Here is a 57,671-nt window from a genome sequence, read left to right on the forward strand (position 1 = left end):
TAAAAGGTCTAGTAAAGGCCATCTTTAACGACACCATTCATGTTCAAATAGGAGGCAAGGTAATTACATTGCCGTTATCTGATTTACAAATAGGAAATGCAGGAAAAACCTTAAAAGAAAATATATGATTATACGTAAAGCCTGTGGAATACTCCACAGGCTTTTTATTGCTAACGTCTCGTAATCTTGCTAACTATGAAACTATTAATTATTATCCCACCAAGGATAAAAAGGCGGTAAATCAGTGCTTACTTTCATCTTGAAATCTGGCTTTCTCTTTTCAAAAAATGAATTGATTCCTTCACGAACATCCGCCTGCTGTCCTGTCCATTGAATCATTTTAGATTCAACTAAATGCGATTCCATTGGATGATTTGCTCCAAGCATCTTCCACATTAATTGACGTCCTAAAGTAACAGAAATTGCAGATGTATTTTCAGCAATTTCAGCTGCAAGCTTACGAGCTGTTGGCAGCAAGTCTTCAGGCTCAACAACTTGACTAACTAATCCAGCCTCTAATGCTTCTTGAGCTGAGAACACTCTACCTGTGAACACCCATTCAACTGCTTTACTGATCCCTACCACTCTTGGTAGAAAATAGCCGCTGCAAGCTTCAGGCGTAATACCGCGGCGAGAGAAAACAAAGCCCATCTTCGCTTTTGATGAAGCGATACGGATATCCATTGGCAATGTCATTGTCGCACCTACACCAACTGCAGCACCATTAATCGCTCCAATAATCGGCTTTTTCAATTCAAAAATACGCAAGCTTAAAATTCCACCGCCATCACGGTACACTTCTTCAGGAGTTTCTTTATTTTCGAACGTGCTTTCTCCACCCTCTAAGTCTGCCCCTGCACAATAAGCTTTCCCCTCACCTGTCATGATGATAGCCCTTACATTATCATCTGCATCTGCTTCGTCAAATACTTGAATTAGTTCAGAAAGCATTTGCTTATTAAAAGCATTCATATTTTCCCTGCTTAATGTAACAGTTAAAATACGATCTTTTACTTCAGTTTTTAAAGTTTGATAGCTCAACGTTTTCATACATTCTCCACCTCTTTTATTTATTTACCTTACTTGCACATTAAGATATGTACCTTTGGTGAACATCCAAGGAGAAGTATTTGATATAGACTATAATCGAGGTATTTTCTCCTTATAGTAAATAATAACAATTTTCTGTAAATTATACAAATATTAATTTTTAAAATATTCAAAATTAAATATAAATAAGCGAACGTAAGAAAAGAAGGGACTGCTAGGTGAACTAGGTTCCCTTCTTAACGGGTAACTCTACAAAATATATTATTCATATCCTAAATAGATCTTTTGTACACGATCGTCATTTGCTAATTCTTCGGAGGGTCCTTCTAAGCTGATTTTCCCTGTTTCCAAAATATAAGCTCTGTGTGATAGTTTTAATGCTAAGTTAGCATTCTGCTCAACTAATAGAATCGTTGCCCCTTCTTCCTCATTTAATCTCTTAATCATTTGGGCAATTTCAGCAATAACAAGAGGGGCAATTCCAAGAGACGGTTCGTCAAACAGATATACTTTCGGCCGAAGCATAATCGCTCTGCCGATTGCGAGCATTTGCTGCTCACCGCCGCTTAGTGTACCGGCACGCTGCGAAATCCGTTCCTTTAAGCGCGGAAATAACTCAAAAATATGATCTAACTCCTTTTTCATTTCCTTGCTGTCTTTTCTTCTATAAGCACCCATTTCTAAGTTTTCTTTTACCGTCATTTCTGGGAAGACGCGTCTTCCTTCCGGTATATGGCCTATTCCAAGATCGACTATTTTATGGGAAGGCATTTTGTGGATTGGGTTCCCCATAAATTCAATACTTCCAGAAGAACTAGATTTAATACCCGAGATCGTTCTTAATAAAGTTGTCTTTCCCGCACCGTTTGCGCCAATTAATGTAACAATTTCTCCTTCTTTAACCTCCATTGATATCCCTTTAATAACTTGATTCTTTTCATAATTCACGCATAAATCTTGAATGTTAAGCAATATCCCCACTCCCTAAATATGCCTTGATTACTTGTGGATTTTGCCTGATCTCCTCTGGGGTGCCTTCGGCAATTTTTTGCCCATATTCAAGTACAACAATTCTTTCACAAATACCCATGACCGCTTTCATGTCATGCTCAATTAAGACAATGGTTACTCCTTGTTCGCGAACATTTCTTAGCAGGTTCATCAGCTGCTTCGTTTCCTCTGGGTTCATTCCTGCAGCCGGTTCATCTAGCAAGAGAAGTTTCGCTTCTGTCGCCAAAGCAATGCCTATGGCTAAACGCGTTTGGTCTCCCATACTTAAGTTAGAGGCGATGGTCTCTCGGTACGAATCAAGACCAACTAGCTTTAATATTCTCTCAACATCTTCATCAAATTGTGTTTTAGTTCGCCCGGGATCTTTTTGCTTAATGACATATTGACCAGTTACCACATTATCGTAGACTGTAAGCTGAGGAAAAACTTGAGTGTGTTGAAATGTTCTTGTTATTCCTAATTCCGTTATTTTATGAGGTTTAATACCGGTAATCTCTTTCCCCTCAAAATAAACGTTTCCGGACGAAGGGGGAAAATAGTTGGTAATACAGTTAAACAAGGTGCTTTTTCCGGCTCCATTAGGACCAATCACACCAAAAATGGTTCCTTCCTCAACTGTGAAAGACACATCACTTAATGCTTGAAGACCTTTAAAATTACGACATACATTTTTAACTTCCAACACTTTTTCGTTCCTCCTCTCCCAGCCCGGAATCTATATTAGATACAGGCTTTTTGGATGATTTTACTTTTTCCTGTATGGACTTGAACAGTCCTAACAAACCTTTTGGCATAAACATAATCGTCAACACTAGCAATGCACCAAAAATAACCAATCTCCATTCATTAACGTCTCTAAGTAATTCTGGCAGCGTTATGAGAAATGCTGCTCCAAGGATTGGTCCAAAGATTGTTCCTACACCGCCGATAATGACCATCAGTAATAGTGTAACGGATTCCATCATTGTAAATGAATAAGGGGAAATGTATGAATTATAATGGGCATAAATACTGCCTGCAAACCCAGCTAAGGCCGCGCTAAGCGTAAACGAAATCATCTTCACTTTCCAAGTATTAATACCGATGAACTGCGCAAATGTTTCATTTTCACGAACAGCAATCATCGCTTTTCCTGTACGTGTACCAATCATGTACTTAACAAATAAGACAGTAGCAACTGCGCCGATTAAGATAATGTAATAAAAGTGGGAGCGTTGGCTAAAGTCAAGACCGAAAACGTTTGGCGGAAAAGGAATGTTATAAATTCCATTTGGTCCGCCCGTCAAATCTGGCATATTATAAATAATCAGACGGATAATTTCACCAAAAGCAAGTGTTACGATTGCAAAGAAATGCGTTGTGAATCTTAACGCAATTAAACCCACAAGTAAACCGAAAAATGCGGAGGCTACCATTGAAAGCAGCAGACTTAAAAGAAACGGCACATTATAGGTCATCATTAAAATGGAACTTGTGTAAGCTCCGATTGCAAATAACCCAATATGCGCAAAGCTAAGCTGCCCGGTATAACCTAATATAAGATTTAAGCTAGTAACGAGAATGATAAAGATACCAATTTGATTGATCACATGAACATGGTAGTCCCCTAGTAGTATGGGGATGACCAATAAGATGATGGCACACAATGCTATCAGTGATAGTTTTTTTGCATTCAAGTTTTTGGTCATTTCGTATTCACTCCCCCAAATAGTCCGCTAGGTTTAAAGAGGAGGACTAGTATTAGGATGATAAAACCAACCAATTCTTGATAAGACGATTCCAAGAAAAGAGTTGTAAAGGTCTCTGCATACCCGAATATAAGTGCACCCAAAAGCGCTCCCACTACACTCCCCATTCCACCAAGAATAACGATAATAAAAGCTTTCATTCCAGGCATCATTCCCATGGAGGGGTCGACAACATATAGAGAGCCAATTAAACCACCTGCAACGGCTGCAAGTCCGGCGCTGATAGCAAAAATAATTCCGTAGATTAAATTAATATTAACTCCCATCAGCGCTGCTGCATCTGTATCCTGTGCGGTTGCTCGTAAGGCCTTCCCTACTTTTGTATATTTGATCACCCAGCCTAACAAACATACTAGAAAGGCTGTAAGAAGAAGTACCACTATTCGATGAACAGAAACTGACGTTCCTAAAATGCTTATAGACTGTCCGCTAAATGGAAATTCGATATTCCTCATATCTGATCCAGCTAGTTTCAGGACCAAGTTGCTAATGAACAGCGATAAACCGATCGAAGCCAATAAAGTGTTTAACAAACTAGCATTTCTGAGCGGCTTAAAAATAATTTTCTCGATAAAGAAACCAAAAACCCCGATGATGATCAACGTTGCGATTAAAGCAACAAAAAAGTTGATTTGATAAATACTAACCATAAAGAAGGTTGAAAAACCACCGAGCATGTATAGCTCACCATGCGCCAAGTTAATAACATGCATAATTCCAAATACCAGTGTAAAACCCACTGCCATTAACGCATAAATGCTCCCACTGACTAATCCGTTAATTAACGCCTGGATAATTTGTTCACTCATATAGTTCTCCTTTCGGATAAGTTTGATTATATAGAGGGAGGAGAGAGTCAGCCTCTCTTCCTCTCCTCCAAGGGAAGCTGTTATCTTATGGAATCAATAACATCTTGAGGGATGTCTTCGTCCTTTTCATAATAGTGAATTTCGCCATCTAGCACGATTCCAGTGATACTCTTGATTGAGTTTTCTCCTTTTTCGTTAAATTGGTAATTACCCATTAAGCCATCAAAATTACTTGCTCGAATTGCCTCTTGTAATTTTTCTTTATCTGTCGCTGAACCAGCTCGTTCAAAGGCATCTTTAAGTAGATAAATAGAATCACGGCCAGAATAATGGAATGAGTTCACAAGCTCAGGTTCTTCAAATTTTGCTCTAAATGCCTTATGGTCTTCAGCATCTACCCGGCCGGAACGAGAACCGCCAACTAAACCGTGAGTGTATTCAGGAGGTAATATTTTAATCATTTCTTCAAGTGCTCCACCTGCCCCATCTCTAACTGGGATCTTAATGCCCTTTTCTTTCGCTTGTTTTAAAAGATTGACGAACGATTCAATCTGCGCAACAGCAAATATTACCTCAGCATCAGTTGCAGCCACTTTATCTAGCATCGTTCCAAATTCATGCTGTGTGGGTGCGAATGCTTCCTGGAAGACAATCTCGATATCATTTTCGGCAAACGCTTTGTTAACAGCTTCAGCCGTAGCCATCCCGAACTCATCGTTAAAATGAAGCATAGCTACTTTTTTATAATCAAAATTCTTCATGCCATCAACATATTTTTGAATGGCCATAATCGTTTGACTTGAAGCAGATGTGAAATAATTTGCGCCCATATTAGTTAGTACAGGTGCCGCAGCGACAGCCGTTAACATAGGTGTTTTGTTTCGCTCAGCAATTGGAATCATCGCGGCTGTTTCTGTACTTGTCGAAGCCCCGATAACTGCCATTACTTTATCTTGCTGAATTAATCTTTCAGTAGCTGCAGTGGCCGACTCAGCTTTTCCTTCCGTGTCGTAGTGGACCAGCTCAAATTTATAAGATTTATCGCCAATCTTTACCCCGCCGCTTTCATTAATTTCTTCAACCGCAACTCTTTGAGCAGCAAGCGAGTCTTGACCAGTTTTTGCAATTGCACCGCTTGTAGCAACTGCAATTCCAATTTTAATCGTATCTCCTCCATCCCCTGAACCACCTTTTCCTCCTGTTTCCGATGATCCACTGCAGCCTGTAAAAACCAAAAGTACAAATGCCATTAAGCCTGCGAGTAGAGATAACTTTCGTTTTCCCATGTTAATCCCCCTAATTATTTTTAATTTACAGTGTTAGAAATAAGACTTTGACTTTATGAACTTCGATCACCTCCCTTTATGAAAGCGTGTACATAATTAATTTAACGAAATAATATAATATTATGAATATTCCGAATTTTTATGGCGTAAATTCACTCCTCCTATTTACCACACAAACCAATACTATCATAAGTAGTATTGGTTTGCTGCAACCATTTATTAAAAATTAGCTGGATCCCAAGATCCTCCCTCTTTATATTTTCTAATAATACGGCGTGCAATTGTTGCAGTATGCACTTCATCTGGACCATCATAAATTCGTGCATATCTTGCTTCTCTGTACATTTTTTCTAATGGTGTATCAGCTGTTACACCCTTTGCACCATGTACCTGGATCGCTCTATCAATGACGTCATGAAGGACTTTTGCTCCATACACTTTGATCATTGCAATATCAATTCTTGCGTCTTCTCCTCTATCAATCTTCTTGGCAGCTTCAAATGTCATTAAGCGGGCAGACTGAATTTCCGTAGCAGAATCTGCTATGAACTTTTGAATCATTTGTTTATCAGCCAGCAATGAACCATGTGCATAACGGTTAAGTGATCTTTCAACCATAAGATCGAATGCACGCTGTGCTTGCCCTAACCATCTCATGCAGTGATAAATCCGGCCTGGTCCAAGTCGTTTTTGTGCAATTACAAATCCTTCCCCGCGTTCTCCAAGTAAATTTTCTTTAGGAACTCTAACATTTGTTAGGCGGATTTCACAGTGTGCACCGTGTTCATGCCCCATTGTCGGAACCACTCTGACAATTTCATAACCAGGTGTGTTCGTTGGAACGATGATCATTGATGCTCTTCTATGTCTGCTTTCCTCATTTGGTTCTGTTACACAGAACATCGTCGTGAACGCAGCTCTAGTTGCCCCAGTCGTAAACCACTTGTGAGCGTTAATTACCCATTCGTCTCCATCTAGATAAGCAGTTGATTGAATCAATGTCGGGTCAGACCCTGCTACTTCAGGTTCAGTTAACCCTACAGATGGATTAATTTCCCCCCTAACCATAGGGTATAGCCATCTATCCTTTTGCTCTTGTGTTCCAAATAAATTCAGCATGGTAGCATCTTGAGCAGTATGCGTTCCAAGCGAAGCCATCGCTGCCTCAGAACGACCTACCACTTCGTTAATGTAGACGTAGTCCATAAACTTTAGACCGCCGCCGCCAATTTCCTTTGGTAAGCCTAATGCCCATATTCCTTGCTCTTTTGCCTCTGCCTGCAAGCCTTTTAATATTTCGCGCCCCTCTATACGATCTTCAATGTCTTTTTCAACAGGAATGACCTTTTCATCAATAAATTTTCTAACCTTTTGACGAAGCTCAATTACTTCTTGACTCATACCATACTTCTTTTCGATTTCATTCATTCTAAAAAACCTCCTAAAATTTTATCATTACTCTGATAATTAAATAGAAAGAATCTACTAAATTATCGAACCAAACTCATTTCAATGTTCAACTGCTCGCGAACTTTTTCTCTTAAAGGTGTAATATAGGATTCCTGTATTTCAGGATTTCTATCATTCTCTTTATACAATTGCTGTATAAGCTGACATTGTATATCATTTAACACTTTCCATTTTTCAGTGACATCTACTAATCCTTCTGTGTTTTTATAGGACTTCTCTAAAGAACCTTTCCAGTCTAGACTTGAAAATTGTCCGGAATCCTGCTCAAGCTTTTGGAATTGCTCCTCAAGATTCTCTTGGATCTTTGCAATAAGCTGCTCTTTTGGACTGATATTTTCAACCGTCCACATATCCAGATTCTTCAGGACTGATATTAAGGCAATGGCTTGTTCCTTTGCTACACCGTCTTCAAGCTCCGGAATAATAATCTCCTTTAATGCTTGATTTGCCGTCTTAAAGGTTAATTTTTTATCTAGCATGATAAGACCTCCTAATACCCTAATAATTCAGCTACCATGCCTCGCATCAATGGCCATCGGTATCCTTGACGGGCCATTCTTAAATCTTGTGTCTGCCCCTTTGCAAAGGATGTACCAGCTGACTGTGAAATTAAAACAAATCGTACTTGGTGAAAAACTTCATAATAATGAACAACTTTTTCGTCCACCTGCAAACCGGTTAATTTACTATAAGTTTCATAGAACATATCTCTGTCTAATAAGTAGCACAGAAGCGGAGAATCCATTCGATTTGATTTTGCACAAACGTAGGCTACGTCTGCCATTGGATCCCCAATTTCTGCCGCCTCCCAGTCTAGTATCCCGGTAATTTCATTATTTTTATACAACAGGTTCCCCGTCCGGTAATCGTTATGTACGATCGAATATCTCTGTGCTGCAGGTTTATTTGCTTTAAGCCATTCTAAAGCATCTACCATAACAGGGTCAGGACTGATTAAATATCTGTTGTACATCTCTTCGAGTCCCTTAATTTTACTATCAATATATCCATATGGTCCGACTGGTTCAGTAAAGTCCTTTGTAAAGCCTGCTTCTTGATAGTCTAAAAGATGCAGTTTTGCTAATAGTTCTACAAACTGCTGCGGGATGTGACCATCATCATGAGCCTGTTTTAGAAACTGCTGACCTTCTTTAGACCAAGGCACATAGGCTGCCCCTTCCAGCTTATCCATCACAAAAAACGAGCCGCCGAGAATAGATTCATCTGTTTCATACCAGTGAACACCCGGTACGGGTAAATCACAATTCTTACTTAAAATATCTAAAAAATTATATTGATTATAGAAATTTTTGTTTTCGCGCATCAAGCCTCCTTTGTTCTGTTTTCGAATGGCAAAGCCCTTTTGATGGGTTTCACCATCAGATTCCCAATTCACATTGAAAATGAAGGCCTCATCTGACCAACCTGCAGATGGCTGCTTAAAATCTGATATCCTTAAGTTAACAGCACCCTCAAGCTTACTTTCAAAGTAAGATTTAAGGGCCTGTTTAGTAGTTTCTGACATTCGCGCTATCCCCTCCAAAAATGATAATCGTATTATTCAATTGTGCAGGAATATCTCTCAATCTATTCTTAATATTTAGCTCCTGTATTTTCTAAAGCCCAGTCTGTAAGATTTCTTACAAACTCATCCAATTTCGCAAATCTCTCATCACTTGTTTGGCCTTTTTTCCAGCGATAATACATCTGCTGCATAATAACAATGTGTTTGAAATAGCCAAATACGATATAATAATTCATTTTGGACACATCTCGGCCGCTGACTTTTGAATATGTTTCAATAAATTCTCTTCTTGTCATAAATCCTGGTCTTGTTGTAATTGGGGTTTCGCCTCTTTGTGATTTGATAAAGTCTGGATCACTTGGTTCAAACCATAAAGCAAGTGCAGATGCAAGATCTGTTAAAGGATCCCCTACTGTACTCATCTCCCAATCCAGCACTCCAGAAATTTGCGTTAGATCATCTTTATCAAACAATATATTCTTTAAATGAAAATCATAATGAATTAACGTCGCCGGCTGTGAAACCGGTCTGTTGTCTGTGATCCACTTAATTAACCGCTCCATTCCTGGCACATCATCCGTTTTAACGTTTTCATAACGGCCGATCCAGCCTTTAACCTGTCTCTCCAAGAACCCTTGTGGCTTCGTAAAGTTGACTATATCTGTTTTTGTATAATCAATTTCATGAAGCTTTGCCAGTGAATTGACCATTGTATTTGAAATTTGATGATAGAGCTCTTTACTTCCGTCGCTGTGATCAGGCAGTGCTGATCCTAGTAAAACACCATTCAGCCTCTGCATGACATAAAATGGCGCACCAATTAAACTATCATCTTCTATAAAGAAGTATGGCTTTGGTGCAAGTGGATAAACCGGATTAATGGCACTTAATACCCTATATTCTCGCTGCATGTCGTGAGCTCCTGTATTAACAGGACCAAGCGGTGCTCTCCGCAAAACACCCTGCCATTCTCCTACTCTTAGCAAATACGTTAAATTAGAACTTCCGGCACTAAATTGCTCCACAACCATGGGATCATTGCTTAATTCTGGAAGCTTCTTCCTAAGAAGCTCCTCTACCACTTCAACATTTAATTCTTCACCTTTACGAACGGAAATGGTATCTTCTATGATTTTTTTATTCGTTGTCATGTTTTTCCTCCTTAATTAGATTTTGCCTCATCCCACCATGGATAAAAGTCAGGCAGGTCTGTACTTGGCTTCATAGTAAAATTTGGTTTACGCTTTTCTAAAAAGGAAGCAATCCCTTCTTTAGCATCAACCTGTCTAGAAGCCCATAAATTCCCTTTAGATTCAATTTTATGGGACTCCATTGGGTGAGTTTCACCAAGCATTTTCCAAAATAAATTTCTTGATAATGCAATTGCTGTAGCAGAAGTATTTTCGGCAATTTTTTCTGCTAATGCTCTAGCTGTTGGCAGCAGCTCTTCAGGTGGAACCACTTTGCTGACAAGGCCGCTTTCTAGAGCTTCTTCGGGTGAAATAAAATCTCCCGTATAGACCCATTCTAACGCCTTGCTAATTCCAACTATTTTCGGTAGAAACCAACCGCTGGCGGCTTCCGGTAATATCCCTCTTCTTGTGAAAATAAAGCCAATTTTAGAATTAGTTGAACAAATGCGAATGTCCATTGGCAAGGCCAAAGTAATTCCTACCCCTACAGCAGGACCATTGATTGCGGCAATAATCGGTTTCTTCAAGTTAAATAATTTGAATACGAAACCTCCTCCTCTTTCTTCCGAATCGTCTGATTTACCCGAGAAATAATCCTCTTCAATTGAACTAGTTCCTTTTCCTAAATCAGCACCAGAACAAAAGGCTCTGCCTTCCCCAGTGACAATTACTACTCTAATGTCATCATTGTTGTCAGCATAATCTAAGGCTTCTGTGAATTCCTTAGACATTTGTGGATTAAACGCATTTAACTTTTCAGGACGATTTAACGTGATGGTTAACACGCGGTTAGAAACATCACACTTAATTGTTTCGTACATCCTATTTCCCCCTCATCCTCAAAATTGGGATCATATTCGTAATTGATGCTTTAATACCTTCCCTGACGCGTTTTTCGGGAGCTCATCAATAAATTCATAAAATTCAGGAATCTTAAAACGCGCCAAATGTTGGGCACAATAGCTGCGAATTGCTTCCTGATCTTGTTCATTTAAAGAGTCTGAAACGACAAAAGCCTTTACTCTCTCTCCATAGATTTCATCCGGAACACCTACTACTGCAGCCTCTAGGATATCGGAATGTTTCTTTAAAACATCCTCAACTTCAATAGAAAATATTTTTTCGCCGCCACGGTTAATCATGTCTTTCTTCCGATCGAGAATATAGACAAAACCATCTTCATCGATTTTCGCGATATCGCCAGATCGCCAGTATCCATCTACAAAGGAAGTTTTATTTGCCTCCGGATTCTCCCAATAGCCGCCGATCACCATCGGACCTTTAATTAATAACTCTCCCTCTTGATTTGGACCGAGTTCACGATCATTTGTATCAATGACCATAATATCTGCCGTCTCGACAGGAAGGCCAACAGAACTCGCTTTGCTCATTGGATAATGATCTGGCATAATCGTAGTCGGTGAAGTCGTTTCCGTTGCCCCATACACATTGTGCAGTGTGGCGTTCGGAAAAATTCTTTTTAGCATTTCTAATGTATGCTGGTAGATTGGTGAACCGCCAAAGCCAACTCTTTTAACAAAATCAAAAGAGTACTCCTCTAGAAGCGGGCTCGTCGCCATCATCGCATAGATCGTTGGGACATTGCTTTGAACATTGATTTTGTAGTCATAGCTTTGTTTAATGTATTTTTCATTTTGATATTTTTTAATAATCAGCATGGAACCGCCGATATAGACGCTTTGCAGAAATCTGGCCACTAGTCCTGTTACATGGAAAAAAGGAACTGCCAGGATCGATCTTACATTTTCATCACCCTTAAATGCCCGCTGATAATGCATGACAGAATGAATGACATTAATATGACTAATCACCGCACCCTTTGGGCGCCCTGTTGTTCCTGAAGTATATAAAATAAAAGCCGGGTCCAGTTCATTTACTTCCACATCTATTAGCGGGTTTTGCTCAGCAAGTAAGCCTGCTAAACTATCATAATCTGTTGTTTTCTCGCCAATTGAAACAATGCTTCTTGTGTAAGGTTCTGCTGCCTGAAAATTCTTCTTACAATCTTCTACTACCGGAAGCAAGTCTTGATCACATAAGAGCACCTTTGGCCTTGAATTGCTCAGGACAAACGCAACTTCCGGTGTCCTTAACTTTGTGTTAACGGGGACCATAATCGTCCCTGATTTAACACAAGCCATCACGATAATGGCAAACTCAAAACTATTTCCCAGCAATGTAGCAATTCGGTCTCCTTTTTTAATTCCGTACTTGGATTGCAATGAAGCTATTAATCTATCTGATTTTTCATCGATTTCTTTGTAAGTAATCTTGTCATCATCCAAATAAAGGGCATCTTTATTTCCATGTTTTGATACGGTATTTTTAAAAAAGTCCTTTATTGATGATGGTCTTTCGGCAAAAACCTTAATTCCCTCTCTTCCGAAAAGAGAGACCCTTTTAATATCTGTATCAATCAAAAAGCTTCATCCCCTAATATTAGTTTGGTTACATAAAAGTTCGTAAAATACTTGTTTACGATTGCTTTGCTTTTACTTCATCACGAAGTATGCGCTTCAAAATTTTTCCTGACGGATTTCTTGGCAGTTCATCAAGAAATTCAACAAATTTTGGTTTCTTGTAAGAAGCTAAATGCTCGCGGCAGTGCTGTATGACTTCTTCTGCTGTCATTGTTTTTCCTTCCTTCAAGACAACGTAAGCTTTCACACTTTCTCCCCATTCTGCATCAGGCACCCCGATCACAGCTACTTCAAGAACAGCATCATGCTTATACAGAGCAGCCTCTACTTCTGCTGGATAAATATTTTCCCCGCCGCTAATGATCATATCCTTCTTTCGGTCAACGACATAAATAAAACCTTCCTCATCCATGCGCACCAAATCTCCGCTATGGAACCATCCGCCACTAAATGCTTCTGCTGTTGCTTCTGGATTTTTATAATAACCTTTCATCACAGTAGGGCCACGGTAGATAATCTCTCCAATTTCTCCAACTGAAACATCATTCATATTCTCATCAACAACACGCACTTCAACATTTGTAACCGGCTGCCCTACAGAATCGGTTTTTCTTAGTGAATCTTCTGGAAGTAAACAAGTTGTAGTTGGACTCATTTCTGTTTGACCAAAAGCATCGAATATACCGGCGTTCGGAAAATGATGCATGATTTTTTTCTTGATCTCTAGTGGACAAATAGCAGCCCCAGTTGAACAACGAAGAACTGATGTTGTGTCAAACTCATTAATATTTGGAACCTGCATAACAAAATTCCACATGGCAGGCACTAAGAATAACCCCGTAATTTTTTCATTATGAATCGTTTCTAGCACTTTAACTGGACTAAATTCGCGGTGAATATAGGTTGTTCCATTGACTGTACAGCTGATAAGTAAATTTCCAACGCCAGCGATGTGGAATAATGGCGTAACAGTTAATTGTCTATTTCCTCTGCTAATCCTCGAATCAACTACACTGTTTAAAGCACTCATTTGCAAATTTTTGTGTGACAGAACCGCGCCCTTTGGATACCCTGTCGTTCCAGATGTGTAACAAATCATACAATCATCTTCGTCATTGACAAGGCCATCAATGGATCGGTAGTTGACACTAGTTTGATAAATATTCTTATAGGGAATCATATCGGAAGACTCAACATTTCCAATCACGACAATTTGCTCTACATTTGAAAGTTTATGTCTGATTGATTCAATCATTTCTACATATTCTTCTTCAATAAATAATATTTTCGTGTCTGAGTTATTTATAATATAAGCAAATTCTTCCGGTGCGAGCCTGAAATTAATCGGAACGCTAACCCCTCCGGCCAAAGCCGCAGCAAACATAATTTCTACAAAAGCTAAGTTATTTTTGGAGATCATTCCTACTTTTTCACCAATCTCAATCCCCTTGTTTTGGAGCCAGCCTGCTAAATGAAGAGTTCTTTCTTCAAGTTGTTTGTATGTAACTTTCTCATTTTCATAAACGAATGCAAGAACATTAGGCGTCTTATGGGCTCCTCTTCTTACCAATTCCCCTAATAATAGCTGGCGTGACATTTGCAAGCTAGTTGTAGTCAATTCCATTCACTCCTTTAAATTAAGTAATTTTTAGTAGTAGAAATATATTAATATTCATGTTGTTGTATTATTTGAAATATTCAAAAAATATTAGAAGTATAAGGATATAAAAGTTGCTCATGTAGTTGTGATCGTTTTGATGTGTTTTATATAGATTGATGTAGAAGATTCGTGGATTGTATGTAAGCCCTTTCAACAACAATAGTTGTAGGTTCGATTAGAAAGATTTTTAAGACGTTTATAGAAATCAGCATCCCATCCTTTCTAAGCTAAGGTAATTTTTTAAACAGTTATTTAAATTTTCTTTAAATTATAAATATTATAATTATAATTTAATGCTTTTGTCTACCGTTATGGGAAAATAAATAAAAATAATTCATATCAAAGAGAGAAAACATTGGAAGTAAGATCCAATGTTTTCTATAATTTTTTAAAAATCAACGTTGCATTATGCCCCCCAAATCCAAATGAGTTGGATAATACGACATCAACTTTCTCTTCCTTTGAGATGTTTGGAACATAATTTAAATCTAGCTCTTCGTCAGGAGTTTCATAGTTAATCGTTGGCGGAATGGTTCCTTCTTTAATTGCTAAGCATGAAAAAATGGCTTCGACGGCCCCTGCTGCTCCCAATAGATGACCTGTCATCGACTTTGTCGAGCTAACTGCCACTTTGTACGCATGCTCACCAAATACTTCTTTGATTGCTTGCGATTCAAATAAATCATTATACTTTGTGGAGGTGCCATGCGCATTGATATAACTAATCTGTTCGGGTGTAAAACCAGCATCGTTTAGTGCTAGTTTCATTGCACGAGCTCCGCCTGCCCCGTTTGGAGCAGGAGTTGTAATATGATAAGCATCCCCTGTTGCTCCATAGCCAGTTATTTCGCAATAAATTACAGCTCCGCGCTTTATAGCATGCTCGTACTCTTCTAGAATAACAATTCCAGCTCCCTCAGCAATGACAAACCCATCTCGGTTTTTGTCAAATGGCCGACTTGCTGATTGAGGATCTGGGTTTGTGGAAAGTGCCGTCATATTGGTAAAGCCAGCAATGGTCATCTCGGTGATAGAAGCTTCTGTTCCTCCTGCAATCATCACATCAGCGTGTCCATTTTGGACCACTCGAAATGCATCACCGATTGAATTTGAACCAGACGCACAGGCCGTAACAGAACAATTATTCATTCCTTTAGCACCTAGTTCTATAGACACACGTCCTGAGGCCATATCGGGAATAAACATGGGAATCGTAAATGGATTTACCCTTCGAGGGCCTTTCTCCAAAAACCTCTTATGTTGTTCTTCAAATTCACCAAGACCTCCGATTCCAGAGCCAATCCAGACACCAGCTCTTTCTGGGTCTACATTATCACCAATTGCGATACCAGCGTCCTCAACAGCCATCTTACTTGCGCCAATTGCAAAATGTGTAAAGCGGCCCATTCTCCTTACTTCTTTCTTATCGATATAGAGTTCTGGATTGAAATCTTTTACTTCTCCAGCTACTTTTACAGGAGTATCATCTGTGTTAAATTTCGTTATTGGTCCAATTCCAGAAACGCCGTCTATTAACTTAGACCAAGTTGAAGAAATATCGTTTCCAAGCGGTGTTATGGCTCCAATGCCGGTAATCACAACTCTTTTTTTCAATTTCTATTCCCCCCTATAATCTTTTTATTGATTGTAAAACTTTGATTATGCGGCTTAGCACGAGTTTCCCTGCTTACGATCCATTTATTCCATTAGTTATTTTTCACACTATCCACTAGGCTTGACAGAAGCTGATAAATAGCACGATAGGCTTCTAAAATAGACATATCTTCCCTGAACCCGTCTACATAATCCAAGGTGAAATTTAGGTTCCATAGCCCATCTTGTCCATCAAACATTAAATCAAATTTAATATCCTCGCCTTTTAGTGCGTTGTTTAAGTAGGTTCTAATTGTATTCTCCTGTTTTTTCGGGAGCTTTAATCCAAGCATAACATCGTATGTATGAAATAGGTCATCTACTTCTAGAGAAACTCCATCAACCCCAATTTTATCAAAAAGTTCGTCTTCAATATAAATGAATTCATTCATTTCCTTTTTTAAATACTGGATCGACTTCTCTAAAAAATCAGCACTCTCTGAACTGATCTTTTCCTCAGTTTCTTTATTACTTCTTTCAATATAGCTGTTATTAAAACTCCATTTTTCATTTTCCATTTATGCGTTTCCTCCCGCTGCCAATTCATATAATGTGAAACCTTTAATTATTGGGGATCTATTGATCCCTTAAATTTTTTCTGTAAAATGATTGTGTCAGCAATCTGCGATAAAAACAGGAGAGCCTTTTAGACCTCCTGCCTTCAATCATACGATTCCAAGAAATCATCCCAATACTATAGATTTACCAATATAATTTCTTTACAAACCTATGACATAGCGTATATTACACCTGATATTGGAAAATCCCTTTAAAAATATCTTTTGAACATTCTCCACGGTTTATTAAATATTCAAGATGTGAGATGGTTTCACCGATAGCAAACCTCATTTCATGTGAAGTTAAATTTTCTCCAAATAATTTCAAACATACATCAAAAACCGTCGAAGGTACTTTTACAATATCGATAATTTGAACAAGTCTTTCGTCATGATGCTTCAAAATCTCGTCAATCCGCTTATTAGCGTTTTTAAATGGTTTCCCGTGTGACGGGATTACGAGCTCCGCTTCCAGCTTTTTATATTCTCGGAGTGATGTAATGTATTGCTCTAGCGGGTTGCTCTCCCCGTAAAAATGATAAGAGATGTTTGGCGTAATTTTTGGAAGGATATGGTCAGTTGAAAATAAAACACTGTTTTCTTTATTAAAAAATGTAATAAGACCATCAGCATGACCTGGTGCATCAAAGATTTCGTATTCATATCTGCCAAATTGGAACTTATCACCTGCTTTTAAATGGCCGCTAACCTGTGGGTGCGGACTGACCATTTGATTAAAACTCGTTTCAGTATTCGTCATATCTTCCACTACTTTTTTCGGGATACCGCAGTTTAAATAGTTTTCCTTTAATGTTTCATCCCGTTCTTTCTTAATGATTGCTGACGCTGTTTCATGCTCTATTTTTGACATAAATACTTTTGCACCCGTCATTTCCTGAAGTCCGCCTGCAAATCCGTAATGATCAGGGTGATGATGTGTTACGATAATATCTGAGATTTTTCTGCTATCAAGAAACGGTTTCCAGCTGTTGTATGCCTCTAGGTCATGGAGACCAGTGTCAATAATCGTCCAACCGTCAGCACCTTCTGCAATAAAGCAGTTTACATGATTTAATCTAAATGGTAATTTTATTGTCACCGATGTGACATCTAAATTCTCAAGCATAGTCTACCTCCAACTCCCTTTTTCATTTTTATTTAATATATAAAATGCCTCATGAGAAATCTGGATGGTAGTCTACGGCTTATAGGCCGTGCTGTCATTCTCCTTAAGACAAATTCATCTCAAGCACTACAGGACAATGGTCACTTCCAAGAATATCACTGTGGATAGCGGCCTCTTGAATAGAATCTGCGAATCTTTCAGACACAATAAAATAATCGATACGCCAGCCAATGTTCCGTTCCCTGACCTTGCTCATATATGACCACCAGGTGTACGCTTCTGTTTTTTCTGGATACATATATCGAAAACTATCAACAAAGCCAGCTTCTAATAATGACGTCATTTTGCCGCGTTCTTCATCTGTAAACCCTGAATTACCTATATTTGGTTTTGGATTTCGAAGGTCTATCTCCTGGTGGGCTACATTAAGATCACCGCAATAAATGACTGGCTTCATTTTATCTAATTTAACAAGATGCTCACGGATCTCCTCTTCCCACTCCAATCGATAAGGCAGCCTTGTTAAATCCCTTTTCGAATTTGGAGTATACACATTCACAAGGAAAAAGTCCTCAAATTCAATGGTGATAATTCTTCCTTCTTCCTCATCATTTCGATCGCCTACACCGTAACTGACCGACAGTGGTTTTTTCTTTGAAAATACAGCCGTCCCAGAGTAGCCCTTTCTCTCTGCATAGTTCCAATATTGATAATATTCGGTTAATTCTAAATCAATTTGACCTTCTTGTACTTTGGACTCTTGTATACAAAAGATATCTGCATTAACCTTTTCAAAGTAATCCAAAAATCCTTTTTTTACACATGCTCGAATTCCATTTACATTCCAAGATATTAATTTCATTATGACTCTCCTTGCTGTCCTATGCATAAAGTAAATTCTAAGTAAGTCGTTATTCGTACTTGTTTCCCTGTACCATTAAATCTACTATACTATGAAAATAGAAGTTTTTCATGTATTTAAAATCGGACTGCTGGGATACATCCCCTACTTGTGCTGTGATTAAAAGTTTTAGACGGCACTTATAAACCTTACTGTAAGCTGTCTAGACTATTAAATAGGTACTTTCAAGAAAGTGAGGAGTTCAGGTTGAAACGCTTCCTTTTATTCATAATAATTATTTTTTCTCTGATAATCTCATGGCCATTTATAGAAAAACAAATAAATGGAAGCGGTCTTGCTTCCATCTTTAGTAAGGCTAGTCATGACGTAAGCACTTTTCTAAAAAGCGACGAGATGCAGGATGCTGTAAGATTAATCAATAGCATTGTAATTGGAATGGTCGAACAAATTGAAAATAGCATAGACAAAGAAAATCCAGAGTCATCTCATTCTATAGAAATCGATAAGCCCACTTTAACTTTGCCGGAGGACAACACTTTTTCTATTCATAATATCGAAATTGGTGAAACGAAGGATGTTGTTGAACAAAAATTAGGGGATCCGAAACGTGTCTCATTAAACGAGTATGGATCAAAATGGCATGCGTACCACGAGGAGTATCATAACTTTGTAAAGGTAATCTATAATCAAAACAATCAGGTTATTGGCCTTTACACAAATCAAGACATCATTTCTTCAACAGAAGGGATAGAATGGGGAACCTCGAAACAGTCCGTTCGGGAACATCTTGGCAGCCCTCTCGATACCATTCAAAAAGGGTTTGTATATTATCAAATAGATAAAGATGCTGATTATGACATCTTCCAGCTTGATGATAGTTTTATCACGATCTTTTACGACAAACACATGAATAATACAGTTACCTCTATACAAATTATTCATGAAGATCTTGAAAACGCCAAGGAAGGGTTCTACACAGAAGCCAATGTTCAGTTAAGAGAGGGGCTTGAACACCAAATGTTTGATTTGACAAATGCTGTTCGACGGAATCACGGACTCCCCATACTGACATGGGATGAGCATGTAAAGGAAACAGCAAGAAAACACAGTCTTGATATGGCCGACAATTCATACTTTGACCATACCAACCTAGAGGGCAAGTCACCCTTTGACAGATTGAAAGAAGATGATTTATTTTTTACCGCAGCCGGCGAGAATCTCGCATACGGACAATTTAGCAGTATTTTCGCACACGAAGGTTTAATGAACTCACTAGGACATCGCAAAAATATATTACAATCTGATTTCGAATATCTCGGCGTGGGAGTTGCTTTTAATTCTGAAAATCATCCATACTATACCCAGAACTTTTACGCTAAATAGAAAGTAAGGTAAAGACGGTAATTTCTGGCCTGCAGAAAAATCTAATTGGCAGCTGAGATGTCCCAATCCCTCTATTCACATATAAGGGCATCTCTGATTCACCAACAAAATACAAACCACTATCGTATTTTCTAGCCATCCTTTGTTTTATGATTGGACCTAGGAATGGCAGTCGTACCTGTCCTCCATGCGAATGCCCGGAGAACTGCGCATTGACAGGATAGGTGCTAATCCATTGGGCAGAGTCTGGTTCATGGGCTAATAGGAGAATACATTGATGTTCTTCCAATCTTTTAAGAGCTTTTTCGATATCAGGTATCCCGTACATTGCATCCTCCAAACCAGCTATATACAAACTTTGGTCATTATGAACGATTTGACGATGGCTGTTTTCTAATACTTCAAAATTTGCCTGATTGTAAAGCTTAATGATCTCTCCCTTTGTATGAATATCATGGTTACCTATTACAGCCCACTTTCCCCCACGGATATCTTTTAATTCTAAAAGTAAAGACGGAGTTAAACCTGTTGTTACCGAGCCAGTATGGACTAAATCACCTGTAAATAGCAGTATATCCGGGTTCAACCCATTGATGATTTTTATAACTTTACGTAAATCTTCCTCATCATAATGAAATCCAAAATGAACATCACTAAATTGAACCATCTTCCATCCATGGAATGACAGTGGTAAATCTTTAATTTTCAAAGGTACCTCTTTGACTTCGTACCAAAAGCGTTCAGTCATAACAGAATACGTACTGGCAATCACACCTGTTCCCAATATGCCAATCAGCACTTTAGTTGACCATCTAAAAAATGTACGTCGATTGATTTTTATTTCAGCCATTATATTCCTTTCCTCTTAGACCCAAAAGTTTTATTCCATTATAATAAAAGACAGGCTTCATGTAAATTTTAATAAGAACAGATTAGTTCTCTAGATTGAACCATCTCGATGTTAAAAAGAGAAATGTACAGCACTGCGTACATTTCTCATCAGCTTATTTTCTTTTCACGACGACATTGCACTCTTCTTCTAGCGGCTTAATAACAGCTGACATATCCAAATCGGCCAGACCTTTATGAATCGCATTCGAAAAAGAGCTTTCCGCTAAATCCCCAAGTATTGATTTCATTCCTGCCTGCCTAAATAATACATTCGCGAGAGCGACATCTTTATGAACATACTTTACGGCACCGCCCGGCTCAAAACTGCGGTCAAGGACATATTGTTCCATATGTCTCTCTAACATGCGGCTGTCCCCATAACTAACCTTCAGAAGTTCGTACAGCTGTTCAGAATTTAGTCCAAATGCAGCCCCGGCAACCATTGCCTCTGACGCTGCGACAGAATGCACTGCTACTAAATATTGATTAATCAGCTTAGCAATGCTCCCAGACCCAGACGGCCCAAGGTATTGAATGGTTTGACCAAAAGCTTTGAAAATCTCACTTGTTTTGTCATAGCTTGCCTTGTCTCCGCCGACCATAATCGTCAGAGAGCCCTGTTCAACCCCCTCAGGTCCCCCGCTTACCGGTGCATCCAAATAACGAATCCCTTTCGCAGCCGCTTCTTTAAAAATCATTGTACTTGTGTCAGCACCAACAGTTGCAAAGTCAATACAAATCGTATTTTCTCTCGCATGCTTAATGACACCGTCATCGCCAAGATAAACATCGATGCAATCTTGCGGCATTGATAGGCAGCTGCAGACAACATCAGAATGCTGCGCCAGTTCTTTTATTGAAGATGCGGATTCAGCACCAGATTTCAATAAATCTGCCACTTTTTCAGGTGAACAATTATAGACACCCACAGAAAAACCTGCATGCAATAATTTTTTTACCATTCTAGAACCCATTACTCCTGTACCAATAAATCCAATCCTCATGGACGACCATCCCCTTTCACAACATGTGGTAACCAGGTGAAACTTTCCTCACTTTTCCCCTTTGGTATGTATTCAAGACCAATGTGCCCGTCATATCCTAGTTCTTTTACTGCCCTAAATATATTCTCGTACTGAACTTCACCTGTACCCGGCTGATGCCGTCCGGGAACATCCGCTATTTGTACATGCCCTATTTTGTCTATCATTTGTTCAAAAGTAGAAAGAAGATTTCCTTGTATTCTTTGAATATGATAAAAATCAAATTGGATTTTCACATTGTGACAATCGATCTTGTTTAATAATTTTACCGCTTGTTCTGCACTGCATAAAAAATACCCCGGCATATCAAACGTATTGATCGGCTCAATCAAGATTGTTATGTCATGTTCAGCCATTTTTTCTGCTGCATATTGGATGTTTTTTATGTACAGATCATTGAGCTGGTTATTGTCAAATTCCTCTTTTATTATTCCAGCCATACAGTGAATTTTCTTAACATCTAAGGCTTGAGCATATTGAATCCCTTTTTCTACAGACTCTCTAAAATCAAGCTGCCGGTTCGGGTCAATCGCTAGTCCTCTTTCTCCCTGACTCCAATCCCCAGGATATAAATTAATTAAATCAAGTGTAAGTTGATTAATATTCAATTCAGCCTTAATTGCTTCTATGGAGTAATCGTATGGAAACTGACACTCAACATATTGGAAACCAGCTTCTCGTGCTTTTTTAAAACGATCTAGAAACGGATATTCTGTAAAAACCGTTGATATATTCACTGAAAATTGATTCATAAGCGTGACTCCTTGTCATTCGTATTAAAAGCTTTGTTACAAAATTCGAGTGTTCTTTCATTAAAAGATTCAACAGATATGTATGTTTTCCTTTGAAAAAACAAAATTTAATTTTTTTATAGAAAAAGGAGCCGTATCCATGAATACAACCCCCGTAACATCTGTTATTGATTTGCCAAAATCGTGACTATTTTATCTTCAATATCTTTTCCTTTTTCTTCATCTACTAGGTTGTTTAACAAAATCGAAAAGATGAGAAGTTCCTCACTTTTTGTCTTGACATAGCCCGAAAGCGAGGTAACCGTAGTAATCGTACCTGTTTTTGCTTTAATATTTCCGGACATTGAGGCCGATGCCATTCGGTTTCTTAGTGTTCCTCCAATCATTTTTTCATCACTTCCAGCAACAGGAAGCGAATTCATAAACGCAGGAAACCATGATTCTTTTTGAACATGGTAGAGAAGATTTGAAATTTCATTAGCTGGAATTAAGTTCACATGCGATATTCCCGATCCATCCCTGATGACAATCGTATTAGGATTTATTCCTAATTGAGGAACTTGCTCTCTAACAACTTCAAGTCCCTTTTCCCAGCTTCCTTCCCCCTTCACCATTCTACCCATTTCTTTTATTAAGATCTCCGCATGACTGTTATTGCTTAGCTTCATAAATGGAACCAAAAGGTCTGATAGAGGGATAGATTGATGACTTGTAATAACAGCGGCTTGGGATGGGGTCTGCCCTATTTTCACATCCTCCTTCACTTCTACGCCTTTTTCTGCAAGTGATTGCTTAAACACATTTAATGCGTAAAGGCTGGGCTCCCATACGGCAATCCATTCTTTTTCTTCGCTCGCATGTATCGGTATTATCCCTTCAACCGTGACGATATTTTCTCCATGCTTTCTATTAAAATGAATCTCTGAATTAGAATCTGGTGATCCAGTCACAGCATGATTGACAATCTTTACATAATCAGTCTTTGGTTCAATTTGTACTATTGCTCCATCTCCAATTGCTTTTCCCGGAGTAACCGTAATTTGGACTGTACCTGAATCAAAATCTTTAGTTGGCGACGCCGTGAGAGCAGAAATTTGCGATCCGTAGTATACATACTCATCACTCCAGATTAAATCAGGAGATAGCCGGACCTCATCATACCAAGAATCATCACCGATTAAATTGCCTTCAATCACATGTATTCCTGATTTCTTTATCTTCATTGCCATTTCATCAAAATCTTCTTTTAAAAGAGTAGGATCGCCTTTTCCTCTTAAATAAAGATTTCCTTTTAACGTATGTTCGTCTATTGCTCCATCTGTTAGTACATCGGTGGTGAACTTATAATTCTTCCCTAGCACAGCAAGCGACACAGCAGCTGTGAGCAGTTTCATATTTGATGCTGGCCTAAGGCGTATATCCCCATTGTACTCAAATCTTAAATCTCCCGTTTTTGCGGATCTGATGCTGATTCCTGCTATTGCTCCTTTTAGTGAGGGTTCATCTTGCAGTAGCTGCAGCAGCTGTTTCTCCATTGTTTGCCCTTGTTCAGCAGCCAGAGCCTGGGGGGCTTTTGCCTTAATGGGAGGAATAAATAATAATATGGATAATAACAAAATGAAACCACCTTTATGAATTGCTTTTTGTAGATTATTTTTCTTCATGTCTATTCTCCATATTTTATTATAGTATTGGTCAAAGTTAAAACTGTTTTTACCTGTGACACTCGATCATATAGCGTTATTTTTTCCAATAAGAAGTAACATATCCATGACCAGACAAAAAACCCATCTCAAGATGAAATGGGCTTCCTGCCACATAAACTGGAGTTTACCATCTGACATATTGCTCATGATGGCATCGATCACATATTTGAAATGTATGGTCCCATGGCAAATGTCTGCCACAGCTCCTGCATTTCTTTTTCATTTTTTTAACCTCTCTTTTAAGTGACTCATGTACAGCATCACTTAATTCTTCACGAACTTTCTCCCAATAACTTGCTTCCAAGCGCTTATCTAACCGATATAAAAACAACAAATGCAGCCCAATTGCTTTGTAGGACAATTCAAGATCTTCTAGGCTCTTTTTCTTGATAATCGGGTCAGGAAGCTCGTTACCATGAACAACAGCAAACATCGTCTCAACCCACTGGTTGACTAAACCAGGATCCTTTGTTGAGAAAGGCAAATGCAAAAATCCATATAAATCCATCATCGAGAGGCGTGCTTCTATCTCGGTTCCGCGGATTAATTTATACAGCTCACGTTCTTCGGAAAGACTGGCTTTTTCTGTACCCACCGGACTTTCAAATTTTTCCCAGAGTTCAAAAAAAGTTCCGAGGTCACGTGAATAGCGCTGAAACCTTTCAAATACCGAATTTGTAGGTGCGATTGCAAAGGTATGTACCGGGTCATCCTCTTTTTTAAGTAATTGTTTCATGATTTTAATATCCTTTGTAAAAGCAACTTTCCCAACATCGTAAATACCCTTTCTTCCAGCACGGCCAGCAATTTGTTTGACCTCCTGAGATGATAGCCTCCTTCTTCTTGTACCATCAAACTTTTCATTTTCTAAGAAGACAATTCGGCGTATCGGAAGGTTTAAGCCCATTCCAATCGCATCCGTTGAAACGATCACCATTGTTTCTCCTTTAATAAATCTCTGCATCTCTTTCTTTCTTGTTTCTGGAGGCATACTTCCGTAAATCATGCTAACGGTAAAACCACTATTCTGAAGCCTTGATGCAGTCTCCAGGACGCGCCTTCTTGAAAAACAAACAAGCGCATCTCCTTTCTTTGTTTGAGCAAAATCAAACAGCTTACGTTCAACTTGAAGCGGAATATCCCGGTTATACTCATGAATTTCAATATGTTCATCACCAAGCAGCTGCAGGACCATCCCCTTCAAATTTCTGCTTCCGACAATGTGAACTTCCTTTGCATTCGCTTTAGTTATCGCTTTGTACCAAGAAAACCCGCGGTCTTTATCAGCAATCATTTGTGCTTCATCAATGACAACGACGTCAAAGTAATCTTTCTCATGAAACATTTCGACTGTACACGAAAAATGACTAGCGCCAGTAACAACTTTTTCTTCTTCTCCAGTTTTTAAAGTACAAGCAACCCCCTCACCGTTCAGCTTATCATAAACCTCTAGAGCTAATAGTCGCAGTGGAGCAAGGTACAGACCACTAGGTGCTTCCATCATTTTCTTCAAAGCGTGATGGGTCTTCCCTGTATTTGTTTCCCCTATGTGAAGAACATAGTGAATGTTTTTTCCCAGTGATGGTCGATATTCTTGTCCAAATATATCATCAAGCATCTTCGCTTCTTCCTGTTTCTTTCTTTCAATCGCAGCGAGTTCCTCTGCTTGTTTTCTTTCCCTATCTGCGAGGTGCTGCTCAAATAACTTCCCATGTTCGACAGGATCAAACGGGATATCAGCAACTGAAAGGAGGTCTGTTACATATTCTTCTTGTATTTCTTCAAAAAAATCTATAGACATGTCAAATAAGTCATCTCTAAGAAATTGCTCAAGATCATAGGAATTTAGCTCTTCTTCAAATATTTCTTTAAAACTTGCCAATAAGTCTTTATTTAATTCCTTCAATATCAAATTTGGCACTAGTTTCTTTATGTATTGAGCGATAGACCGTTCAAAAACAAAATCATATGTCTCATATTCAAAAAACGTACGGCCGCGGTGTCTAGTCTTGTGGATTTCTCCTGTAAACTCTTCAAAGAATGATGACATTGTAGAATAGTCCGCTGCTTGGAATACACCCACTTCTTCTAAAGGGATTTCTAGTGCCTGTGGGTCAAGTTTTTTATACCTCGGCTTACTTTCGAAACATTGTGTTAACAATTGCGCAATATGTTTTCTAACATATAAATAAATAAGAAGATCGTTTTCATTTATGATTTTATAGGTAGCTGCCTCAATCTCAGTTATGATTTTACTCTTCGCTTCTTCGATGGCTTCCTCTTCTTGGTAAATAATATAATCTCTTCTTGCTTCGTCGTACTGCTGTTTCCACTTTTCTGGATGGTCACGGTATGTTTCGGTCACCCATTGTATAACGTCAAATGGTTTGTATGTACGCATTTCTGTGCGGAAAAGGTGGTTAATCAATTTTCGATCAACCCCTTCGACTTCGAATCCTTTTTGATGAAGATAATTCTTTTTTTCAGTCCTCGGGACATCATTGTTTGCTCTGTTTAACCAAACATTGATCCAGATTTGCTCTAGATAAATCTTACGGTCTAATAAATATTGCTCAAAAGACACGATGAATTCTTTGGCGCCTAGATACCGATTCAAATCTTCTAGTACTTTCTTTTTTGTATGGTGGATGGCGTTAGGGTATAGAGCTTCTATATGTTTCATGAAGGAACTCCCTTTCATTAAACTTTTCTTTATTTTTTACTGCATGCAGCTAATTTTATTTATTTTTGCATATGAAACCATTTTTTTACACAAATTTTCATGGGTTATGCATAAATTTTATTGTACAAAGGTTTTCGCACTGTCCTTATATTACGTAGAAAGGATAAAAATAGGTGATAATGTGAATAATTTTATGTTTCAAAATCTTCAAAAAAGCCATATGTCGTTTGAAACTGTGTTTGATCATATTATTAAGTTTATGAGACTTAGTCCCAGGGGGAATTATCGCTTAATGATCGGCACTGACTCCCAGGTACATCCAAGCTCCACGATTTTTATTACTGGCATCGTCATTCAAAACGCCGGAAAAGGCGCTTGGGCTTGTATTAGAAAGGAAATTGTCCCAAGAAGAATGCTTCAGATACACGAACGAATCTCAAAGGAAACATCCTTAACAGAAGAAATTGCATCGCTTTTTACTAAAGAAAGAAAAGATGCATTAATTAATATCGTTCTCCCTTTTATCTATCAGGGTGCGTCTTTTACAATGGAAGGTCATATCGATATCGGTTCTGGAATGAGAAACAAAACCAGAATCTTTGTGGAAGAGATGGTATCCAGAATTGAATCAATGGGCATAGAACCAAAGATAAAACCAAACTCTTTTGTAGCATCGCATTATGCGAACCGCTATACAAAATAACAATCTGTTCCTATAATTTCATATTCCACTAAATTTTTCTACAAACAACGATTCCACCCTTTCCATTATTTTTCAAGGTTTTACTGAAATGGTCAAATTAAGTATGTACAGGCCATAATGAGATGAAGATTTCGCCTCACTCATTGACCTGTCTGATTCCGCAAGTTTGATTGCTTTTCGACAGGCAGTATAGAAAAAGTGGAATTTCCACTTTCTTTGCCGAATTCAAACTTGTTTTGTCACCTCTGTAGGATTTTTCTAGTCCAGCTAGAATACCTTTTTTATAGGAGGGATCGGAAGTTGAATACTGGTGCTGTATCGAAAATGTTAGGTGTATCTTCTAGTACTGTTCAACGCTGGGTAAAACATTTGGGTTTGGAAATGGAAAGAAACGAGTTTGGCCACTATGTATATGATGACGAAGATATCGAGTTGTTAAAGGAGTTTAAGCAACAATTACAAAATGGCGTGCCAATTCAAAATATTGTCATGGAGAAAAAGACACGTAAAGGCTATGGAAAAATTAAAGCAAATCATGAACAACAACCTCAAAATGAAGAACTATTAAAGAAATTGACGGAGTTAGAGAAGAATATTGAAAATAAAGCGGATTCAGTGGTTACTTACCAGCTGCTTCAACATCGCAATGAAATTGAAGAACTAAAAAATCAAATAGAAAAATTAAACCAGCAAATTGAGACCCTAACTGTAAGGGCTCAAGAAGAAGAGAAACTAGCTGAAAGTGCTGCTGCACAAGAGATGGTTAAGCCAAAACGGAAAGGAATGTTCAGCTCTATATTTGGCTTTTAATAGTTCTTAGTATAAAAAAAAGATGGTTAAACCATCTACAATGAACTTTAAAGATAATGAGGCCGTTTATTTAATTTTTGTTTATTCATGGCCTCATAAGCCTTATCAATAATATCTGTTAACACATCACCTTTATAGACTTTTCCAATTTTGGTGTTATCTTGGTAGAATTCAACTATTTCAGTTAATTTCCTTACAGTATCAGCTGAAATGCGAACATTAAATTGAACTTTTGCCGTTTCATCAGGCATTATAGCACCTCCTATCATTTTGTTAGCTAAAAGATATACAATAGCTAGCAACTTGATAGCAATTGCTAGCTATCATATATCATATCATATATTCTTGATTTTTAAAGGAGTACATGCTATATTTATTTAGCGATGAGCTGAATTGTGTAAGTCGTTAGCGGGACCCTTTGGTCATGCACTATGTGGAGTGCAGTCTAACGCCACAATACGCAGAAAAGACCCCTATGGGGTCTTTTCTTTTATATAACGCTAATTCGTTTCAAATAGCTTTCCTTTATTTAATGGATAAAACTCTTTTTCCTCATCTCTGTAATTCTCGCGAAATGGTAAGTTAAAAGTATCGATATCAACGATGTACTTTGGCCTCCTCTTCACCTCTTTATAGATTTTACCGATATACTCACCGACCAGACCTACCGCAATTAACTGTAAGCCTCCTATCAGCCAAATAGAAGTGATTAACGACGTCCAGCCCAATTCAGTATTGCCAAAGAATTTTAAATAAAAGAAATAAACAGCAAAAGACAGGCTAATAATAAATGAAATGATCCCAACTAGAAGAACCAACCTTATTGGTGTAACGGAAAAAGACGTTATCCCATCCAAAGCAAAGGACAGCATCTTCTTTAATGGATACTTTGTTTCACCTGCTACTCTTTCTTTACGCGAATAGTAGACATTTGTTGATTGAAACCCTATTAGCGGAATAATGCCTCGCAAAAAGAGGTTTATTTCATCGAAGCGCTTTAGTTCTTCTACAGCCCTCTTGCTCATCAACCGAAAATCTGCATGGTTATATATAAGTTCCACACCCATCTTTCTCATGAGTCCGTAAAACCATTGTGCCGTGTTTCTCTTAAACGCCGTGTCACTTTCGCGATTCTTTCTAACACCATAAACAATTTCGTAACCTTCCTTATACTTCCCAACAAATTCCTCTATCACACTTATATCATCCTGCAGATCTGCATCAATTGAAATAAGACAGTCAGAATAATCCTTGGCTGCAAATAAACCCGCTAATAATGCATTTTGATGGCCAACATTCCGGGATAATTTTAATCCGCGTACGACATCGCTTCTTAGTGTTTCTTTATAAATTAAAGACCATGTTGCGTCTCGGCTTCCATCATCCACAAATAAGATTTTACTTTTCTTTGAGACATATTTGTTATCTGCCATACCCTTTAATAAACTCTTTAATTTATCGAAGGTATATGGCAAAATTTCTTCCTCATTATAACAAGGGACTACGATGGTTAATACTGGTTCGTTCATTGTATCCTCCTAGTTGTTTAAATTACCTTGTATAAGTGGATCTTCCAAAGAGAATCTTTATGTGTAAAAATTTTTTCTAATATAAGATTATTTTCACTTGCGTTATCAATTGGGACGGCAGAAAAGATATACCTTCCCCCCATTTCTTTGAAGGGCTTTATATTTAGATTCAGTTCCTTTATTGATTTTTTTGTGTTTTTCTTAAACATATAATGCTTCCCTAATTCATTCGTAAATATATAACAACGTCCACCCCACTCATCAAAATATGTTTTAATCGTTTTATTTTTTGCTAACTCATTCTCAATTATTTTCCTAAATTGGTATTTATAAGATAAAGGATAAAAATTGTTATAGGTGTCTAACGTATAAAAACCATTGTATTGAGCAATTGCTGGATGAATCCCAATACTCACAACACGGTACTGATCTACAGGAAGTTTAATATGGTCTTTGATTTCTTCAAATAGATCCTCCGAATAGAACTCCTTAACAGTTGGTTTCTTATGGTGAACTACCTCATCATTAAACGCAAAAAGAATCAAAATTTGAGCAATGATAAAAAAATGCACCGTTTTTTCCCATCCTATTAAATGTTTTACAATGATCTTTAGCCCTAGAGCAAAGCCCATATAAATAATGAGCGGCCTTAAAAAATGAAACCGGGCAAAATTAAAGGTATCCATAAAATGAAACCTTTCTGTCAGAGGCAGCCATCCCTTATAAAACCAAAAGGCATACCATGTTGATAACGCAAAATTTAGGATGAATAGAAATACAAATGCCTTTTCTTGTTTCCATAGCCTTTTTGAAAAAATAATGTATAGTGCGATCAATAAGACTGGAAGGACGATTAGTCCATGAACAGTCATGACATGGGTATGCCCTAATACAAAGTTCTTAAAGGTTAACCTGACCGACCTCCAAAAAGAAAGTCTTGCGTGAAAATACTCATCCCGGCTGTTCGGATCTCCTTCAAAAATAAATGAGCTTACCAGTCTGTATTCGACCAACAAAAAAATTATTAACATGTATACTATCGAGAAAAGAAAACGTATATTCCATCCTTTTCCCCGCATAACGTCAGCCAGCCAAAAAACGCCAAGTGCAAAAAGAAAAAAGAAAAACCCTAATACAAAGCTTGAATACAATGGTAATGCTGTTAAAACGAAGTAATTTACCCAGGACCTTTCCCCATTGCGAATATTTAAAAATGCCCAGAGTGCTAAGGGCATTCCTAACGTGCTTAACATTCCGGATGGCCAAAATGGAGTCAGCGCAAATGCCAGGGCTACTCCAACACACAGATAAGACCATCGACTCTCCTGTATAAAATGCTTTTTTAGCAATAAATACATCCCAATAAAAGCAAAAACCCTCGTAATCGCTTGGCTTAGTGCATAAGCGATCATTGTGGGGAATAAATGATGAAGCCAAACAATTCCGCTAAACTCTGTACCTAAAGCATTGCGGGGAAGCCCATTTATAACTTGTGGAATGGTTGCGTTGATCGAACCAAACATTTCTCCACTTCTTGATAAGACTTTATACCAGGCAAGGTTTGAGTCTAGATTATCGTGCACTCGTATATGTGCGTTTTCACCAAGAATAAAAAGAGGAGATAAATATAAGAAGATGATCAGAAGGCCTAACCAAAACAGCTTGTACTCATACTTAACATTGAAATACACAAACGTACACCCCTTAAAAAAAACTGGGACAAAATAGTTTAAAGACTCAATTTTAAGGTTTACTAAAAAAAGGAAATTATGCTAATTAAATATATTAATTACCATAATTAAAGAGCAATCGCATTTTGATTGCTCCCTTTAAAGGATCATTATTTCTTTATAAACATTTGCGTCCAATAATTTCCATTCTGATTATGGCCAACGCCGATATGCGTGTAGTCACTACTAAGAATGTTTTTACGGTGTCCTTCACTGTTCATCCAAGCATTCACTACTTCTTCTGGTGACCTCTGCCCTTTGGCAATATTTTCACCAGCTGATTGATAGTTAACACCAAAGTCTCTCATCATATCGAACGGTGAGCCATATGTCGGACTTGTATGAGAAAAATAATTATTTTGCTGCATATCCCTAGACTTTTCACGTGCTACGTTACTTAGAGATGTATCTGCTTGTAAATCGGACAGACCGTTTTTTCTACGTTCTGCATTTGTCAGTTCAATAACCCTCTGTTCTGTTTGGGTAATCCCCTGTGTTTGTAAATCTTGCTGTGGCGCTTGTTCATTGGCAGGAGCCTGCTCATTTCTAGGCTGCTGTGGTGCTGGTTCATTTGCTGGTGCCTGCTCCCTGTCAGGTCGCTGTGCCTCTGGTTCATTTGCCGGTGCCTGGCCCCTGTCAGGTTGCTGGGATTCAGGAGTTCTTCCTGCTTCAGCTTTTCCTTGCTGATACTGTGACTGATTTTTTTCATTTTCATTGAGATAAAACTCGAATTGTCCCTCTGTTATATACTTGCTATGTGGAAACTTACTGCTTGGAATGGTTGTACTATACGAATTTTGTTCAATAGTAATAAACCCATTATTGATGCGTTGAATCGCATCATTCGGTACATTATTGTTTCTTCTTTGATCATTTTGATTGTTATGTCTGACTTGGGATGTTCTGTCTTCTAGATTTCTTCTGCCAGACTGTTCTAACCCGTTTCTATTCCCTACTTGCTGCAAGTCATTCTCTCGTTGAACTTGCTGTCCTGCTGAATCTCCTGCATTCTGATTACATGCAGCTAGAAACAAAATGAGACAGCCTATTAGGAAAACTTTTAATCCTTTCACATAAACGCTCCCCTTTCACTAATTAAGTTTTACTTCTATATTTTCAGTTGTTATCATAAAAAAATAAGTGAAAATTATAGGAAATATGTGAAAATTGGATGCTAAAATTCCCCAAATTAAAAAAGCCATCATTTTTGATGGCTTTTTCTAAAGATCGGTACATAATATTAGAAAGATAATGCATTAAGTTCTTGGTCCGCCAGCAACATAGATAACTTGACCGTTGACAAATGATGAACGTTCATCTGCAAAAAAGGCTACAGCATTTGCTATATCTTCAGGTTTACCAGTTCTGCCGACAGGAATTGCCTTTGCACTTGCTTTTACAAAATCTTCGAAAGGAACTCCTACTCTCTCAGCAGTTGCTTTCGTCATATCTGTCTCAATAAAGCCTGGAGCAACAGCATTCGCAGTAATCCCATATTTCCCTAATTCAATAGCAAGTGTCTTTGTAAAACCTTGCAGTCCAGCCTTTGCTGTTGCATAGTTTGCCTGTCCTCTGTTTCCTAAAGCAGATGTGGAAGAGATGTTGATAATTCTTCCATAATTATTCTTCACCATATATTTTTGAGCAGCCTGTGATGCATAAAAAGCACCTTTCAAATGAATATCCATGACCGTAGTCCAGTCGTCATCAGACATCTTGAATAGCATATTGTCGCGGATGACTCCAGCATTATTCACTAGAATATCAACTGTCCCAAACTTCTCAGCCACTTCAGCCATGGCCTCTTCTATTTGATTGCGTTCCGTTACACTAGCAACTTTCGTAAAAACAGTATATCCGTTTTCTTTCAATTCTGCTTCTGTTTCAGTTAGAGCTTGTTCATTTACATCAATGATCGCAACACTTGCCCCTTCTTCAGCAAATTGTTTAACGATTGCTTTTCCAATCCCTCTGCTTCCACCTGTGACAAATGCTACTTTCCCATCAAATCTACCTGCCATATCGTAGTGTTCCTCCTCTGTATAGAAAATTCATAATAGTCATATTTATTATACTACTAATTAAATGAATTGTCCTAGTTTAACATGGCCTTTTAATAGATTTCTAGAAATGATTAAGCGCTGCATTTCATCAGTACCATCATAAATTCTCCACAATCTAGTTTCGCGATACCAGCGTTCGATCGGCAGCTCTCTTGTATAACCCATTCCACCGTGGATTTGCAGGACACGATCGACCACACGATTTGCAATATTTGACCCATAAAGCTTGGCTATTGACGCAAGATGTCGATTATCTTCACCAATATCAAGAGTAAAGGCTGCATTTAATGTAAGCCATCTTGCTGCTTCAATTTCTACTGCTGAATCAGCAATCTGCCACTGAATTGCTTGTCTTTCGGAAATTGGCTTTCCAAACGTTTCACGTTCCTTTGAATAGTCTATCGCCATCTGTAAAAGTCTTTCTCCAGCGCCAACTGCACGTGCACCAATAATCCATCTTGCAAATCCGATCCATTCTAGACCAAGCTTATAGCCGCCATGTACCTCGCCTAGTATATTCTCTTCCGGTACACGCACGTTATCAAACACTAAACCTGCAGGTCCCCATTCACCCATTGTATGGATATACTCAGATTTCCAGCCCATATCTCTGTCAACAATAAAGCAGGTTACACCCTCTCTTCCTGTTGCTTTATGCTTTTCTTTATCTGTGATCGCAATAACCATAACAAAGTCTGCTTCATTACCGCCTGTAATAAATGTTTTTTCACCATTTAGGACCCATTCATTACCATCCTTTACAGCGGTCATTTTAATATTGCGAGTATCCGACCCAGCGCTTGGTTCTGTCATTGCAAAACAGGATTTCTTTTCTCCATTTATCGTTGGTATAAGATATTTTTTCTTTTGCTCTTCATTTGCATAGTAAAGAATATTATCAGCAGAACCCCCAAATTTAAACGGTACAAACGTTTTGGAAATTTCCATCGTAACGAGAGCCATCATCATTTGGCCAAGGTCAGCACCGCCATATTCAGCAGGAGTATTAATTCCCCAGAATCCAGCTTCCTTTGCTTTTTGCTGAAGTTCTTCCAATTTTCCAGGTGGAAGACTTGGTCTCCCTTCTCTCTCATTTCTTAACACATCATTTTCCAATGGTATTAATTCTTTTTCAACAAATTTTCTAATCGTTTCTTGCACCATTTTTTGTTCTTCAGTTAAACGTAAATGCATAAAATCTCTCTCCATTCTGTTATGATTAATTTTATTCGCAGAAGTTTACTTCTATGTTGTATTTTTTATTAGACTATCTATTTGAATTATTTAGAAAACTGTTCCTGCAGCTTTCTTTTTAAGATCTTACCTACTGTTGTCTTAGGCATTTCCTCAACAAAAATTACGTCAGTTGGCACTTTGTAAGATGCGAGATGCTCCCTGCAATATTGAATTACTTCTTCACTGGTGAGTTGTTCTTGATCTTTTACCACGATAACCGCTTTTACCGTTTCACCACGGTATTCATCAGGAACTCCAAAAACAGCTGCTTCTAATACTTTAGGATGCTTATATAGAGCATCTTCAATTTCAATTGGATAAACATTGAAGCCACTCGCTAGAATCATTTCTTTTTTGCGGCCAACAATGTAAAAGTAACCATCTTCATCCATCTTGGCAAGGTCGCCTGTAAACAGCCATCCATCACGAATCGTATGATTTGTTTCCTCAGGCATCCCTAAATATCCCTTCATTATTTGCGGACCCTTTATGACAAGTTCCCCAACTTCCCCAATAGGCAAGTCCACTTTTCCTGTGCTCATATCGACAATTTTGCTGTCCGTATTCGGTATTGGAATCCCAATACTTCCAGGTTTCTGAAGCCCACCGACTGGATTACGATGAGTCACAGGTGATGCCTCAGAAAGTCCATAACCTTCAGCGACAGTTGTACCGCTTACTTGATTAAACTGATGTAAGACCTTTACTGGCAAAGGTGCTGAACCACTTGTGCATGAAGTGAAGCAGCCTAGATCAAACTTCCTTTTTTTATAATATTGAAGAAGGGCTATATACATGGTAGGCACTCCAGGAAATCCTGTCGGCTTTAATTTTTCGATAATATCAACAACTTCTTCAACATTAAACTTAGGAACTAATATTAAGTTGCCGCCGTTGTAAAAGGTTAAATTCATTCCACTTGTCATGCCGTAAACATGAAATAACGGTGAAATAGTCAATACTCTTTCTTCACCAGGCTTAGTAAAGTTCTTCGATGTTGCTGCACTTTGCAGTGTATTGGCTACCAAATTAAAATGAGTGAGCATTGCACCTTTAGACCTGCCTGTTGTACCGCCTGTATATTGAATCACAGCAACGTCCTCTTTTGGATTAATCGTAACGTCAGGTATTGAATCACCCGGGTCATTCAGGAGTTCCTTCATTGTGCAAAGGCTTTCAAAAGAAGCCTTTATAACAATGGAAACATTCGTTTCCTTTAAGATACTCTCGGCAGCGGAATAGAGACCATCCAGTACAATCAAGCATTTTACATTTGAATCATTTAAGACATAAAGTAATTCATCTGATTTATACATAGGGTTTACTTGGACAATGGTAGCACCGCATAGCAATGATGCATAAAAACTAATAGGGTAGTAAGGACAATTTGGCAGCATGATTGCTACCCGATCTCCTTTCTGCACGCCTAGCTTTCTTAAAGCACTTGCAACATTTTTAATGTATTTAAAAAGCTGACTATATGTGTAGGTTTGTTGATAGAATGTCACAGCAGTATGATTTTCGAACTTTTCTACTGATTGTTTAAATAGATCTGTAAGTGATATTTCAGGAATCTCAATTTCCTTCGGATTTCCTTCTACTATATGTTTAAACCAGATCTTTTCCTCCAAGCTATACCCCCCTTTAAAAATCACTGACATTAAGTATTATGCAATTTCCATGCCAACTTAGAACCCTTAATCTATCAGTCTCCTATTTTCATTTGAATCAATTTTGAATCACTTTTGAATCACTTTTCTTATAACCCCTAGAAACTCCAATATTTACGTGTGATTCAATTCTGTATCTATCGATTCATTTTTGAATCAGTCAGAATGATAATTGATATTTTTTTAATTTCCTAACAATGGTCGGCTGGCTGGTTTTTAATTTTTCGGCAATCTCATAAGTAGATTTGCATTCGTGAAAGGCTTTTTCAATTGCAAGTTTTTCAGCCATATCTACCACTTCTTTTAAAGAAAGTTCTTTGTTTGAGGATACCAGATTAATCGCAGAGTGATTTTTGTATTCATCAGGCAGATCATCGACAGTTATCAATTCGTGAGGCACCGTCAAAATTAACCTTTCAATTAGGTTCGATAACTCCCTAATGTTTCCAGGCCAATTGTAATAATAAAAATATTGATTTAGTTCATAGTCAAACTCTTTAGACAAATGATATTTTTGGCTATATTGCTCTAAGAAGTGATGGATAAGAGGTAAAATATCATCCTGTCTCTCCCTTAAAGGCGGAACAGATATTGGGACAACGTTTAATCGATAATATAAATCTTCACGAAATAAACCTTTTCGCACCATTTCTTTTAAGTCTCTATTAGTAGCCGCAATAAGTTGCGTGTCGACTTTTTTTAATTTTGTTCCGCCTACACGCATAAACTCTTTTTCCTGTATGGCTCTTAATAACTTTACCTGTAACTCTAAAGACAACTCACCAATTTCATCCAAAAATAGAATACCGTTCTCTGCTAATTCAAACATTCCAGCTTTTCCAGAACGATTCGCACCAGAGAAAGCACCGCCTTCATAACCAAAGAGCTCAGACTCTAGCAAGTCTTTTGGAATGGCGCCGCAATTTACTTTTACTAATTGTCCATTCTTAGAACGAGGGCTATTTTGATAAAAATGTCTAACTAATACGTCCTTTCCTACTCCAGACTCTCCTAATACAAGAATAGTTGTATCAAAATCAGCTATTCTTTCAATCATCTCATAGATTTTAATCATCTTTTCATTCTTTAAAATTATATTTTTGTCTTGATTAGCAGTTGCTTTCAATCGCTTTAACTCTTCTTTATATTTCTCATTTAACTTCTCTGCCTTTTTTAATTGTAGATTCAATTGATTTAGTTCAGACAAATCCCGAATATTCGTGACAATAATTTCAATTTCATCTTGTTCATTTAAGATAGGATTGCCTGTTAAAAGTGTTTCTTTTCCATTGAAATTTTCTTGGACGACGGTTACAGCTTGTCTTGTTTCCAGTACCTTCTTAGTAACAGACTCTTGCAGTATTCCCCTTTTTATTAAATCGTCCATATTTTTTCCTATATAATATTCTTTAGGAATGCCTGTTAATCTTTCAATTGCTGAGTTGGTTTTTAATGTATTTCCTTCGGCATCGGTGATATAAATCCCATCATATGAGCTTTCAATGATCGCATCTAACTGTCTTATTGATTTATCAAGTTCTTTTACTTGTTGTTTTAAAGCATGTACTCCCTCTCCCTCAACCATAATATATATTCGCTGTGATCCGTCTTCATGCAAATGGTCAGTTAATAATAAATATCTTTGATCATTACAAGAAGCTAGTATAATGTTAGATCCGAGTTCTTCCCACTCGTCAAAAAGGCCTTTAAAGGGTTTATCCTTAATATTACTTTGATAAAATAACTCTTGCTCTAATTGAGATGATTGTATCTTCCCATCTCTGTCAACGATAACCATATTGAATGGGTGAGTGTTTGTTATCAAATTCAAGATCAACACCTCATTTTTCTTTTGTAATATACTTTCGATATTTATCTGATAATATCCTTTTTACCTTTATGAAAAAATAAAAGACCATCAGGAAGATGGCCTTTTACACTGCTTATTAAGGATACAGATTATCAAACATTTTTTGCATAAAATGATCTTCATCACAATTGATCGTTTCTAAAGAAATACTTTTTCCAGGCTTCACTTTTTCTTCAGCGATAACCCATTCATTTTCTGTTCGATTAATCTTTACCATTACATTTTGATTATCAACATTTTTATATAAGATATATCCGCTTTCAGGGTTACGATCGAAGAAATAAAGCCTTTTCTCTCCCCTATATGTTCCAGCCATTAGCTTTTTTAATGAGCTGTACATTTCATTTTCACCCATAAGCACTTGATTTTTCCATATATCATATGCTGTAAAATAGGTATATTGATCAGAGTTATTTCCTTTAATTAAATCAAAGCTTGAAAGTACATCATTCATTACTAATTTTATGTATTCTTGTCTTGCCTCATCAAGCATTTGCTGACATTCGTCTGTTCCATTCTTATTATCCTTTGCATAGATAGAAAACGGATTAAAAGCTAGAAAAAGCAAAAGACAAGCAAGAATAATATGCCTATTTTTCACAAGTATCACCTCATGATTAGTCTTAGGGTAAAACTTGGAAAATATGCATTGTATCTTAATTCTCTGTATTTAAATTTGATGTTCTTTACAATAAGCTTCAACTAATTCTTCAATTTGTTGAGGTTCAGGATATTCTCCAGAAAAGCTAAACTTAATCTCTTCCAAAAAGTCACCTTGATGATAAACATGTATCGCACCCTTTTGGTTGATCACACTGTATTCAGGTTCAAAGCGATAACCATTTCGATCAATTGCCCCCATTTTCAATCTCCTCTTTATCAACTAGGATCTATTTCATCATTGGAAAGTGTTGTTACGCTAGTATAATCATTTTCTTTAATTTCCTCTTCTGTCGCGCTTTGCTGCAATTCCTCTTGGTCATCCATCCCCGGAGCAACCGTTGGATTGTTTTCATTTTTCTTCATCATTATTCACCACTCCTTTTCCGATAATTTTCCACAATAAGAATCGTTTATTCATCTTTTGGTTTTGCACCAAGTTGTACTTCTATAACATACGATATCTTAAGCTTTTAAAATTGAACAAGGAGGGTTGAGAACTTTGGGAATCTACACAAACTTTAATACTAAACCCAAACTTTATAAATCAAAAAAGGTTAAGACAAAAAATCAAAGCTCCTATCGCGTCAACTATTTACAGGAGGTATTAGACAAGCAGCAACAATTAAACCAGACCATTACAGATTCTGTTGGTCATGTACAAAGTCAGCTTAAAGAAACGGTCTATCAACAGAATCATCAATATACCCATATTAGTACTAAATTAGAAAAACAAAATGAATTATCAGATAAATTTGATGAGGTGCTGCGTAAACAAAATGATATTAATGACATTATTTTAGAAAGACTGGAAAGACTCGAAAAAAATAACGCTTCTCTTATACAAAAGTTAGAATCAGAAGGCTTAATGACACAAGCAATTCTTGAACAGCAGTCCTTGCATGATGATGCTCTTTCCAAGATAGCGTCAAAACTAAATGATCATGAATTCTATGCAGCGGATTTGTCTTCGCAATTAAATAAACAAGAAGAATTTTTTCATGAACTTACTGAAAAGCTTAAGCTGCAAGAAGTTTTTCATAATACAGTTATGGAAAGATTGGATCAACAGGAAGGATTGATAAAGAAACTCAGTCGGGAGATTGATCATATAAGGACAATCATCTTCGAGCGAGCAGCCTATCTTTCAGAAAAATTTGAAGCTAATTTTACAAAACTAACAGCGCCTGTTCAACGTTTTTTCATTGGTAATACAGAAAAAAATACAGAAAATGCAAACGAAAAGGTTGACCCTAAATAATGAGAACCCCCAAAAATGGGGGTTCTCTTTACGTAATTTTGGATAATTTAACGGCACATGCTTTATATTCTGCTGTACCTGATATTGGGTCATACTCATTAATGGTTAGCACATTAGTTGGTACCTCATGCCAATGAAAACTCATAAATACAAGTCCTGGGACCACTTGTTCCGTAAGTTTGGCTCTAACCGTCAAAGACCCCCTCCTCGAACTCACTTCCACGATATCCCCGTTTTCAATTCCCAAGGCGCTAGCATCTTCCGGATGAATATCAACGGTTTCTTCCGTTTGTTTGAGTTTAACGCCGGAGGCATAGTAACGCGTTTGAGTGTGAGTATTGTATGTCTCATAACGCCTGCCCGTAGTTAGTGTAAACGGATACTCTTCGTCTGGAACCTCCACTGGCGGCGTATATGATACTGGAACAAAAGGCGATTTCGTTTGGTTCTCTTTAGCATTCTGATGTAGTCGTTCATGTAATACAAATGTACCTGGGTGATTCTCGTCTGGGCAAGGATAGTGAATACTATACTCCTTATCGAGCCTGTTATAAGTAATTCCTCCGTATACTTCGTGTGCTAAGTGGCGTACTTCTTCCCAGATTGCCTCACTGTTTTGATAATTCATTTCGTATCCCATTATCTTCGAAAGTTCACATAAAATTTCCCAGTCTTCCTTAACATTCTGATGAGCGATGACGGCTTCTCGCACACGTTGTATTCTTCTATCTGTGTTTGTATATGTTCCTTCAACTTCTCCCCATGATTTAGCCGGCAATACAACATCCGCCATCTTTGCCGTTTCAGTTAAAAAGATGTCTTGAACAACTAATAAGTCCAGCTTCTCAAGTAACCCTTTCGTATGATTTAGATGGACATCTGCTAAAAGCGGATTTTCACCAATAACATATAAAGCTTTTACATCCCCGTTCTCCATTTTTTCAAACGTTCTAGTCTGGGTATCTCCTACATTCGGGTTAATTTCCACACCCCAGTAATTTTCAAAACGTTTGCGATATTCATGGTCTGTCACCGGTCTGCTTCCAGTTAGCAGATTCGGAAGACATCCCATATCACCAGCTCCTTGAACATTGTTCTGTCCACGAAGCGGCATGATGCCGTTTCCTCTTCTGCCGATATGCCCTGTAAGCAACGCTAAATTGGCAATATCAAAGACATTATTCACTCCGCAATGATGTTCAGTAATTCCAAGCGTATAGGCAATCATTGAGTTGTTTGCGCTTGCATATTCCCTCGCCGTATCGATAATATCGGACTCTCTTAAACCGGTAATCATGGAAGTATATTCCGGCGTATAGCCTCTCACCTTTTCTTTAAGTTTTTCAAAGTCAGTTGTATGCTGCTGCACCCACTTTTCATCATACAAGTTCTCCGCAATAATGACATGCATCATTCCATTCATGAAAGCAATATCTGCTCCTACTTCAATTTGCAAATGACGATGTGCAACCTTCACCATATCAATCCCGCGCGGATCTATGACGATAATCTTTAATCCAGATTTAACAGCCTTTTTCATTCTATTCGCAATAATCGGATGTGCTTCTGTCGTATTTGACCCCATTAACAGCAAGATATCTGCTTCATCAAAATCATCAAGAGTATTCGTTGGTGAACCGCTTCCAAATACAGTTGCCAGACCGGCAACACTCGGTGCGTGTCACGTTCGGTTACAGCCATCGATGTTATTGCTCCCGATGACCGTTCTCATAAATTTTTGTGTAACATAATTTGACTCATTTGTTGTTCTTGCACAAGCAAACATGGAGATCGCATCTGGCCCCCATTTAGATTTAACTCCAGATAGTTTAGTGGCAATAAATTGTAAAGCTTCCTCCCAGGTAGAAGATTGTAGCTCTCCGTTTTTCCGTATCAAGGGTTCTGTTAATCTTTCTTTAGCATGTACATATTTATATGCAAAAGCACCTTTTACACAAGTTTGCCCTTTATTAACTGGGGCCTCTTTATCACCTCTGATCTTGATGATTTGGTTATTTTCCACTTCGAGGATCAGCCCGCATCCAGTTCCACAATATCCACAAATGGTCTTAACGGCCTTTGTCAGTGAATTCGTCATTCATGCACCCTCCTTATCTTCTACTTCCATTTTAGCGAAAAAGAACAGAGAATTATGACAGAATTTAGTCAGATATCTGAACTTTTCTTATGAAAATAAAAAAACAGCCCAATTGTTAAGATTGGACTGTTTCTCTATGCTGTTTTAGCAGGGAGTACAATATTGAAGGTAGTACCTTTATTCAATTCACTTTCAATATAGACGGTTCCGTTATGGCTCTCAATGATTTTATAACTCACCATAAGTCCTAAACCATTTCCGTTTTTCTTTGTTGTATAAAAAGGCTCGCCGATTTTCTTCAGTTTATCTTCAGGAATTCCAACACCTGTATCTTGTATCGATATTTGTACCTGGCCATCAGTAATCGCAACTCTTACGGTAATATCCCCGCCATCAGGCATTGCCTCAATTCCATTTTTGACAAAGTTTAAGAACACCTGCTTTAAGCGATCTTCATCACATTCAATTTGTACAATATCATCATTTGCTTCAAAGTGCATACTAACATTTTTCTTTCTTGCTTCGAATTCTAGTAGTGATAAAACATTCTTGATAATGGGTATGATATTTTTCTCTTTTAGATCAACCGCTTTTGGCTTAGCCAAAACCATAAAGTCTTCCACAATCTCGTTCACCCGATTAATTTCATCAAGAATAATATCAAGAAATTCCCGGCGCTGTTCATCTACTTCGTCTTCTAGCAAAAATTCTGCGTAGCCCTTCATTGAAGTAAGCGGATTTCGAATTTCATGCGCTACACCTGCAGCCAGCTGCCCTACTGCCGCCAATTTATCTTGACGATGAAGGATTTCCTCATTTTTTTTACGTTCGGTAATATCGTTTCGAATCGCTAAATATTGATAAGGTTTTCCATTCTCTCCAATAAAAGGAACGATAGTGGTTGCTACCCAATAGTACGAACCATCCTTTGCTTTATTGCGGATATCACCTTTCCACACTTGTCCTTGACCGATCGTTTTCCATAAATCTTTGAAAAATTGCTTAGAATGCAGTCCCGAATTTAAAATTCGATGATCACTGCCTATCAATTCTTCCCGGCTATATTGTGAAATCTCACAAAAGTTATCATTTACACTTGTAATGATACCTTTTTCATCTGTGAATGCCACAATGGAGGATTGGTCCAAAGCAAACTTAATATCACTAGTTTCTTTTAAGGATTCTTGTAACTGTTTTTCGTATAATTTTTTATTCGTTATATCTGTGCGAATTGCAACATACTGATACGGTTTATTCTTCTTATTCAAGAAGGGAACAATGGTGGTGTCTACCCAATATAAACTCCCGTCCTTTGCTCTATTTTTGATTTCACCTTTCCAAACCTTTCCGCTCCCAATCGTCGCCCAGAGTTTTTTAAAAAAGTCAGTTGAATGATAACCCGAATTCAAGATGCTGTGATTAGCTCCAATTAATTCTTCTCGTGAATACTTCGATATCTCAACAAACTTATCATTTACATAAGTTATGTTTCCTTTCGGATCAGTCATAGCTACAATCGAAGATTCATCCAATGCAGCTTTAATATCAGTTAAGTTTGTATCGGTTTCATTAAGTCTCTTGTTAATTAAAGCACTGGAACCTATCAATCCAGTTAGTATTAAAATAGCGACAAAAAGAATGATGTAGACTAGAAATGTTTGATCAAAAGGTTCCCCGTTGACTGCTGGAATGATCCTAGAGATAGAAGCTGATCTAACAAACAAGAAGTGTCCTTCCACTACAGCTACTGTTATAACAATTGCACCTAAAGGCTTCAACCATGCCTGATTAGATTTTAAGGCAATTTTGGAATAAAACATTAACCAAAACACAAAGAAAAATGAGAAAAAAATCATGATGGCTGCAACAGCTAAAATGGGTTTACTAAAATGAATACTTAGTTTTAACCCATAAATTTCAATGATCTGTGTAGAAAAAACAGCACAGGCCATTAGAAAGCTTGCAATTGATAGATGTTTTAAATCAACTACTTCATATGTTAAAGCATAAAAAGCCATTCCTGTGAAACAAATCCCAACTAAAATGGATAGAAGCGTAATTGGAATATTGAAACTAGTTGCACCTGTTACATCAATAGCTAACATAAAATTCATTATCCAGATACCAATACCCAATGAAAAAGTACCGCCTGCAAAAATAAACCTCTCGCTCCGTTCAGATGTGCCCATCATCGAGAACAGATCTAATGAAGTATAGGCTGCCATTAAGGTCAAACATATACTTGTTATGAGTAATACTGGATTATATGATATCAAAATTTCTTCCATGGAAATTTAGTCAGTCCCTTTTGTCGAAAATTGTTTCAACTATGATTGTAATGGAAACTTAACCTACTTTAAAGAAAAAAGTAATATAACAAAAAATTAGTTCCTTTCTCATTCATCCAATAGTATAGGAAATCAATTGATAAAAATGTGGGTATCATTTGGCAATTTTTTATTTCCACCCATAAAAAATTAAGAAATTTTTTTAAAAAAAGACTACACATTTCTCAGCAGCATGTGTATACTGTATTATAACAGTTGTAAACAATATAATCTGTATTATAAAAAGGGAGGATTTTAAAATGTTACAAAGTCCAGTTGAATTTTTCCGTACACTACCGAAAAAGGTTTGCCCTGAATGTGGTCAAACAATGGCGGAGCAAGCAGAATCTTATCTTATGGAATGTGACCGCTGTCTCTCAAAGAAATCAGAATAATTATCCTTACCCAACCCTCTGATAGAAAAGGAGCTTACTTTTCTTACAAGAGGGTTATAATTTGCTATTTGGCAAAAAAAAGACTCTCTATAATTAGAGAGTTGATTTTTAACATCTTAGGAGACCCAACCATGTCATCGGTATTCCAATCCATTATTGTGAAACAAAGTCTTTTTCAACAATTCAAATGTACCGATGTGTGTTTGTTCCGTATTTATTCAATTAAATTAAAAGTTTTTCGGCTGCAAACATTATTCAATTTTTCCAAGCTCCCCTTATACGCTTTACGTAGCCGGATGATTTTTACAACAATTTCGTAAGGTTCGATTTAAATTCCTTCAACTTCATTGGTAATTACAATTTCAATTCACAAACACTTTCAACAAGAATAGGAATTCGCTTAATTCCCCAACTATTCGTGAAATGAAAGTCTTTTGGTAAAGATCTTCCTTTCTACGTACCAATAATTGAGTAGGCAGAAGCTTCGATCTTGCCCTATTGGAAATGTTAATTTCATTTAGCTATCCCACTCTTTTATACTCTGCAAGTGAGGTAAACAAAGTATAATGTTTCAGTAGTAAAGTTTGATTTGTAACAGTATCTGGAATTATCCTCCTTTACCTTCAATTTATATGCCATCCAATTACAGCTATAAAGGGGTAATAGTTTATCGTCCTCGTATTACTCATACGGAACGTTCACTATATGGTTGAGCCTCCTAAGATGTTAACTCTTTTTCTTTTTTTGTTGTGTTCCCTTTACATCTTTATTATAACACTGGTTTTAATCTGTACACGTTGCATTTATGGCTATTTTGTGAACGCTTACATAAATGTTTGTTTTCGTTCTGAATAACAAATTTATACGTGGAGAATGCTTATAATAAAGAGGTGAAGATGAATGAATCAAAAAAAGCAAGATGAATTCTTAACTCAAGCAGCAAAAAAAGAACAATTCTCAATTGACAATGACGGAAACTTTCCGAATCAAAAGAGTTTTCCCGGTGACTCAGTTGATGGACATGAGGAACTCGAAACAGCTAATGCATTAATAGCAGAGGCTGAAATTGGCCAACAAAATGAAAATCTTTAAATAAAGCAAAGTAAAAGGAAAGAAGCCCTTCAAGGGCTTCTTTCCTTTCTTTAGTTTATTAATTAATTTTTGGTAGTTCCCGAACTTCCATTGTAGTGTCATCCCCACATAATGGACATTTTAAATCATTGCTGGCAAATTCTTTTCTCATCCAACCAATACAGCTATCATCGATACATGAATAGACTTCTGTATCCAACATGACAACTTCTTGCTTTTCTTCTTGAGCTTTTCTGTTAAAAAATATAGCAACCGCCCCCTTTTTTATTTATTATGGCCAAATAATTACATTTTTAATGGCGTATTCTACAAGGTCTGATAAAAAAGTGATAAACGCACATATTATTAATTAAAGGAGTGATCTTAATGGATTCTATTGAAAGGCACAAAAAGTTTACTGCTGCCGGGACTGATATTGAAGCAGTAAAGCAGCTGAATAAAAATTCTGGGTTATCCTACAACGCGGCGAAAGCGCTACTGGCAAGGCAATTTCTTAATAAAAATAAATAAAGCTAACAAAGGAAAAAGGATTAGCAAAAGCGGCACCTTTTTCCTTTCATTTTAATTTTCTAGGTCTTCCCTCTTGCCTAAATCAGGTTCACCTGGAGTTTTATTTCCCGTTGTAGCAGTATAACCAACTCGATAAGAAGCGTTTCTTTTCTCCTTAAGTGCTTTCGGCATTTGATACTGGCTTAAATCATTCTGTGCTTCTCGGGGTGCCATATCTTTTCTCTCCTTTATTTTTCAAATCCTTTTCGTTCTACTGGGATATCCTCCCCATTAACATCATCAATGACTGCTTTTATCTCTCCTTCTGCAAAAGTATCACTGACTTGTTCATGTGTTTCCGCAAGTGCAGATGACATTTGATCTTCTTTTTGGTAATCTTCTGGATTAAAATATCGGTTGGCAATTTTTGCACTTTCTTCATTTAGCTTATCCTTCATATGTATATCTCCTTTCTGTTTCATTCTTTGTTATATTTACCTACACACATACAATTCATACAGACAATTAAAAGCCTGCCCCCGATTTAGGGCAGGCAGGTAATATTCTTCAATTTACCGTATTGCTTTTTTTAGAACCAAGCTGCTCCTACAATGATTAAGAGGATGAATAGCACGACGATTAGAACAAATCCACCACCGTAACCATATCCACCTCCTGAGTAACCATAGCCGCATCCATATCCGCCATATCCGTAACCCATTGTAACACTCCCTTTAATTAATTTTATTTTTTAGTACCAACCGCCAACGTAAGCAGCACCAACAATAATTAGAAGGATGAACAATACTACAATTAATGCAAAACCGCCAGAATAACCATGTGAACCTCCACTCATGCATATCCACCTCCTATGAAATCTATGGGTATATTATGTAAAGACAGATTGTCCTGAATGGGCAGGTATAATGGTTTTAGAAAATAATTTAATATTTTATCTAGTAATTTTTACCTTTGTTTTGATACACAAAAAAAATACAGCCCTTTAAAGGCCGTATCCAATGTAATTATTTTATTGCCGTTCGCTGCAATGAAGGAGAGTGTTTTTCTTCTTTGATCAGCCAAACATTGAGCAGTACACCAATTAAAGAAAGCATGGCGAAAAAAAGATATACACTGTAAATGCTAAATTCCTCATAAAAAATCCCGCCTAAAAAGGTACTAAACCAATTTCCCAAACCGTTACCAATTGCAGAATAAAGTGTAATGGCTGTCGCGACAATATGAACTGGTGTAACATCCCTTATGTATTGTAAGCCTGCCGGAATAAATAAACCTAAAGAAAAACCTTGAATTACTGCTGTCGCGTATACAATGAATAAACTTGGTTCGAAGAAATATAATATCCATCTAAACAATGAGACAGCGCCTGCAATTGCCGCTATTTGAAGCAAGCCTAATTTCAAAATCCATCTGTTAGCAATCTTCATGAATGGTACTTCTGATAAAACGGCAATCAAAAAGGCAAAACCAATTCCCGTGTATGTACCCCCCCGGTCTTCAATAAAAAGGCCAAAATAAGTGTTATTAGCTAAGTTTGGCCCAAAAATTAAAAAGGTAATAGCTAAAAATATCAGATACTTTTTAAGTGTTAAGATTTCTTTAACTCCTGATAGCAGGTTCCGTGGTGGTGTTGTTTTTTCTTTAGGAATACGAATAGCTAAAATGGCAGCTAATGTCAGAAATATAAAAAAGCTGTAAAATATAGATGCAGGAAATTCCTCTGAAACTCTACCTAAAATAAATACAGCAATACCAAAACCTAAAGAACCAAACATTCTAACATTTCCATAGTTGTAACCAACTTTGGTTGTATATTTAATTGCCAGACTATCTGAAACTGGAATAATGGCACTTTGAAAAATCGCAACCAAAATGGCAATAAGCAGAAATAAATAGTAGTGATGAAAGAATATATATCCTAATCCAAATAAGCCTGCAAGGAATGTAGTTATGGTTAGTATTCGAATAGGCGCATTCGTCAGGTCCGATATGATTCCCCATAAAGGTTGAAAAAAAATCATAATAACAGGCCCAATCGACATAATCGTACCTATTTGATAACCATTTAACCCTTCTACTTCACTGAGATATACACTTAATAAAGGCGTGATCGCTCCTAATCCAAAAAAGACAAATAAATAAAAACCCTGTAATGTTAGAATGTTTTTCTTATCAGTGTTATTCAATTTTTGACCCCCAGAGAGACGAAGTTCGTCTATAACTAATAAAGCACCCCTTATTTTAACATTTTTTGTTTAATTTTGTTTTATTCCAAAATAAAAAAGACAGCAGTGTATAAGTACGCTGCAATCTTTCTACAGTAGTAATATTTAACAGAGACTTCCTATTTTTGATGCGATTTTTTATCATAATATTGGTTGGTTACGATAGGAGTCTCTCTAACTGTGATTTCTAGAGCATCGAATGGACAATTGTCAACACACGCGCCACATAAACTGCAGTCATCATCTTTTATATATTGACTTTCCCTAAAAATTCCCGGCTCCAATATTTCAGGATGTGAAAAGCATACAGAACGACATTTATCACACCCTACACAGACATCATGGTCAAATTTCACTTGGAAGAGTCCGGCTTTTCCTATTGACTGATAAAATCCTCCTAATGGACAAAGATACCGACACCAACCTCTTTTTGAAACTAACAGCTCAAAGAGAACAATTGATACAATTAACCACATCCCAATTCCTGCTGAAAATAATAAGCCTTTCATTATATAGCCTATCGGTGAAAAAATTTCGAATAAAGGTATACCAATTAAGAAAGAGAGGACTATCACAGCCGCCGCATAATATTTTTTATGATGTCTATTCAATTCTAGATTCGGCAGTTTAATAAATCTCCTTAATTTATCCGTTAATTCTAATAAAGTATTCATGGGACATACCCAACTGCAAAAAACCCTTCCACGAATTAATAGATAAAAAAGGAATATAATGAGAGCTCCTCCCATGTAAACAAAACTTATTTCTCGAGTAGCCATTAAGATTTGTAAGGCAGCAAAAGGATCAGTTAACGAAATCCCGAAAATACTAGACGAAACGAGAGAGCCATAAAAGAAGTTGTCGCTCTCAACTTTTACAAGAACCATCGGTGAAAGGAAAAGAAGTAGAATGCTCCACTGAACTATCCTCCTGGTAAGAGTCAATTTTTTTAACCGCCTTGGCTTCTTAACCATGTGACCATCCCTAACTTAAGATTTTGTAATATCTTTCACGTCTTTAACCTCTGTCTTAACAATATTTATTTCTTCTTCCACATCGGAAACTAATTCTCTTGTTGAATTTTTAAACTCTTTTAACGTTGTCCCGACAGCTCTGCCCAATTCAGGTAGCTTTTTCGGACCGAAAATAATTAGTGCTAATACTAAAATGAGAATTAAGCCCGGAATTCCAATATTAGAAAGCATATTACATACTCCTTTCAAGCTGGACTTTGGTTGAAATATAAATTCCTTTCTCATCTGATATACAGTTTGTTACACATGCCCCACATCCATTGCAAAAGTTTTTATTAATTTCTGGTTTTCCGTTTACCAAAGTAATGGCACCTTGTACGGGACATGAATATACACAGTAATCACACATGACCTCTTTAAAGGTTAGGCAGGTGTTTTTATTTATAATTGCTAACCCGATTGGAGTTAATCCGGCGTGGTTCAAAGCACCAGTCGGACAGACATTTATACATTCGTTACAAAAAGTACAATGACTTTCATTTGGATTAATATAAGGTGTATTGAGTAGTTGTGCTCCATCTGAAAAAGAAAAAAGCTTGATCATGTTCTCAGGACAATGTTCTTTGCATAATCCGCATCTGCTGCAAGAGGTTAGAAAATCTAATTCACTATATGCACCAGGCGGTCGAAAAAAATCCCTCTCAACTTCAAACTGTGGAGCTAGTAAGTTGCCTAGAAAACCTACAGAAGCCTCAAAATTCATCGAAAAAAATTTCCTTCTATTTATCTTTTCAGTCATTGCCATCCATCCGCTTCTTTGCAAAGTGGATCATCTTCAAAATTGCTATAAACTAAACAAATGGTTAATACACCATCAACCTCTTTAAAGGTATCAGCAACTTTATAACTTCTGTCTACTGATTCAGCTTCAAGCGTGAGAATAATCTTTAGATCATCCTCTATATGATGGACTTCTACACCTTCTTTTTTTACAAGCTCATTAGCAGCAGCTAGTGCCTGACCAGGGATTGTTTCTATATAGATGCCTGATATAACCATTTGTGTCCCTACTTTCTTATTTGGATAGCCTGTTTTTATAAAAAAACAGGCTACTTGTTTAATAGAATTTAAAATATTATTCACTCTTCACTATTAAATGCCGTCTTTGTATCATTTTGTTGTCCATGACATTGAACACAGTTATCCCGAAAGATTGGATTATCAATGTTATTATCATAATAATGGTCCTCTGGTATCTCCCTTGCACCAGTCGTTTCTGGAGATGCATGGCAAGTTAAACAGCTTTCATGTCGAAGCTCAGGGTTCCAGCGATCAATATGGTCTGATGGCTGTAGAGGTGGTGCCCCCAACAGGACCATTGTTGCAGCATCTTCTCTCTCTTCAGAGGTTAACTGAGGAATTTCAACGATATCAGTAGCCTCGGCCGTTACACTATCATCACTGCTGGCACTCTCAGATCCGTTTCCTAATGCTGAGATGCCTATAGCAGCACCAATTACAAGTACAAAAGCGAATAGAAACATTAGCTCTTTCTTCATCATTCACACCTCCGTTATGCTTTGACGATTTTCACTGCACATTTTTTGTAATCAGGCTGTTTGGATATCGGACAATATGCGTCTAGTGTAACTAGATTAATTAAAGTTTCTTCGGCAAAGAACGGAACAAAAACTAAACCTTTTGGGGGGTTTCCTCTTCCCTTCGTGGTTGCCTTAACCTGCACTTCTCCACGGCGAGAAATAACTTTGACCATATCCCCCGTATTAATTCCCAAGATTTTAGCATCCTCTGGGTTAATTTCACAGAGAGCTTCTGGTACTGCACGATGAAGCTCAGGTACACGCCTTGTCATGGTACCGCTATGCCAATGTTCTAGCACGCGGCCTGTACAAAGCCATAATGGATACTCTTTATCAGGAATTTCTGCTGCATCTTCAAACGGGCGATAAAATACAGATGGACGATGATCTTCAGATTTATAAAAGTCTATATCTTTGTATTTTCCAACTTCACCGAACTCTTCTACCCCATATTGATCATAGCCATCCTCTTGTTTGCCGTGTACATATCTCCAGTTCGTCTCAACCCATTTTCCATCAACATTACGCACCGGCCAGCAAATTCCATGCTGCTTGAAATACTCCTCATATGGAGCCATTTGTTTTGCTTTCAATTTAAGCTTTTTGCCAAGTTCCTGAATTTCTTTGTTATCGCTTTCATGTGGATTTGAGAAAGCACGATATTCTTCCCAAAGAACTCCATTTACTTTATGTTGATCCACAATGAGATCATTTTTTTCGTAATCCCATATATTTCCAAATATCACATCAAATGCAGGTTTGTCTCCTATTTTCTTGCCATCTAATACTCGTTTTGCCACCTGAACAATTGCCCAAAGATCCCACTTTGCTTCTCCTGGCGGTTCCGTACATTTTTCAAAAATACTTGTCCTTCTCTCTGCATTTCCAAATTGTCCTTCCCTTTCAACCCACATTGCAGCTGGGAAGACTACATCAGCCATTTCGGTTGATCGTGTAGGGTATACTTCTGAAACAACAATAAAGCCATCAAGTACACCTTTTCCATTAGCGTCTTTTCCTCTGAAGCGATTTAATTTCGGCATCGTCTGACCCCAGTTGTTAGACATGCTCCATAAGAATTTTACGTTTCCGTTTCCTAACTCACGAAACATTTTCACAGTGTGATAACCTGGATTTTGGAGTGGTTCTAAATAGCCTTTAGGCAGGTTCCAAATCAATTCAGAATATCGTCTATGTTCAGGGTTAGCGGTCACCATGTCTGCAGGCAGCCTGTGAGAAAAGACTCCTACTTCCCTTGCAGTACCACAAGCACTAGGCTGACCGGTTAATGAGAATGGACCATTTCCTGGCTTACTAATCTTCCCTGTTAATAAATGAAGATTATATACCAGGTTATTAATCCATGTGCCGCGTGTGTGTTGATTCATCCCCATCGTCCATAAAGACATAATTTTTTTATTCGGATCTGCAAACTCTTTTGCCAGTGTTTCAATATCTGCCGCAGGTACCCCCGAGATCTCCTCTGCCTTCGCAAATGTATAAGTACTTACCTTTTGTTTATATTCATCAAACGAAATTTCCCAAGCTTTGTCAGCTGCTTTTCCTACGTCAGTAGCATCATAGCCATCTTCAATGGAGTGTCCTAAATTCTCTGTACCTGCTTTAAACTTCAGATGTGTATCAACAAACTTTTGATCATATAAGTTATTTTGTATTAAGTAATTGGCAATAGCGTTTGCAATAGCTAAATCTGATTGAGGTCTGAATTCAAGGACAAGGTCGGCTGTCTCTGATGTTCTTGATCTTCTGGTGGTTATGTCGTAATGTTTAACGTTTGGATTACTAAGTTTATGAGCTGTTAGCCTAGAGTATAGAACAGGATGCATTTCGGCCATGTTTGCTCCCCATGTTACAAATACATCAGCCTCGTCTAAATCTCTATAGGAGCCCATTGGTTCATCTGATTGGAAGGTGCTCATAAATCCTGTTACGGCACTTGCCATACAAAGTCTAGCATTTGGGTCAATATTGTTGCTGAGCAAACCTGCCTTCCAAAGCTTGACAGACGCATAGCCCTCCATGATTGTCTGTTGGCCTGACCCCCAGAACGCAATAGATTTGGGATCCTTATCGTAATTTTCTTTTAATTTGCTGGCTACTAAGTCTAGCGCTTCCTCCCAAGATGCCTCCCTAAAGCCCTCCATTGTTCCTTTTTTCGATTTATCTTCGCGAATAAGTGGTTTTGTTAAACGATCTTTGCCAAAGAGAATTTTTCCTACATAGAAACCTTTAATACAGTTTAATCCACGGCTTGAACGGTTATCCGGGTCGCCTTTTGTAGCAACTACTTTGCCATCTTTTACTCCAACTAGCACTCCACATCCTGTTCCACAAAAGCGGCATACAGTTGATTTCCATTCATCTGGCTCAACACTTTCCGAAGCTGTCGCAGTCGGTATTGAAGATTTTGAATCATCTTTCTTACAACCTGCAACCGCCATCGTCATTGAAATAGCCGTCGCTTTCAATAAGGATCTTCTCGTTAGTTCCATATCCTATTTTTCCTCCCTTTAAATAAAGGATTTCTTTTTAATTCTATTTAAAGTGACATCTCATCAAGAATGGAGGATGACCAGTTGTCACTAAAAACCAATGGGTTAAAAAAGTCCTTCTATAACACGGGGTTTTACTCTAATAGCAAGGGGATTATCTATGACACATCTTTGTTCGCAAATCCCGCATCCTACGCATTTTTCCTTATTAATAACTGGTGCAAAGATAGCATGAAGGTTATCATCGTGTTTCATATGTATATCTAATGTGATCGCCTCGTCTATTAATGGACACTCTCGGTAGCAAACTTCACAGCGCATTCCTTTGTATGCAATGCAAGCTTCCTCGTCAATTACAGCAGTTCCCATTTTCACATCGTATACAGTTGTTATTCCTGATAATGCTTCAGTTGGACATACTTCAACACAAGGAAAATCATGACACAGCATGCAAGGGCTGTCTCTAGCTTCAAGATAGGGAGTACCCAAGCCTAATCCATGTTTCTCAGTTCCCAATTTAATAGAATCGTAAGGGCATGCTTGAATGCATTTACCGCACCTTATACATAAGGCCATAAACTCGTCTTCATCAGCTGCACCCGGCGGCCTCAGTACAGATTTACTCCCGCCTTTCATCAGATTTAGGAGTTCATATGCTGCCATACCGCCGATAAGCCATTTCGCCAGCCCAATCCCCTTCATGTACCACACTCCTCAATATTTGAGTGATTACGATGATTACATGTTATTCTTTTCTGAATATTAAATTCTGTGATTTATTGCACGTTTTATTAACGTTCATAAATTTCACACAATCTCGTTTCTAAAGTGATAAAAACTTCTATGTTTTACAATAAGTTCACAATATGTCCATATGATTTTACTTGAATGTTTTATATCTTTATTAAAGAAGGAGGGTGCGAAATGAAAAAAATATATATAATTTGCGGTATCATCGTCATGGTCGGAATCGCTGCAGGGATTTCTTTCTTTGTTATAAGAGATATGACTTCAAAGATTCCCGATAATATTGACCTAGTAACGATGAATAATGAGGTATATGATTTTAGCAAGTCTGACAAAAAACTTAAAATGATAGAGTTTATGTATACTCATTGTCCTGATATTTGTCCTACAACCACACTAAAAATGAATATGTTAAAGAAAGATCTACAGAAAGCAGATGTATTCGGAAAAGAGATTCAATTTATTACCGTAACAATCGATCCATATCGTGACACTCCAGAGAAGTTACAGGAATATATGAAAAATTTTGAAGTTGAGGATGAAGGTAATTGGATTTTTCTAACCGGTGATCAAAATAATATTAAAGAAGATATAAAAGAAATAGAAGAATTAGCCGGTACATTTCAATTTCAATTCCGTGACCCCGGTGATGGATTCTATGTACACTCAACATTTGTTTACTTAATTGACGAGAATAATCAATATATTAAGAAATACCCTATGGGGGAAGGCTTTGATCGCGAAGAGGTTTACGCGAAGATCATGAAAGAAATTAACTAAATGTAAAAATAAAAAGCAAGCTAAGGTAGAATAAAACCTCGAATAGATACACTTTTTTAGTGTCCACTTTTCGGGGTTTCGTTCGTACACCTTTTGGCTTGCTTTTTATGATGATTTTCTTTCACAGGAAAATATCTATTTTCCATGTATTAATTAATATTGATGGAAAATTTATCTTGCTGCTTGAGGACAATCATCAGTTTCGATCTCGGTTTTGTAAGGCTAACTTTTACTCCTGACTTTTTTAATCGATCAACAAGATCGATTAACTGTTGTTTGGCCATGGTAAAAAACTCCTTTTAAAATATCCTGTTAATATCATTGTAGCGAATAAATATGAACAAATTATTAAAATTCCTTGTTTTAATAGAAAAATTGTGACAAACTTCAAAATTCTCAAAAGAAATTTTTGTTCCCTTCTCTATCTTAATTATTTAATTCTGTATAAAAAACAGATATCCTTTAACAATTTCCTTAATAAGAGGAATTTTTTCCTTCTTATTGTCGAAAATGGTATAATGTGAGATATTGCTTATTTTGGAGGATATTAAATGATTACAGTAACAGATGTCAGCTTACGATATGGAGATCGTAAACTTTTTGAAGATGTTAATATTAAATTTACGCCTGGTAACTGCTATGGCCTTATCGGCGCCAATGGTGCAGGAAAGTCAACTTTTTTAAAGATTTTATCAGGTGAAATTGAATCACAAACAGGCAGTGTACATTTAGGACCTGGTGAGCGCCTTGCAGTCCTTAAACAGAATCACTTCGAGTATGAAGAAGAAGAAGTATTGAAAGTAGTCATTATGGGACATGCAAGATTATACCAAGTCATGCAAGAAAAAGATGCTATTTATATGAAAGCCGATTTTACCGATGAAGACGGAATGAAAGCTGCCGAGCTTGAAGGTGAATTTGCGGAACTTAATGGCTGGGAAGCAGAATCAGAAGCAGCAATCCTTCTAAAGGGTTTAGGCATTGAAGAGGATCTTCATACAAAAAAGATGGCCGATATTTCCGGTTCGGAAAAAGTAAAAGTCCTTTTAGCACAAGCTTTATTTGGAAAGCCAGACGTTTTACTTCTGGACGAGCCAACGAACCATTTGGATTTAAAAGCCATCCAATGGTTAGAAGAATTCCTAATTAATTTTGAGAACACAGTTATCGTGGTTTCCCATGACCGCCATTTCTTGAATAAAGTATGTACTCATATTGCGGATTTAGATTTTGGTAAAATTCAAATCTATGTTGGTAACTATGACTTCTGGTATGAATCCAGCCAATTGGCCCAAAGAATGGCTCAAGATGCTAATAAGAAAAAAGAAGAGAAGATTAAAGAATTGCAAAGCTTTATCGCACGTTTCAGTGCTAACGCATCGAAATCGAAACAAGCAACTTCAAGAAAGAAATTATTAGATAAAATAACTTTGGATGATATTCGCCCATCTTCCCGTAAATACCCTTACGTAGCCTTTACTCCAGAACGAGAAATTGGTAATGATTTATTACGTGTTGAAGGGATTACGAAAACAATCGATGGAGAAAAAGTTCTGGACAATATTAGCCTTACGATGAATAAGGACGATAAAATTGCACTTGTTGGTACAAACGAATTAGCGAAAACGACATTCTTCAAGATTCTAATGGGCGAAATGGAACCAGATAGCGGTACCTTTAAATGGGGTGTCACAACATCTCAAGCTTATTTTCCAAAAGACAACTCAAAGTACTTCGAAAATAGTGAGTTAAACCTAGTTGACTGGCTGCGACAGTTTTCTCCTAACGACCAAAGTGAAAGTTTCTTGCGGGGATTCTTAGGAAGAATGCTCTTTTCTGGTGAAGAAGTGCTGAAAAAAGCAAGTGTTCTTTCTGGAGGCGAAAAAGTACGCTGTATGCTGTCGAAAATGATGCTAAGCGGTGCTAACGTGTTACTCCTTGATGAACCTACAAACCACTTGGATCTCGAATCAATCACTGCTTTAAATAATGGACTTATTAACTATAAGGGTTCGTTAATTTTCTCAT

General features: G+C 37.5%; 59 protein-coding genes (2 of these 59 running past the window's edge). 10 read left to right on the forward strand and 49 right to left on the reverse strand.

The features are described from left to right. A protein-coding gene (locus CZ487_RS16160; protein ID WP_077213313.1) for a hypothetical protein crosses the window boundary here: on the forward strand, window positions 1-128 show its 3' portion. It extends 52 nt beyond the left edge of the window; the window shows 128 of its 180 coding nt (coding positions 53-180); its start codon lies beyond the left edge, outside the window; its stop codon occupies window positions 126-128. 76 nt (window positions 129-204) lie between these two features. On the opposite strand, the gene CZ487_RS16165 is transcribed toward CZ487_RS16160, so the two are convergent. The 17 genes from CZ487_RS16165 to CZ487_RS16245 form a co-directional block, all read right to left on the reverse strand. Continuing rightward, the gene (locus CZ487_RS16165; protein ID WP_139339584.1) at window positions 205-1,050 is read right to left on the reverse strand and encodes a crotonase/enoyl-CoA hydratase family protein; all 846 of its coding nucleotides are present in this window, start codon (window positions 1,048-1,050) and stop codon (window positions 205-207) included. Between the two features lie 261 nt (window positions 1,051-1,311). Further along, a complete protein-coding gene (locus tag CZ487_RS16170) occupies window positions 1,312-2,022 on the reverse strand; it encodes an ABC transporter ATP-binding protein (RefSeq protein WP_077213314.1) in 711 nt (236 codons plus the stop codon). Continuing rightward, the gene (locus CZ487_RS16175; protein WP_077213315.1) at window positions 2,015-2,746 is read right to left on the reverse strand and encodes an ABC transporter ATP-binding protein; all 732 of its coding nucleotides are present in this window, start codon (window positions 2,744-2,746) and stop codon (window positions 2,015-2,017) included. Before CZ487_RS16175 ends, CZ487_RS16170 begins: the two co-directional genes overlap by 8 nt. Next, window positions 2,733-3,749 (reverse strand): branched-chain amino acid ABC transporter permease, encoded by a 1,017-nt coding sequence (locus CZ487_RS16180; protein ID WP_084783312.1) that lies wholly within the window; start codon window positions 3,747-3,749, stop codon window positions 2,733-2,735. Before CZ487_RS16180 ends, CZ487_RS16175 begins: the two co-directional genes overlap by 14 nt. Next, a complete protein-coding gene (locus tag CZ487_RS16185; protein WP_077213316.1) occupies window positions 3,746-4,618 on the reverse strand; it encodes a branched-chain amino acid ABC transporter permease in 873 nt (290 codons plus the stop codon). Before CZ487_RS16185 ends, CZ487_RS16180 begins: the two co-directional genes overlap by 4 nt. A gap of 80 nt (window positions 4,619-4,698) precedes the next feature. Continuing rightward, entirely contained in the window at window positions 4,699-5,904 is a 1,206-nt protein-coding gene (locus CZ487_RS16190; protein WP_077213317.1) for an ABC transporter substrate-binding protein, read from the reverse strand. Between the two features lie 219 nt (window positions 5,905-6,123). Then, entirely contained in the window at window positions 6,124-7,332 is a 1,209-nt protein-coding gene (locus tag CZ487_RS16195) for an acyl-CoA dehydrogenase family protein (protein ID WP_237562901.1), read from the reverse strand. Window positions 7,333-7,394: 62 nt separating this feature from the next. Next, window positions 7,395-7,853, reverse strand: coding sequence for a hypothetical protein (locus CZ487_RS16200; RefSeq protein WP_077213318.1), 459 nt, complete (start codon window positions 7,851-7,853; stop codon window positions 7,395-7,397). Window positions 7,854-7,864: 11 nt separating this feature from the next. After that, window positions 7,865-8,899 (reverse strand): phosphotransferase family protein, encoded by a 1,035-nt coding sequence (locus CZ487_RS16205; protein ID WP_077213319.1) that lies wholly within the window; start codon window positions 8,897-8,899, stop codon window positions 7,865-7,867. 68 nt (window positions 8,900-8,967) lie between these two features. Further along, the gene (locus CZ487_RS16210; protein WP_077213320.1) at window positions 8,968-10,050 is read right to left on the reverse strand and encodes a phosphotransferase family protein; all 1,083 of its coding nucleotides are present in this window, start codon (window positions 10,048-10,050) and stop codon (window positions 8,968-8,970) included. A gap of 11 nt (window positions 10,051-10,061) precedes the next feature. After that, window positions 10,062-10,913: a crotonase/enoyl-CoA hydratase family protein gene (locus CZ487_RS16215; protein ID WP_077213321.1), complete on the reverse strand. Its 852-nt coding sequence runs from the start codon at window positions 10,911-10,913 to the stop codon at window positions 10,062-10,064. 30 nt (window positions 10,914-10,943) lie between these two features. Continuing rightward, window positions 10,944-12,533 carry a class I adenylate-forming enzyme family protein gene (locus CZ487_RS16220; RefSeq protein ID WP_084783313.1) on the reverse strand — a complete coding sequence of 530 codons (1,590 nt, stop codon included), beginning with the start codon at window positions 12,531-12,533 and terminating at the stop codon, window positions 10,944-10,946. A gap of 55 nt (window positions 12,534-12,588) precedes the next feature. Next, window positions 12,589-14,151: an acyl-CoA synthetase gene (locus CZ487_RS16225; protein ID WP_237562902.1), complete on the reverse strand. Its 1,563-nt coding sequence runs from the start codon at window positions 14,149-14,151 to the stop codon at window positions 12,589-12,591. A gap of 420 nt (window positions 14,152-14,571) precedes the next feature. Beyond that, window positions 14,572-15,807 carry a beta-ketoacyl-ACP synthase II gene (gene fabF, locus CZ487_RS16230; protein WP_077213323.1) on the reverse strand — a complete coding sequence of 412 codons (1,236 nt, stop codon included), beginning with the start codon at window positions 15,805-15,807 and terminating at the stop codon, window positions 14,572-14,574. A gap of 92 nt (window positions 15,808-15,899) precedes the next feature. Then, the gene (locus tag CZ487_RS16235) at window positions 15,900-16,364 is read right to left on the reverse strand and encodes a branched-chain amino acid aminotransferase (protein WP_077213324.1); all 465 of its coding nucleotides are present in this window, start codon (window positions 16,362-16,364) and stop codon (window positions 15,900-15,902) included. Window positions 16,365-16,590: 226 nt separating this feature from the next. Continuing rightward, a complete protein-coding gene (locus CZ487_RS16240) occupies window positions 16,591-17,529 on the reverse strand; it encodes an MBL fold metallo-hydrolase (protein WP_077213325.1) in 939 nt (312 codons plus the stop codon). A gap of 103 nt (window positions 17,530-17,632) precedes the next feature. Then, window positions 17,633-18,391, reverse strand: coding sequence for an exodeoxyribonuclease III (locus CZ487_RS16245; RefSeq protein WP_077213326.1), 759 nt, complete (start codon window positions 18,389-18,391; stop codon window positions 17,633-17,635). 246 nt (window positions 18,392-18,637) lie between these two features. On the opposite strand from CZ487_RS16245, the gene CZ487_RS16250 reads away from it, so the two are divergent. Next, window positions 18,638-19,774 carry a CAP domain-containing protein gene (locus tag CZ487_RS16250; RefSeq protein ID WP_077213327.1) on the forward strand — a complete coding sequence of 379 codons (1,137 nt, stop codon included), beginning with the start codon at window positions 18,638-18,640 and terminating at the stop codon, window positions 19,772-19,774. On the opposite strand, the gene CZ487_RS16255 is transcribed toward CZ487_RS16250, so the two are convergent. The 5 genes from CZ487_RS16255 to CZ487_RS16275 form a co-directional block, all read right to left on the reverse strand. Then, complete coding sequence (locus CZ487_RS16255) at window positions 19,767-20,624, reverse strand: metallophosphoesterase (RefSeq protein ID WP_077213328.1); 858 nt, start codon at window positions 20,622-20,624, stop codon at window positions 19,767-19,769. The two genes, CZ487_RS16250 and CZ487_RS16255, sit on opposite strands and share 8 nt — an antisense overlap. 154 nt (window positions 20,625-20,778) lie before the next feature. Then, window positions 20,779-21,669, reverse strand: coding sequence for an NAD(P)-dependent oxidoreductase (locus tag CZ487_RS16260; protein WP_077213329.1), 891 nt, complete (start codon window positions 21,667-21,669; stop codon window positions 20,779-20,781). Next, window positions 21,666-22,460, reverse strand: a complete 795-nt coding sequence (gene otnI, locus CZ487_RS16265) for a 2-oxo-tetronate isomerase (RefSeq protein WP_077213330.1) — start codon at window positions 22,458-22,460, stop codon at window positions 21,666-21,668. Before otnI ends, CZ487_RS16260 begins: the two co-directional genes overlap by 4 nt. A gap of 164 nt (window positions 22,461-22,624) precedes the next feature. Continuing rightward, window positions 22,625-24,124 (reverse strand): D-alanyl-D-alanine carboxypeptidase/D-alanyl-D-alanine endopeptidase, encoded by a 1,500-nt coding sequence (dacB, locus tag CZ487_RS16270; protein WP_077213331.1) that lies wholly within the window; start codon window positions 24,122-24,124, stop codon window positions 22,625-22,627. Window positions 24,125-24,290: 166 nt separating this feature from the next. Next, a complete protein-coding gene (locus CZ487_RS16275; RefSeq protein ID WP_077213332.1) occupies window positions 24,291-26,849 on the reverse strand; it encodes a helicase-related protein in 2,559 nt (852 codons plus the stop codon). 193 nt (window positions 26,850-27,042) lie between these two features. Between CZ487_RS16275 and CZ487_RS16280 the strand changes: the two genes are divergently transcribed. Together CZ487_RS16280 and CZ487_RS16285 are read left to right on the forward strand one after the other, a co-directional pair. Continuing rightward, a complete protein-coding gene (locus CZ487_RS16280; protein ID WP_077215353.1) occupies window positions 27,043-27,552 on the forward strand; it encodes a ribonuclease H-like YkuK family protein in 510 nt (169 codons plus the stop codon). A gap of 300 nt (window positions 27,553-27,852) precedes the next feature. Beyond that, on the forward strand, window positions 27,853-28,362 hold the full coding sequence (locus CZ487_RS16285; protein WP_077213333.1) for a MerR family transcriptional regulator: 510 nt from the start codon (window positions 27,853-27,855) through the stop codon (window positions 28,360-28,362). Between the two features lie 47 nt (window positions 28,363-28,409). Here CZ487_RS16285 and CZ487_RS16290 read toward each other — a convergent pair whose 3' ends face one another. The 11 genes from CZ487_RS16290 to CZ487_RS27210 all read right to left on the reverse strand — a co-directional run bounded on the left by CZ487_RS16290 (window position 28,410) and on the right by CZ487_RS27210 (window position 39,489). After that, on the reverse strand, window positions 28,410-28,613 hold the full coding sequence (locus CZ487_RS16290; RefSeq protein WP_077213334.1) for a hypothetical protein: 204 nt from the start codon (window positions 28,611-28,613) through the stop codon (window positions 28,410-28,412). Between the two features lie 249 nt (window positions 28,614-28,862). Further along, window positions 28,863-29,891: a glycosyltransferase family 2 protein gene (locus CZ487_RS16295; protein WP_077213335.1), complete on the reverse strand. Its 1,029-nt coding sequence runs from the start codon at window positions 29,889-29,891 to the stop codon at window positions 28,863-28,865. A gap of 17 nt (window positions 29,892-29,908) precedes the next feature. After that, complete coding sequence (locus CZ487_RS16300) at window positions 29,909-31,582, reverse strand: DUF6044 family protein (RefSeq protein WP_077213336.1); 1,674 nt, start codon at window positions 31,580-31,582, stop codon at window positions 29,909-29,911. Between the two features lie 149 nt (window positions 31,583-31,731). Continuing rightward, entirely contained in the window at window positions 31,732-32,694 is a 963-nt protein-coding gene (locus tag CZ487_RS26210) for a CAP domain-containing protein (RefSeq protein WP_237562903.1), read from the reverse strand. Between the two features lie 183 nt (window positions 32,695-32,877). After that, window positions 32,878-33,642 carry a 3-oxoacyl-ACP reductase FabG gene (gene fabG, locus CZ487_RS16310; RefSeq protein ID WP_077213337.1) on the reverse strand — a complete coding sequence of 255 codons (765 nt, stop codon included), beginning with the start codon at window positions 33,640-33,642 and terminating at the stop codon, window positions 32,878-32,880. Window positions 33,643-33,702: 60 nt separating this feature from the next. Beyond that, on the reverse strand, window positions 33,703-34,878 hold the full coding sequence (locus CZ487_RS16315) for an acyl-CoA dehydrogenase family protein (protein WP_077213338.1): 1,176 nt from the start codon (window positions 34,876-34,878) through the stop codon (window positions 33,703-33,705). A gap of 86 nt (window positions 34,879-34,964) precedes the next feature. Next, window positions 34,965-36,581 carry a long-chain-fatty-acid--CoA ligase gene (locus CZ487_RS16320; protein ID WP_084783314.1) on the reverse strand — a complete coding sequence of 539 codons (1,617 nt, stop codon included), beginning with the start codon at window positions 36,579-36,581 and terminating at the stop codon, window positions 34,965-34,967. A gap of 169 nt (window positions 36,582-36,750) precedes the next feature. Further along, window positions 36,751-38,430, reverse strand: coding sequence for a sigma-54 interaction domain-containing protein (locus CZ487_RS16325; protein WP_419865724.1), 1,680 nt, complete (start codon window positions 38,428-38,430; stop codon window positions 36,751-36,753). Between the two features lie 106 nt (window positions 38,431-38,536). After that, window positions 38,537-39,061 carry a hypothetical protein gene (locus CZ487_RS16330; protein ID WP_077213340.1) on the reverse strand — a complete coding sequence of 175 codons (525 nt, stop codon included), beginning with the start codon at window positions 39,059-39,061 and terminating at the stop codon, window positions 38,537-38,539. 69 nt (window positions 39,062-39,130) lie between these two features. Continuing rightward, window positions 39,131-39,322, reverse strand: a complete 192-nt coding sequence (locus CZ487_RS16335) for a YbxH family protein (protein ID WP_077213341.1) — start codon at window positions 39,320-39,322, stop codon at window positions 39,131-39,133. Between the two features lie 17 nt (window positions 39,323-39,339). Next, window positions 39,340-39,489 (reverse strand): hypothetical protein, encoded by a 150-nt coding sequence (locus CZ487_RS27210; RefSeq protein ID WP_202617841.1) that lies wholly within the window; start codon window positions 39,487-39,489, stop codon window positions 39,340-39,342. A gap of 133 nt (window positions 39,490-39,622) precedes the next feature. Here CZ487_RS27210 and CZ487_RS16340 point away from each other — a divergent pair, with 133 nt between their 5' ends. Continuing rightward, window positions 39,623-40,381: a hypothetical protein gene (locus CZ487_RS16340; protein WP_077213342.1), complete on the forward strand. Its 759-nt coding sequence runs from the start codon at window positions 39,623-39,625 to the stop codon at window positions 40,379-40,381. A gap of 28 nt (window positions 40,382-40,409) precedes the next feature. Here CZ487_RS16340 and fdhF read toward each other — a convergent pair whose 3' ends face one another. Both fdhF and CZ487_RS16350 read right to left on the reverse strand, forming a co-directional pair. Next, on the reverse strand, window positions 40,410-42,479 hold the full coding sequence (gene fdhF, locus CZ487_RS16345) for a formate dehydrogenase subunit alpha (RefSeq protein WP_237562905.1): 2,070 nt from the start codon (window positions 42,477-42,479) through the stop codon (window positions 40,410-40,412). 134 nt (window positions 42,480-42,613) lie between these two features. Then, entirely contained in the window at window positions 42,614-44,767 is a 2,154-nt protein-coding gene (locus CZ487_RS16350) for a PAS domain S-box protein (protein ID WP_077213343.1), read from the reverse strand. Window positions 44,768-45,066: 299 nt separating this feature from the next. On the opposite strand from CZ487_RS16350, the gene yhfH reads away from it, so the two are divergent. Continuing rightward, the gene (gene yhfH, locus CZ487_RS16355; RefSeq protein WP_077213344.1) at window positions 45,067-45,201 is read left to right on the forward strand and encodes a protein YhfH; all 135 of its coding nucleotides are present in this window, start codon (window positions 45,067-45,069) and stop codon (window positions 45,199-45,201) included. Between the two features lie 900 nt (window positions 45,202-46,101). Continuing rightward, window positions 46,102-46,293 carry a hypothetical protein gene (locus tag CZ487_RS16360; RefSeq protein ID WP_077213345.1) on the forward strand — a complete coding sequence of 64 codons (192 nt, stop codon included), beginning with the start codon at window positions 46,102-46,104 and terminating at the stop codon, window positions 46,291-46,293. A gap of 58 nt (window positions 46,294-46,351) precedes the next feature. On the opposite strand, the gene CZ487_RS16365 is transcribed toward CZ487_RS16360, so the two are convergent. Beyond that, window positions 46,352-46,561, reverse strand: a complete 210-nt coding sequence (locus tag CZ487_RS16365) for a cold-inducible protein YdjO-related protein (protein WP_337189777.1) — start codon at window positions 46,559-46,561, stop codon at window positions 46,352-46,354. A gap of 98 nt (window positions 46,562-46,659) precedes the next feature. Here CZ487_RS16365 and CZ487_RS27215 point away from each other — a divergent pair, with 98 nt between their 5' ends. Further along, entirely contained in the window at window positions 46,660-46,803 is a 144-nt protein-coding gene (locus CZ487_RS27215; protein ID WP_154676047.1) for a hypothetical protein, read from the forward strand. A gap of 51 nt (window positions 46,804-46,854) precedes the next feature. Here the strand turns inward: CZ487_RS27215 and CZ487_RS27220 are convergent, their stop codons facing one another. The 12 genes from CZ487_RS27220 to CZ487_RS16420 all read right to left on the reverse strand — a co-directional run bounded on the left by CZ487_RS27220 (window position 46,855) and on the right by CZ487_RS16420 (window position 54,818). Further along, a complete protein-coding gene (locus CZ487_RS27220; RefSeq protein ID WP_202617842.1) occupies window positions 46,855-47,016 on the reverse strand; it encodes a hypothetical protein in 162 nt (53 codons plus the stop codon). A 14-nt stretch (window positions 47,017-47,030) separates the two neighbouring features. Next, window positions 47,031-47,240: a YozQ family protein gene (locus tag CZ487_RS16370; protein ID WP_077213347.1), complete on the reverse strand. Its 210-nt coding sequence runs from the start codon at window positions 47,238-47,240 to the stop codon at window positions 47,031-47,033. Window positions 47,241-47,371: 131 nt separating this feature from the next. Next, a complete protein-coding gene (locus tag CZ487_RS16375) occupies window positions 47,372-47,503 on the reverse strand; it encodes a YjcZ family sporulation protein (RefSeq protein WP_077213348.1) in 132 nt (43 codons plus the stop codon). Window positions 47,504-47,533: 30 nt separating this feature from the next. Then, a complete protein-coding gene (locus CZ487_RS16380) occupies window positions 47,534-47,638 on the reverse strand; it encodes a YjcZ family sporulation protein (protein WP_077213349.1) in 105 nt (34 codons plus the stop codon). Between the two features lie 169 nt (window positions 47,639-47,807). Next, window positions 47,808-48,989: an MFS transporter gene (locus CZ487_RS16385; protein WP_077213350.1), complete on the reverse strand. Its 1,182-nt coding sequence runs from the start codon at window positions 48,987-48,989 to the stop codon at window positions 47,808-47,810. A 158-nt stretch (window positions 48,990-49,147) separates the two neighbouring features. Further along, a complete protein-coding gene (locus CZ487_RS16390) occupies window positions 49,148-50,002 on the reverse strand; it encodes a NapH/MauN family ferredoxin-type protein (protein WP_077213351.1) in 855 nt (284 codons plus the stop codon). A 15-nt stretch (window positions 50,003-50,017) separates the two neighbouring features. Then, window positions 50,018-50,233, reverse strand: a complete 216-nt coding sequence (locus tag CZ487_RS16395) for a twin-arginine translocase TatA/TatE family subunit (protein WP_077213352.1) — start codon at window positions 50,231-50,233, stop codon at window positions 50,018-50,020. A 1-nt stretch (window position 50,234) separates the two neighbouring features. Further along, window positions 50,235-50,801, reverse strand: a complete 567-nt coding sequence (locus CZ487_RS16400) for a 4Fe-4S dicluster domain-containing protein (RefSeq protein ID WP_077215355.1) — start codon at window positions 50,799-50,801, stop codon at window positions 50,235-50,237. Beyond that, complete coding sequence (locus CZ487_RS16405) at window positions 50,798-51,061, reverse strand: chaperone NapD (protein WP_077215356.1); 264 nt, start codon at window positions 51,059-51,061, stop codon at window positions 50,798-50,800. Before CZ487_RS16405 ends, CZ487_RS16400 begins: the two co-directional genes overlap by 4 nt. Window positions 51,062-51,141: 80 nt before the next feature. After that, window positions 51,142-51,564, reverse strand: a complete 423-nt coding sequence (locus CZ487_RS16410) for a nitrate reductase cytochrome c-type subunit (RefSeq protein ID WP_077213353.1) — start codon at window positions 51,562-51,564, stop codon at window positions 51,142-51,144. 11 nt (window positions 51,565-51,575) lie between these two features. Beyond that, on the reverse strand, window positions 51,576-54,116 hold the full coding sequence (napA, locus tag CZ487_RS16415) for a nitrate reductase catalytic subunit NapA (RefSeq protein WP_077213354.1): 2,541 nt from the start codon (window positions 54,114-54,116) through the stop codon (window positions 51,576-51,578). Window positions 54,117-54,221: 105 nt separating this feature from the next. Then, a complete protein-coding gene (locus tag CZ487_RS16420; protein WP_077213355.1) occupies window positions 54,222-54,818 on the reverse strand; it encodes a 4Fe-4S dicluster domain-containing protein in 597 nt (198 codons plus the stop codon). Between the two features lie 222 nt (window positions 54,819-55,040). On the opposite strand from CZ487_RS16420, the gene CZ487_RS16425 reads away from it, so the two are divergent. Beyond that, window positions 55,041-55,643: an SCO family protein gene (locus tag CZ487_RS16425; protein ID WP_077213356.1), complete on the forward strand. Its 603-nt coding sequence runs from the start codon at window positions 55,041-55,043 to the stop codon at window positions 55,641-55,643. A 149-nt stretch (window positions 55,644-55,792) separates the two neighbouring features. On the opposite strand, the gene CZ487_RS27750 is transcribed toward CZ487_RS16425, so the two are convergent. Continuing rightward, complete coding sequence (locus CZ487_RS27750; RefSeq protein ID WP_272914207.1) at window positions 55,793-55,927, reverse strand: hypothetical protein; 135 nt, start codon at window positions 55,925-55,927, stop codon at window positions 55,793-55,795. Between the two features lie 267 nt (window positions 55,928-56,194). Here CZ487_RS27750 and CZ487_RS16430 point away from each other — a divergent pair, with 267 nt between their 5' ends. Beyond that, window positions 56,195-57,671, forward strand: the 5' portion of a protein-coding gene (locus CZ487_RS16430; protein ID WP_077213357.1) for an ABC-F family ATP-binding cassette domain-containing protein. The gene runs 143 nt beyond the window's last position; 1,477 of the gene's 1,620 nt are visible here — the first part of the coding sequence; the start codon lies at window positions 56,195-56,197; its stop codon lies off the right edge, out of view.

It is taken from the genome of Robertmurraya dakarensis (assembly GCF_900156875.1).
GTDB lineage: Bacteria > Bacillota > Bacilli > Bacillales > Cytobacillaceae > Robertmurraya > Robertmurraya dakarensis.

Bases quoted from the DNA above. Each gene is read 5' to 3' on its own strand.
- CZ487_RS16165 (WP_139339584.1), bottom strand. From the start codon at position 1,050: ATGAAAACGTTGAGCTATCAAACTTTAAAAACTGAAGTAAAAGATCGT.
- CZ487_RS16180 (WP_084783312.1), bottom strand. From the start codon at position 3,749: ATGACCAAAAACTTGAATGCAAAAAAACTATCACTGATAGCATTGTGT.
- CZ487_RS16185 (WP_077213316.1), bottom strand. From the start codon at position 4,618: ATGAGTGAACAAATTATCCAGGCGTTAATTAACGGATTAGTCAGTGGG.
- CZ487_RS16190 (WP_077213317.1), bottom strand. From the start codon at position 5,904: ATGGGAAAACGAAAGTTATCTCTACTCGCAGGCTTAATGGCATTTGTA.
- CZ487_RS16195 (WP_237562901.1), bottom strand. From the start codon at position 7,332: ATGAATGAAATCGAAAAGAAGTATGGTATGAGTCAAGAAGTAATTGAG.
- CZ487_RS16200 (WP_077213318.1), bottom strand. From the start codon at position 7,853: ATGCTAGATAAAAAATTAACCTTTAAGACGGCAAATCAAGCATTAAAG.
- CZ487_RS16205 (WP_077213319.1), bottom strand. From the start codon at position 8,899: ATGTCAGAAACTACTAAACAGGCCCTTAAATCTTACTTTGAAAGTAAG.
- CZ487_RS16210 (WP_077213320.1), bottom strand. From the start codon at position 10,050: ATGACAACGAATAAAAAAATCATAGAAGATACCATTTCCGTTCGTAAA.
- CZ487_RS16215 (WP_077213321.1), bottom strand. From the start codon at position 10,913: ATGTACGAAACAATTAAGTGTGATGTTTCTAACCGCGTGTTAACCATC.
- CZ487_RS16235 (WP_077213324.1), bottom strand. From the start codon at position 16,364: ATGGAAAATGAAAAATGGAGTTTTAATAACAGCTATATTGAAAGAAGT.
- CZ487_RS16240 (WP_077213325.1), bottom strand. From the start codon at position 17,529: ATGCTTGAGAATTTAGATGTCACATCGGTGACAATAAAATTACCATTT.
- CZ487_RS16245 (WP_077213326.1), bottom strand. From the start codon at position 18,391: ATGAAATTAATATCTTGGAATGTAAATGGAATTCGAGCATGTGTAAAA.
- CZ487_RS16255 (WP_077213328.1), bottom strand. From the start codon at position 20,624: ATGGCTGAAATAAAAATCAATCGACGTACATTTTTTAGATGGTCAACT.
- CZ487_RS16260 (WP_077213329.1), bottom strand. From the start codon at position 21,669: ATGAGGATTGGATTTATTGGTACAGGAGTAATGGGTTCTAGAATGGTA.
- otnI (WP_077213330.1), bottom strand. From the start codon at position 22,460: ATGAATCAATTTTCAGTGAATATATCAACGGTTTTTACAGAATATCCG.
- dacB (WP_077213331.1), bottom strand. From the start codon at position 24,124: ATGAAGAAAAATAATCTACAAAAAGCAATTCATAAAGGTGGTTTCATT.
- CZ487_RS16275 (WP_077213332.1), bottom strand. From the start codon at position 26,849: ATGAAACATATAGAAGCTCTATACCCTAACGCCATCCACCATACAAAA.
- CZ487_RS16280 (WP_077215353.1), top strand. From the start codon at position 27,043: ATGTTTCAAAATCTTCAAAAAAGCCATATGTCGTTTGAAACTGTGTTT.
- CZ487_RS16290 (WP_077213334.1), bottom strand. From the start codon at position 28,613: ATGCCTGATGAAACGGCAAAAGTTCAATTTAATGTTCGCATTTCAGCT.
- CZ487_RS16295 (WP_077213335.1), bottom strand. From the start codon at position 29,891: ATGAACGAACCAGTATTAACCATCGTAGTCCCTTGTTATAATGAGGAA.
- fabG (WP_077213337.1), bottom strand. From the start codon at position 33,642: ATGGCAGGTAGATTTGATGGGAAAGTAGCATTTGTCACAGGTGGAAGC.
- CZ487_RS16315 (WP_077213338.1), bottom strand. From the start codon at position 34,878: ATGCATTTACGTTTAACTGAAGAACAAAAAATGGTGCAAGAAACGATT.
- CZ487_RS16320 (WP_084783314.1), bottom strand. From the start codon at position 36,581: ATGTCAGTGATTTTTAAAGGGGGGTATAGCTTGGAGGAAAAGATCTGG.
- CZ487_RS16335 (WP_077213341.1), bottom strand. From the start codon at position 39,322: ATGGGGGCAATTGATCGAAATGGTTATCGCTTTGAACCTGAATACAGT.
- CZ487_RS27210 (WP_202617841.1), bottom strand. From the start codon at position 39,489: ATGATGAAGAAAAATGAAAACAATCCAACGGTTGCTCCGGGGATGGAT.
- CZ487_RS16350 (WP_077213343.1), bottom strand. From the start codon at position 44,767: ATGGAAGAAATTTTGATATCATATAATCCAGTATTACTCATAACAAGT.
- yhfH (WP_077213344.1), top strand. From the start codon at position 45,067: ATGTTACAAAGTCCAGTTGAATTTTTCCGTACACTACCGAAAAAGGTT.
- CZ487_RS16360 (WP_077213345.1), top strand. From the start codon at position 46,102: ATGAATCAAAAAAAGCAAGATGAATTCTTAACTCAAGCAGCAAAAAAA.
- CZ487_RS27215 (WP_154676047.1), top strand. From the start codon at position 46,660: ATGGATTCTATTGAAAGGCACAAAAAGTTTACTGCTGCCGGGACTGAT.
- CZ487_RS27220 (WP_202617842.1), bottom strand. From the start codon at position 47,016: ATGGCACCCCGAGAAGCACAGAATGATTTAAGCCAGTATCAAATGCCG.
- CZ487_RS16370 (WP_077213347.1), bottom strand. From the start codon at position 47,240: ATGAAGGATAAGCTAAATGAAGAAAGTGCAAAAATTGCCAACCGATAT.
- CZ487_RS16375 (WP_077213348.1), bottom strand. From the start codon at position 47,503: ATGGGTTACGGATATGGCGGATATGGATGCGGCTATGGTTACTCAGGA.
- CZ487_RS16380 (WP_077213349.1), bottom strand. From the start codon at position 47,638: ATGAGTGGAGGTTCACATGGTTATTCTGGCGGTTTTGCATTAATTGTA.
- CZ487_RS16390 (WP_077213351.1), bottom strand. From the start codon at position 50,002: ATGGTTAAGAAGCCAAGGCGGTTAAAAAAATTGACTCTTACCAGGAGG.
- CZ487_RS16395 (WP_077213352.1), bottom strand. From the start codon at position 50,233: ATGCTTTCTAATATTGGAATTCCGGGCTTAATTCTCATTTTAGTATTA.
- CZ487_RS16400 (WP_077215355.1), bottom strand. From the start codon at position 50,801: ATGACTGAAAAGATAAATAGAAGGAAATTTTTTTCGATGAATTTTGAG.
- CZ487_RS16405 (WP_077215356.1), bottom strand. From the start codon at position 51,061: ATGGTTATATCAGGCATCTATATAGAAACAATCCCTGGTCAGGCACTA.
- CZ487_RS16410 (WP_077213353.1), bottom strand. From the start codon at position 51,564: ATGATGAAGAAAGAGCTAATGTTTCTATTCGCTTTTGTACTTGTAATT.
- napA (WP_077213354.1), bottom strand. From the start codon at position 54,116: ATGGAACTAACGAGAAGATCCTTATTGAAAGCGACGGCTATTTCAATG.
- CZ487_RS16420 (WP_077213355.1), bottom strand. From the start codon at position 54,818: ATGAAGGGGATTGGGCTGGCGAAATGGCTTATCGGCGGTATGGCAGCA.
- CZ487_RS16425 (WP_077213356.1), top strand. From the start codon at position 55,041: ATGAAAAAAATATATATAATTTGCGGTATCATCGTCATGGTCGGAATC.
- CZ487_RS27750 (WP_272914207.1), bottom strand. From the start codon at position 55,927: ATGGCCAAACAACAGTTAATCGATCTTGTTGATCGATTAAAAAAGTCA.